We start from the raw sequence: 57,671 nt of genomic DNA on the forward strand, positions 1-57,671 counted from the left end.
CCCTGGCCCCATGGCCGCATCGTCGCATCGCCGCCTCGCCGCCTCGCCGCCTGGCCGCCTGGCCGCCTGGCCGCCTGGCCGCCTGGCCGCCTGGCCGCCTGCTGGACTACCCGCTCTGGTGCGCCTTCCCGCCTGCGCCCGCCCCACGGACCCGCCTGCGCCCCCACCCTCGGCTCCGCGTCGACAACGCAGGAACGCGACGTCGGGATCGAGCCCCATCGGACGCACCGCGACGGGATCTCCTGAGTTGTCGCCTCTCGGGCGTGCCCTCACCTGCGCCGCTCCGCTGCCCCCATGGGCGCCGCCGCGTCGGCAACTCAGGTGATCGACGCCGGAACCGGCCCGCACCGGGGGCAGCGCAACGAATCTCCTGAGTTGTCACCTCCAGGGCTCCGGATCGCCCCCCACTCGCGGGATTCGCCGCCTCGTTGCTCGCGCTTCCGCGCCGCTCGCCCTCGCCCGCCTCCCGCAAGCGGACAACTCAGGAAATCAATGCCGGTCGCCGCCCACACGGCGGGCAGCGCAACAGTCCTCCTGAATCCTCGGCTGCGCGGGGGCGGGCGGCGGCGGCGGACGGAGGACGGAGGACGGAGGACGGAGGACGGAGGACGGAGGACGGAGGATCTCGCGTGCACCACCAGGTGCGCGCGGACGCCGCGGCATCGCCCGCACGTCCACGTCCACGTCCACGTCCACGTCCACAACGCAGGAGAACCCACGAGCCCACGGGAACGCGGCGGAGCGCGCGACCGATCCTCCTGAGTTGTCGCGTCTCGCGCGCCGGCGGCCCCGGATCCGGATCGACCGCCCGCGGCCCGGACCGACAGTGGGACCGCGCCCGCTCACGTCGACAGCGCAGGAAGCGGCGCACGCCATGGCGACGCCCGGGAGGCCCGGCACCGGTCCTCCTGCATCGTCACCAGAGGAGGGGGACGCTGGCACCGTGCCCACGCTCGGCGGGCCCGACCGGCGTCCCACGCCGTCCTCGCTCGCGTCGACAACGCAGGAAGCTCCAAACGCCATGGCGACGGCCGGGAGGCGCGGGCACCGGTCCTCCTGAATTCTCGCCAGAGGAGGGCGACGGTGAGCGGGGCGGCGCCGCGCCGCGCCCGAGCCGCGCCGCGCCGCGCCCGAGCCACGCCGCGCCGCGCCCGACCTCCGCCGCGCGCGGGCGAGAGCTACGCCGCGACGTGCGCGTTCGCGCGCACCGACGGCAGCCGCCGCCGGTGCAGCACGAGCGACTTCACCTCACGGATCCTGCGGTCGACGCCCCACTTCGTCACGAGGGTGAGCGACTCGCGCACGATGTTCCCGCTCATCTTGGACACGCCGAACTCGCGCTCGGTGAACGTGATGGGCGTCTCGACGACGCGGAGCCCGGCTTCGAGCGCACGCCAGCACAGGTCGACCTGGAAGCAGTACCCGCGCGACGCGATCCCGGTCAGGTCGATGCGCCGGAGCGCGGGGGCGGTGAACACGCGGAACCCGCCGGTGGCGTCGTGCACCGCGATCCCGAGGGCGAGGCGGGAGTACAGGTTGCCACCGCGCGAGAGCAGCGACCGGTGCCAAGGCCAGTTCTCGACCTCGCCGCCGGGGACCCAGCGGGAGCCGAGCACGAGGTCGTTCGTCTCGGACAGCTCGAGCATGTGCGGCAGGTACTCGGGGTGGTGCGAGCCGTCGGCGTCCATCTCCACGAGCCGCTCGTACCCGCGCTCGAGCCCCCAGGCGAAGCCGGCGAGGTAGGCGCCGCCGAGACCGTTCTTCTCGGCCCGGTGCAGCACCCGCACTCGCGGGTCCGCAGCGGCGAGCTCGTCGGCGATGGCGCCGGTGCCGTCGGGCGAGTTGTCGTCCACGACGAGGACGTCGACACGGTCCGATGCCCGCAGCGTGCGCGCGACGATGGCCCGCACGTTGTCCTTCTCGTTGTACGTGGGGATGACGACGAGGGCGTCGTTCATGCGTGATGTCTCCTCGGTGGGCACGAACGGACGATACCGTTCACGCACCGCTCAGTCGTTCGCGAGGTCTGCGAACACGATCAGGTTGTCGACGTAGTGGCCGGTCGCGCGGTCGAACGCGCCGTCGCAGGTGATGAGCCGCAGCTCGGGCGTCGGGGTGGGGCCGTAGACGTCGTTCGTCGGGAACGCGGTCTTCGGCGCTCGTTCGGTGCCGGTGACCGTGAAGTGGATCGTGGTGCCGTCCGACATGCCGACCGCGATGTCGTCTCCGGGGGCGAGTTCGTCGAGCTTGAAGAACACGGCTGCGCTCGTGATCGAGTCGACGTGCCCCGCGATGACCGCCGGTCCGGTGTGCCCGGGGACGACGCCGTCACTGAACCACCCCGCGTCCATCCACTGGGTCGGCGGTTGCAGCGCGCCGGTGGCGTCCTTGTGCAGGTGCTCGAGCGATGCGTCGACACCGATGGACGGGACCTCGACCCGCGTCGGTGTCGCGTCTGCCGCGGTCGTGGGGGCGCGGTTCGCGGTCGGGTCCTGGAGGCCCGGGGCCGCGTTGGTCCCACCGCCGCCGGACGAGCGCGACGAGCCCCAGGACCCGGACGAGCCCGACGCCCCGGACGAGCCCGACGACCCAGCGGACCGCGGCGCACCGGAGGCACCCGCGCCATGCGCGCCCGCCGCAGCCGACGTACCGGTGGCGCTCGGAGCCTCCCGGCCGGCCGCCACCGCGGTGGCGACCCCGGCACTCCCACCGACCACCACGAGCGCGGCGGCGCCGGTCACCCACATCCAGCGGGGCAGGCGGATCACGACGCGCCGCCCGAGCTCGTCGCGCAGCCGCCGAGGACGTCGGAGGTGAGCATCGTCGCGCCGAGCGCGGCCCACGCGTCGCCGTAGTACGTGTGCGTCGTGGCCGCGGTGCGGTCGGCGCGGAGCAGGTCGCGCGACGCCGCGGTGGTCGACCCGGTGGCCTGCTCGCTGGCGGCGCGAGCCGCGTAGGCGAGCGCGCTCGTCGAGTCGGTGACCGCGGTGCCGCCGAGGTCGAGCTGCGCGGCGAGCTGGGTGTTCCGCTGGAGGGTCGGTGCGATCGAGCCGGCGAGCGCCCGGTCCGACGCGGTGCACGACTCGGCGTACCGGAGCGGCATGCGCATCGCGTCCCACCCGTAGACCACGGGGCCGCCGGTGCCGTTCGCGGACGGCATGGGGTCGACGGTGCCGTCCTGGTGGACCTGCGACCAGTCGCTCGGCAACGCCGCGTTCGCCAGGATCGTCCCGGTGACGGCGTGCGAGCCGCGTTCGAGCTGCTCCCATCGCGGGTCGCCGGTGGCCTTCGCGAGGACCGCGAACGCGACGGGTGATGCGTACGACGCGTCGTACGCATACGGCTGGCCTGTCGCGGCCCACGGGCCGGGCAGGAGGATCCGCCCGACGTCGGTCTGGGCGGTCTCACGATCGAGGATCGCCGACGCCATCTGCTTCCCGGCGGTCGTGTACGACGGCCGGTCGAACCGCTCGCCGGCGAGCACGAGGGCGCGTGCGGCGTCGAGGTCAGCGTCGCTCGCCGACTGCTCGTCCGCGGTCCCGCCCGCCGTCGTCCACCGCCAGGCGAGTAGGTGGTCGTCGCCCTGGAGGTGCTGCCTCGTCCACGACCAGATGCTGCGGAACCGCCGCTGGTCACCCGATGCGAGCGCGACGAGCATGCCGTACGCCTGCCCCTCGCTCACGGTGTCGCCGCCCTGGTCGGTCCGGACGACGCGGCCGCCCCGCACGTACCGGTCGAGGAAGTCCTCGCGGAGCGTCGCGGCCGATCGCCGCCCGCCCGGGGCCGAGCCGGACGTTGCGGTGGAGGCCGGTTGCGCCGCCCGCTCGGTGTCCGTCGATCGGCCCGGGGCCGTCGCGACGATCGCGATGCCGATGGTCAACGCGACCGCGACGACGGCCACGAGGGCCGAGGTCATCCACTGTCTCCTCGTCATGCGGTCAGTGGGCCAGCCCGTGGAGGAACCGGATCACCGCGTGTTCGAAGCGCGTGAACGGCCCCTCGGCGGCGGTGCCACCCCCACCGGTCTGGACCCCGCCGACCGGGGCCGAGGCCGTCGCGGCGCTGTCGACGACGGGCACCACCGTGAGCTTGCCGGCGCTGTTGTCGAGGACGAACAGCGTCGAGACGGTGCCGCTGCCGAGGTCGACCGAGGCCGTTCCCCGCTGGCCTCCGCCGGACACGTTCAGGGTCCACTTGCCGGCGTCGACGGTGGCGTACTGCGTCGCGGTGCCGAACCGGGCGTCCTGGGCGACCGTCGTGCCGGTGGAGGTCTTCACGTCGATCTCCTTGGCGTTCGTCGCGGCCTGCACGAGTCGGAGTCGCGCCTGGCCGTCCCCCGGCTTCGTGAGGTCGTCGGCGAACGCCGTGGTGCGCAGCCGCTTGTTCTTGCCGTAGGCGACGACGGTGGTCGGCGAGCCGGCCTTGACGGTGACGTCGGTGGAGATCACCGGCGTCGAGTCCGGCGAGTCCGCCGCCCGCATCGACAGCACGTACGTCCCGGCGGGGAGCTCCTTGTAGGGGCTCACCTGGCCGTACTCGACGTCGTCGAGCTCGAACACCTTGGCCCCGCCGGACAGGTTCGACAGCTGCACGTCGACCCCCTTCGTGTCGGGCGACAGGTGTCCGACGCGGAGCCAGCCGTCGGGCTGGGCGGCGGCGTTCGCGGGGGCGCCGACGCCGACGGTGGCGGCGACGACGACACCGGCGACGGCGCCGGCGATGGTGAGGCGCCGGGCGCGGAGCGTTCGGGTGGGCGTCGTGGTGGTTCGGGTGGACATGAGGGCTCCTCCTGCGGAATCGGGTCCGCGTCGGTTGTCGGCGTCGTGGTGGTGCGGGGGCCAGGGAAGCCCCCGCACCGTCACGGCGTCGAGGTGACGACCGTGGTCGCCGGGTCGATCGCCGAGAAGGTGATCGTCAGGGTGTCACCGGAACGCAGGACGCGCTTCGGTTGGAACGTGCCGGTCATGGCCTGCAGCGTCTTCTGCATGCGCACGGTGGCAGCGGTCGAGGTGCCGTGGACGACGAGTCGGCGGAAGGTCTGGCCGGTCTCGCCGGGGAGCGGCGTGAACGTGTCGAGGCGCACGGTCTGCGCGGCGAGCAGCTGACCGAGCACGAGGATCGCCCGTTGGTCGACCTGGCCCGCGCGCAGCTGACTCGCGGCCTCGTCGGTGGCGTGCAGGCCCGGGTTCCGCGCGAGCTGCGTGCCGAGCGTCTTCCGGACGTCCGCGGCACGGGTGATCTCCGTCCGTGCTGCAGTGTGGCCCTCGGAGTGGATGCGGCGCACGTCGACCTCTTGGTCGCCGGTGCCGAACGAGGCGACGATGCTCGAGTTCGCGATGGCGGCGTGGACGTCCTTCGAGCTCGTGCCGCCGGTGCGCATCGAGTCCGTCGTGACGACGTAGTCCGAGTCGCGCCACCCGTCTGGCGACTGCCGCTCGACCGCGCCGTCGGTGTCGAGCTTGTAGTACCAGATGACGTTGTCGCGGGCGAAGCCGTCGTGGACGAGGTCCACCCACATCGCGTCGTCGACGAGCAGCCGCGAGCTCTTCGGCACGTTGCCGCCGACCCAGTTCTCGGCCTGCTGCATCGGCTTGTCCAGGTCGGCGAGGAAGAACCCGCGGAGCTGCACGGTCCACAGCGGGACGGCCACCACGAGGGCGGCGGCGCACGCGACGAGCCAGGTGAGCCCGACCGCCCGACGAGCGCGGACCCGACGGCGTCCCAGACCCATGACGGCGATCACCGCACGCTCGGCGGTGTACGCCACGAGGACCGCACCGATCGGGATGAGCATGATGACGTACGGGACCGGCAGGTAGCCGTTCGGTCGGAACATCATCGCGAGCAGGAACACCAGGAGCGCGGCGATCGGCCGGACCCGGCGCAGGAACAGCCCGACGACCGCTGCGGCCGAGCCGAACACGATGAACACGGGGTCGAGGTCCCACCACTGGGACACCGCCTTCGACGCCAGGCTCGACGGGTCGAAGATCGATCCGCTCGCGTTCCTGGAGCCGAGCTGGTACGTGATGCCGTCGAGCAGGCTGACCTGACCGGAGCGCGGCAGGAGTTCGCCCTTGACCGCGGCGAGCATGATGTACCCGCCGCCGATGATGGCGAGCACGGCGCCGGCGACGCTCAGTGCGTACCGCCGTGTCGAGGGGTCGGCGCGGCGGATCGCGATCCAGGCGACGAACGGCAACGCGAGCAGGTAGGTCTCCTTGCTCAGCACCGCGACCCCGAGGCACGCGGCCGCCGCGGTGAAACCGGCGAGCTGCTGTCGTCGGCTCAGGGCGAACACGAACGCGGCGATGAGCCACGGCGTCGCGACGTTGTCGATGTACACCGTGCGGTGGTACTGCACGGCGAGCGGGGACAGCGCGAAGAGCAGCCCGGCGACGGTGGCGCCCGCCCGCGACAGCCCGAGCTTGCGTCCGAGGACGAACAGGAGCGCGGCGGACACCACGGCGAAGAACACCATGGCCTCGCGAGCGGCGTCGACCGCGTACGGGTAGCGCAGCCACGCTCCGGTCAGCTGCGTGTACCCGGCGATCTGGATCCAGCCGAGCGGCGGGTGGTCGTACCAGTACGTGTAGTGCGTCAGTTCGCCGAGGTGGCCGATGGCCCAGGCCTGCGCCGTGTAGGTGCCCTCGTCGTCGATGCGCTGCGGGGTCCCGGTCATGTTCCACGCCTGCACCACCGCGGTGATCGCCAGGAGCGGGGCGACCCAGACGAGACTCGCTCCGTGCCGGGCGACCCACGTCGCGATGAGCGACTGGTCACGGAGGGCACGACCGGTCCCGATGCTGCCGGCCGCCGGGGTGTGTGTCGCGCTCGCGGTCATCGGTCGCCTCCTCGGGTGGTGTCCGCGCCGGCCATCGCCAGGACGCCGTGCGAGCTGGTCGGTGCCGCCACGTCCTGGGTCACCGCGGATGCGAAGCCCTGGACGGCGGCGGGACGGTGCTGGTTCGTGTGCTCGGTCTTCTCCCAGGCGTTGAGACCCTGCAGGTGCCGGACGACCGCCCGGACGGCGGCGGCGGCGAGGAAGATCTGGTACGGCACGAGGCCGACGACGAGCTTGACGTAGTCGCGGATGCGGACCTTCTCCTGGTAGATGCGGCCGAACTCGTTGAGCCCGACCACCTCGACGGCCAGGAGCATCAGGGTGGGCGCGACGGGGATGAAGCTGATGAGCGCGATGACCGTCGGCACCTTGACGAACACGATCATGAGGACGCTCAGCGGGATGAGGAGCCCCGTCGCCGCCTGGATGAACGGCATGGTGAGCAGGTACCGGGCGAAGAACCGCTGCTTCGCGCTCGGGAGCTGCTTCCACTCCCCCTTGCCGAGCACCTGCAGGAACCCCTGGTTCCAGCGCGTGCGCTGCTTGAGGAGGGACGCGAAGGTCGGCGGGGTCTCCTCGCGGGTGACCGCCTCCGGGCTGTAGGCGACGACCACCTTGGCGCCGTCGGCGGAGAGCCGCACGCCGAGCTCGCAGTCCTCGGCGAGGCAGCCGGCGTCCCAGCCGTTCGACCAGTCGAGGCGTTCCTTCGTGACGAACACGGTGTTGCCGCCGAGGGGGATGAACTTCGACTCGGCGTGGAAGTGCAGGCGGGACCGGAACCAGAAGTAGTACTCGAGGACGTTCCGCAGGCTCCACCAGCTCGACCGGAAGTTCATGAGCTGCACGCCGCCCTGCACGACGTCGGCGCCGGTCTCCTGGAACCGGGAGTCGACGAGCGTGAGCAGGTGGGGGTACACCTCGTCCTCCGCGTCGAACACGCCCACGACGTCGCCGGTCGCGTACTGCAGGGCGAGGTTCATCGCCTTCGGCTTGTTCTTCGGGGCGGTGTCGTCGACCACGACCCGGATGAGGTCCGGGTGGCGTCGGGCGGCGGCCCGGACGACGGCGTCGGTCTCGGGGTCGTCCTCGCCGACGATCGCGATGATCTCGAAATCGGGGTGGTCCTGCCGGGCGAGCTGGTCGAGCGTCTCGCCCATGACGTCCTGTTCGTGCCGTCCGGGCACCAGGAGCGTGAACCGGTGGGCCGCGGGACGAGGGCTCTGGCTGAAGCTGGTCTGCCGCAGCGCCTCGCGCGACCGCCACGCGTGCAGCATCCACCAGAGGGTCGACAATGCCACCACGGTCAGGAGGATCGACACGGCGATGAGCGCCGAGTACCCGATCCACTCCCCCAGGCTCCACACCGCGTGGTGGGTGGACCCGGAACCGCCGGTCGGCACGGACGTGGTGCCGCGGTTCGGGGTGTCGGTCGCGGGCGCGTCGTGACTCGGCTTCAACAGCGGGCCCGCCGCCGTGATGCGCGAGATCGACGCGAGCGCCGCGACTGCTGTGTCATTCATCAACCGGTGCCTCCTTGATGCGGAAAACGACTGCCTTGTAGGCGACGAAGCGGAAGATCGTGCCGAGCACGAGGCCGACTCCGTTGCCGGCGACGTTGTCGGCGAGGGTCGAGGTGAAACCGAGCAGGTAGTGGGACACGAAGAGGCACCCGGTCGCGATGCCGAGCCCGATGAGGTTCGACAGGACGAACAGGGCACCTTCGCGAGCCGTCTCCCGACGGTTCGCGGTCCGCTGGGACCGGAACGTCAGAAACCGGTTGCCGAGCCACGCGACGAGGGTCGCGACGGCGACGGAGACGATCTTGGCGCCGACGGGCTTGTCGTCGAGCACCGTGGCGCGGAGCAGGTTGTAGACGCCCACGTCGACCACGAAGGACACGCCACCGACCGCTCCGAACGACGCGAGTTCCCGGACGGCCGCGGCCTTCGGGAGGCGCCGACGAACCGAGGGCAGGGGGCGCCGACGCACGGCCGGCGGGAGGCGCACCGCATGGGGACGGGACCGTGGGACGACGGGTACGCCTCCGGTCACCGCCTCCACGAGGACGTCCGCCGTCCCCTGAACGGGTCGCCCCTGGACGGGGGTGGTTGCTCGGGTCATGACACCCATTCGAGGGTGGTCCCCGCGACGGTTTGGGCCGGGTACAGACATGTGCAGGCCATTGCCAGGGCCGCGTCACCCGACGTTCACATCCCCGACACACGCCGGCAGGTCGGCCGGGAGGCCCGGGGCGCCCTCCCGAGCGCCGGATCGGTACCGTTCCGGTAGCGTCCGGAGCATGGAATTCCGATACCTCGGCAACAGCGGACTGAAGATCTCCGAGATCACCTACGGCAACTGGCTCACCCACGGGTCGCAGGTCGAGAACGACGTCGCGACGCAGTGTGTGCGCGCGGCCCTCGACGCCGGCATCACCACGTTCGACACGGCGGACACGTACGCGAACACAGCCGCCGAGACCGTCCTCGGCGAGGCGCTCAAGGGTGAGCGGCGACAGTCCCTCGAGATCTTCACGAAGGTGTACTGGCCGACCGGCCCGAAGGGGCACAACGACGTCGGCCTCTCGCGCAAGCACGTCCTCGAGTCGATCGACGGTTCGCTGCAGCGCCTCCAGACCGACTACGTCGACCTCTACCAGGCGCACCGTTACGACCACGAGACGCCCCTCGAGGAGACCATGCAGGCCTTCGCCGACGTGGTGCGGCAGGGCAAGGCGCTCTACATCGGTGTCTCCGAGTGGACCGCGGACCAGATCCGCGCCGGACACGAGCTCGCCCAGCAGCTCGGGTTCCAGCTCATCGCGAACCAGCCGCAGTACTCGATGCTCTGGCGCGTGATCGAGGGCGAGGTCATCCCGACCTCGAAGCAGCTCGGGCTGTCGCAGATCGTGTTCTCCCCGATCGCCCAGGGTGTGCTGACGGGCAAGTACAAGCCGGGTCAGCCGCTCCCCGAGGGCTCCCGCGCGACGGACGAGAAGGGCGGCGCGCAGATGATCTCGCGCTGGATGCGCGACGACGTGCTCGAGCGCGTCCAGGCCCTGCAGCCGATCGCGGACGACCTCGGCCTGTCGATGGCGCAGCTGTCGATCGCGTGGGTCCTGCAGAACGACAACGTCGCGTCGGCCATCATCGGGGCCTCCCGGCCGCAGCAGGTCGTCGACAACGTCGTCGCGGCGGGGGTGACCCTCGACGCCGAGGCGATGCAGCGCATCGACGACGCCATCGGCTCGATCGCGGAGCGCGACGCGTCGAAGTCGGTCTCCCCGACCTCCCGTCCGGCCTGATCCACGCGGTCGGGTCGCACGGCGACACGCCCGTCCCGACCATTTAGTAGTCGCTACAACCTTTTTCGGCGATCCCGGGTTAGACTGCCGACCGATGCGCTTGCATCGACCAGCGGTCACCGGGCCGCGACGAACGTCCCAGCACCACGAGGAGAACTCCATGGCCATTACCGCCGCCGCCATCCCCGGCTACATCGCCGGCACCTGGAAGCTCGACCCGACCCACTCCGAGGTCAGCTTCTCCGTCCGCCACCTCGCCATCAGCAAGGTCAAGGGCACGTTCCAGACCTTCGACGTGACCGCCGTCACCGCCGAGAACCCGCTCGAGTCGACCATCGAGGCGACCATCGACATCGCCAGCGTCAAGACCGGCCAGGAGGCCCGCGACCAGCACCTCGCGACGAGCGACTTCTTCGCCGCGGACGAGCACCCGCAGATGGTGTTCCGCTCGACGGGCATCCGGGAGCACGGCGACGACCTCCTCATCGACGGCGAGCTCACCCTCCGCGGCGTCACCAAGCCCGTCACGCTGAAGACCGAGCTCGGCGGCATCACCACCGACGGCTACGGCCAGACCAAGCTCGGCGCCGAGGCCACCACGAAGATCGACCGCACCGAGTTCGGCGTGAACTGGAACGCGGCGCTCGAGGCCGGCGGGTTCACCCTCGGCAACGACGTCACGATCACCCTCGACATCCAGCTCGTCCTCCAGGCGGCCTGAGTCACCTCCCTCGGGGCCGCAGGCCCACCGGGACACGGAGCCCCGACGCGTGCGCGCGCCGGGGCTCCGCCGCGTCCGGGTCCGGGTCCGGGTCCGAGTCCGTTCCGGGTCCGAGTCCGTTCCGGGTCCAGGTCCGGGTCCGTGCGGGACGGGAGACTTGCGGCGGCCCTGCTGCGTCCCTCCAAGCAGCGCACGCCTGGACCGTCGACGCAACGCGGGCGCCGCTCCCATCCCGCCGCGGATGCGGGCCCCGCTCCGCCGCCGACAACTCAGGACGGAAGGCAGGGGACGGAGCCGCCACGCCCCTCCCGGCCGAGAATTCCTGAGTCATCGACCGGACGGGGATCTGCTGGACACGCTCTCGCTGCACCGCTGCCCACCCGCGCGCGCACGCTGCACCTCCTCCGAACCGTCGGCGGCACTCCGCGGCCCTCCCCCACCGGCATGCGGGCAGCCTGGTGACAACGCAGGACAGGAGGTCCGCGGCAGCCCTGACCCGTCCCTCCCGACCGCGTGTTCCTGATCTGTCGACGCGACATGGACGGCGGCCCGCATCGCGCACGCGGGTGCGAGGCGCGCAGGAGCGCACCAGCGCGAGCGCGCGAGCGCGCGAGCGAGTGCACCAGCGCGAGCGCGCGAGCGAGTGCACCAGCGCGCCGGCTCGCCGGCGCCCACGGCGAACCACCGACGCCACCGCATCCGCGCACACGCACCGCATCCGCGCACACCCACCGCACCCCCGCCACCCACCGCACCCACTGCACGAGTAGCGTGGTGACGCCCGACCAGCAGGACGCGCCCGGGCCGAGACCGCGGGGAACACGCCGCCCGCCGGGCACGTTGCCCCGCAGGCACCGCATCCCGCACCAGGACCCGAGACAGGAGCCCGACCATGGCCTTCGACTGGATCACCCTGCAGGCGCTCGCGGCAGCCGAGTTCGGCCGTCGCCTCGAGCAGGTCACCGACTGGGACGCGCCGACGCCCGACACCGAGTGGTCGACGCGCGACCTCGTCACCCACGTCATCGACGAGCAGCGGTGGATCCCACACCTGCTCGCCGGCCACGACCACGAACAGGCCCACGACGAGCTCGAGCCGATCGGCGAGGACCTCGTCGCCGCGTGGACCCGGTTCTCCGCCGCCGCGACGGAGGCCTGGCGGAACGCGCCCGACGACACCCCCGTACACCTGGCGACGGACACGGTGCCCGCCGCGGAGTACCTCGCCGAGCAGACCTCCGACATCACGATCCACACGTGGGACCTCGCCCGCGCCACGCATTCGGACGAGCACCTGCCGCTCGAACTCGTCGAGGCCGTGTGGACCGTCTTCGAACCCCAGATCGACTCGCTCGCCGCGAGCGGTCTCTACGACGCACCAATCCAGGTCGACGACGACGCCCCGCTGCAGACGCGGCTGCTCGCCGTCACCGGCCGCGACGAGAGGATCACCGCATGAAGACCGTCCGACTGGGCAACTCGGGACTCGAGATCAGCGCCGTCGTGCTCGGCATGATGAGCTACGGGGACCCCGCCAGGGGTTCGCACGAGTGGAGCGTCGGCCTCGACGACGCCCGCCCGTTCATCCGCCGCGCGTACGAAGCGGGCATCACGACGTTCGACACCGCGAACGTGTACTCCCTCGGCTCGAGCGAGGAGATCACGGGCACCGTCCTCAAGGAGCTCGCTCCGCGCGAGGAGGTCGTGATCGCCACCAAGGTGTTCAACCGCATGCGCGAGGGCCGCAACGGCGCCGGCCTGAGCCGGGTGTCGATCATGCACGAGATCGACGCCTCGCTGCAGCGGCTCGGCACCGACTACGTCGACCTCTACCAGATCCACCGCTTCGACCCGAACACGCCGATCGAGGAGACGATGGAGGCCCTGCACGACGTCGTCAAGTCCGGCAAGGCACGGTACATCGGCGCCTCGAGCATGTGGGCGTGGCAGTTCGCCGAGATGCAGCACGTCGCCGAGCGGCACGGCTGGACGAAGTTCGTGTCGATGCAGGACCAGGTGAACCTGCTCGAGCGCGAGGAGGAGCGCGAGATGCTCCCCTTCTGCGAGGCCACCGGCGTCGGCGTGATCCCGTGGAGCCCCCTGGCCCGCGGCAAGGTCACCCGCCCCTGGGGTGAGGGCGGCACGAAGCGCGAGGGCACGGACGAGTTCGGCAAGACGCTCTACAAGCAGGGCGAGGAGTCGAACAAGGCGATCGTCGACGCGGTCGCCGCGATCGCGTCGGAGCGCGGGGTCACCATGGCACAGGTCGCGCTCGCCTGGGTGGCCGGCAAGTCCTCGATCACGGCCCCGATCATCGGTGCGACCAAGGAGCACCACATCGACGACGCCGTCGCGGGCGTGGAGCTCGAGCTCACCACCGACGAGATCGCTCGGCTCGAGGAGCCCTACACGCCCCGGTACCCCTCCGGGTTCTGAGCGTCCGTCGCGGTCGTGGGCCGCGCCTCCAGGCCGTCCGGTCGGGAGGCGCGGCCCGCGTCCGTCAGGCCGACGCGCGCCTCCAGGCCGTCCGGTCGGGAGGCGCGGCCCACGTCCGTCAGGCCGCCTGCTGTTCCGCGCGGAGCCGGTCGACGCGTGCCAGGGCGACCCGCTCGGTACCGCTCCGCCCACCGAGCACCCTGCCGATGCCGTCGAGCACGAGCCGCGTCGAGGCGATCGCCGGTGCGGGCAGCGGTCCGACGCCCGGCGCCCGGAGGCCGAGGAGCTTCCGGTGCCGCGGGTCGAGCGACGCCACCGCGCCGTCGAACAGCACGCGGTACCCGGGCCGGAGCATCCGGGACAGGGGCGGGTTCCGGATGAACGAGACGACCTCGTGCGTGCGGTCCGTGACGGCGAGGTCCCCGCGGTCGAGGTACCCGTCGAGCTGGGCGCGCAGTTCCTCGTCGGACTCCGGCGGCCCGTCCACGCGCATGAGTCGCCCTGCCGTCGCCCACTCGCGCACGTAGGCGTCGGCGCCGCCGGGGATGCGCTCGCCCCAGAGCTCGGCCGTCCGCAGGAACGAGTCCGCGAACGCCAGGTGCACCCAGCGGAGGAGGTCCGGGTCGTTCGCGCTGTAGGGACGGGTGACGCCGTGGGCGTCCGTGAACTCGCCTCGGACCCGCTCGTGCAGCCGGAGGACCCACTCGCTCGCGGCCGTCGCCGTCGCGGTGTCGCCGTGCGAGACGGTGTAGATCCAGCGGATGGTGCCCGCGAGCCGGCCGAAGGGGTCCTCGCGGTAGCGGGAGTGGTCGGCGACCCCGGCGAGCGCCCCCGGGTGCAGCGCCTGCACGAGGAGCGCCCGCACGCCCGCGACGATGGTGGACATGCCGCCGTGCACCGCCCACGTCGCGGAGTCGGGGCCGAAGAAGCCCTCGTCGGTGCCGTGCTCGAGATCGCCGATCCACTGGGGCCGCTCGGTGGCGCTGCCCGTGAACGTGGCGTTGAGGCGATCGCGCATCGCCGTGGCCAGGGAAACCATGCAGGGATCGTCCCTCGCACGCCGGGGAGTCGCCTGAGCGCGGGCATCGGGCCGCCTCTAGGGTGAACGGGTGAGCACCGACACGCCACGGCCTTGGCAGCGCAGCTACGCCCCTGGAGTCCCGTTCGACATCGACGAGCCCACCGGGTCGTTGCTCGACCTCGTCGAGGGCTCCGCGGCCCGCTACCCGCGCAACGTCGCCCTCGAGTTCTTCGGCGCGACGACGACGTACCGGGAACTGCAGGCGCAGATCGAGCGCGCGGCCCACGGACTGCAGCAGCTCGGGGTCGGAGCGGGCGACCGCGTCGCCATCGTCCTGCCGAACTGCCCGCAGCACGTCGTCGCGTTCTACGCGGTGCTCCGGCTCGGCGCGATCGTCGTGGAGCACAACCCGCTCTACACGCCGCGGGAACTCCGGCACCAGTTCGAGGACCACGGCGCCAAGGTGGCGATCGCGTGGGACAAGGCGGTGGCGACGCTCCAGGACTTCCCGATCGACCTGGCGCTCGACGCGATCGTCTCGGTCGACATGACGCGTGCGATGCCCCGGTCCACCCGGGCGGCGCTCGCGCTCCCCGTCGCGAAGGCGCGCGAGTCCCGTGCGAAGCTGACGACGAAGGTCCGCGGGACGACGCGCTGGGAGTCGCTCGTCGACGGCCGCCGGCTCTCCCGGAGGCACCCCCGCCCGGCGACCACCGACACGGCGCTCATCCAGTACACGTCCGGCACGATGGGGAACCCGAAGGGCGCGGTCCTGACGCACCGGAACCTCCTGGCGAACGCGGCGCAGGCGCGGGCGTGGATCCCCCAGATCAAGCCCGGTGACAGCGTCGTCTACGCGATCCTGCCGATGTTCCACGCCTACGGCCTGACGCTCTGCCTGACGTTCGCGATGAGCATGGCGTCGCGGCTCGTGCTGTTCCCCGCGTTCGATCCGCAGCTCGTGCTCGCCGCGATGAAGCGCCATCCGCCGACGTTCCTGCCCGCGGTACCGCCGATCTACGCCCGACTCGAGCACGCCGCTGGCAAGAAGGTCTCGCTGCGGGGCATCGAGATCGGCATCTCGGGTGCCATGCCGCTCTCGCAGGCCGTCATCGAGCCGTGGGAGGCCAAGACCGGCGGCGTCCTGGTCGAGGGCTACGGCCTGTCCGAGACGTCCCCCGTCATCATGGCGAACCCGGTCTCCGACGCTCGGCGTCTCGGCACGATCGGCCTCCCGTTCCCGTCGACCGACATCCGCGTCGGCGACCCGGACGACCCCTCGAAGGACGTCCCGGTCGGGCAGCCGGGCGAGCTGCTCGTCAAGGGTCCGCAGGTGTTCCAGGGCTACTGGGGGCGCGCAGACGCCACGGACGAGGCGTTCACGGCCGACGGCTGGTTCCGCACGGGTGACATCGTCTCGATCGACGAGGACGGCTTCGTGTCGATCGTCGACCGCCTCAAGGAACTCATCATCACGGGCGGCTTCAACGTCTCGCCGTCCGAGGTCGAGGACACGCTCATCCGCTCCCCCCTGGTCCGCGAGGTCGCCGTCGTCGGCATCACCACGGGCGGCAACGAGCAGGTCGTGGCGGCGGTCGTGCCCACCGACCCCGCCACGTTCTCGGCCGACGCGCTCCGTGAGTACGCCCGGGAGCACCTCGCCCCGTACAAGGTGCCGCGTCGCGTCGTGGTGGTCGAGGACCTGCCCCGCTCGATGATCGGCAAGGTGCTCCGGCGCAAGGTGCGGGACCGCATCACCGGCGCGGACGCGTAGCGGCGGCGTCGCGCGGCCCGGTGGCGCTGCCCGGCGGCGTCGCGCGGTCCATTGGCGCTGCCCGTGGTACGGCCGTCGCGCGCGGATTCCGGGAGCCAGCAGCTGCCAGGCAGACAATTCAGGAAAACGACGCCGGGAGGGACGCCACAGGCCCGCCACCCTACCTGTTCTCCTGAGTTGTCCGCCTCCGGCGACGAGACGTACCGCGCCCTGCGCGTCCACGACGTACCGGGCGCACGCCGCACCTCCCGACGGCTGGCGGACGACGAATCAGGAACGGGCGCCGGGAGGGACGCCACGGGCCCGCCACCCGACCCGCTTTCCTGAACCGACGTCCCCGCGCGGTAGCCGCTGCTGCCGCCGCCGGCGACAAGTCAGGAAGTGGGCATCGCGAGGGGCGCTGCGGAGCCACCAACGGGCTCGCATTCCTGATTTGGCCACACCATGGCGACGGACGCGCCGGGCCCGCCACGTCCCCACCTCCCGACTTGCGCCGACCTGCCCAGCCCGCGCCGCGCCGCGCCGCGGACGACGGATCAGGAACACGACACCGGGAGGGACGCCGCGGCACCGCCGGCCGCTCGCGTTCCTGAATCGGCCACCCATGACGACGGCCGCACCGCGCCCGCCTCACCCCCATCGACGACGCGCGCCGACCAGCCGACCCCGACCCGCGCCTCCCGGCTCCGGCACCAGCCCTGGCCGCGGCACCTCCCGGCTCTGGCCGCGGCACTGCCCGGCACCGGCACCAGCCCTGGCCGCGGCACAGCCCGGCCCTGGCCGCGGCACTGCCCGGCGCCGGCCGCGGCACAGCCCGGCACCAGCCCTGGCCGCGGCACTGCCCGGCGCCGGCCGCGGCGCACCCGCGGCCCGCCGCGGCCCGCCCCGGCCTGCCGCGGCCTCCGCCCCAACACAGCGCCGGCAGGTGACAGATCAGGAACACGGGCCCGGGAGGCACGCCACGAGCGCGCCACCGGGCCCGCTTTCCTGAATTGCGCACCGCGGGCGATGGTGAGCACCCGCGCTGCGCCTCAGGACACGTGGACGACGGGACGGCGGGCGACGTCCGGCTCGGCCTCGCGGAGCACCTCGCGCGTGACCGGTGCGACCTCGCCTGCGCCGGTGAACAGGAAGCGCACCATGTTGCGGATGGGGCTGCCCTCGGTCCACGCGAAGTAGATGCTCGGCACGACGCCGGTGAGGTCGCGGACGGCGAGGAGCGTCGACGCGATCGTGTTGGGAACGGTGCCCGAGCGCACACGGAGGATCCGGAAGCCGTGCTTGACGACGCCCTCGATCTTGAGGTCCTCCTCGAAGTCCGACGAGTCCGCCGGGTACACCTCGAGGAAGATCGTCGGGACGCGCGCGGGGATGCCGCTCGACCGACGCTCGATCTTGCCCTTGGTCCGGTACTCCTCGGCGCTCCCGTCGTCCGGCTCGTTCGCGATGATGCACACCTGCCCGAACTGGTCGGCATCGGCCACGACGAACTGCTGCGCGACGGCGTCGAGCTCGATCGACGATGCCCGGAGCTCGAACGACCGGCGCACCCGCGAGAGCAGCGACACGACGACGATCGCCAGGATGAACACCGCCGCGATCCGCACGCCGTCGGGGCGTTCGATGACGTTCGCCACGGTGGTGTAGCCGAACACGAGCGTGATGACGCCGAACGCGATGGTCCGGCCCCGCTGCCGCTTCCGCCGTGCCGACAGGGTCACGGCGACCGATGCGCTCGTGATGAGCACGAGCACCCCCGTGGCGTAGGCACCACCCTGGGCGTCGACGTCCGCCTTGAAGATCAGGGTGATGGCGAACGCGATGAGCGTGAAGATGAGCACGAGCGGCCGGACGGCTCGCGCCCATTGCGGCGCCATCCCGTAGCGCGGCAGGAACCGCGGAACGAGGTTGAGCAGGCCCGCCATCGCGCTCGCGCCCGCGAACCACAGGATCGCGATGGTGGAGGCGTCGTACACGCTCCCGAAGACGCTCCCCAGGTACTCGTGGGCCAGGAAGGCGAGCGCTCGGCCGTTGGCCTCACCACCCGGCTGGAACTCCTTCTGCGGGATGAGGAACGTGGTGACGACGCTCGACAGGATGAGGAACGAGCTCATGATGAGCGCGGCAGTGGTGAGGAGGCGCCGGGTCCCCCGGATCCGCCCCTCCGGACGCTTCCCCGGCACGTCACCGTTCCCGCCGTCGACCTGCGGCATGACCGACACCCCGGTCTCGAACCCGGACAGACCGAGCGCGAGCTTCGGGAACACGAGCAACGCGATCCCGATCATCGCGAGTGGATCGGCGTGCTGCGCGGTCAGTCCCGACCACCAGTCGGTCGCCAGGGAGGGACGGCTCACCACGTGCACGAGCGCCACGGCGACGACGACGAGGTTGAGGACGAGGTACACGGACACGAGCACCACGGCGATGCCGATGGCCTCGCGGAATCCGCGGAGGAACACGACGCCGAGCAGGGCGATGAGTGCGAGCGTCAGGGGCACGGGGATGTCGGTGAACCAGTGCGGCGTGTACGGGTTCTCGGCGAGGTGCGCCGTGGCGTCCGCCGCCGACAGCGTGATCGTGATCATGAAGTCCGTCACGGCGAACCCGAGCAGGACGAGGACGAGGAGCTTGCCCGCCCACCACGGCAGGAGCTTCTCGAGCATGGCGATCGACCCGGCGCCGCGGAAGCTGTCCTGCGCGACCCGTCGGTACACCGGGAGCGCGCCGAACAGCGTGACGAGCACGAGCACCACCGTCGCGATCGGCGACAGGAGGCCCGCGGCGAGCGCCGCGATGGCCGGCTGGTACCCCAGGGTGGAGAAGTAGTCGACGCCCGTGAGGCACATCACGCGCCACCACGAGTGGGTGCGCTCCACCTCGACCTGGTGCGGGCCCTCGTGGGCGCCCGAGCTCTCGGCGCCCTGCAACATCCAGCGCCGCAGGCGGGTGCTCCGGTCGAGCCGCGGCTCGGTGGCGTCGTGGTCCGCTGCTCCGGGACCCGGCAGGGAGGGGCGGGGGTCGGTCGTCGTCATGGCGCGAGCAGCCTATTCTGCGGGCGGTGTCTCCGCCTGGGGAAGCGCAGCGACCTACCGCTTGCTGATCGAGGCGTACTTCCGCACGCTCCAGGGGACGAACACGACGAGCAGCACCACGATACCGACGAGCACCGTGGCGACCGGGTGCTGCATGGTCCAGACGTCGGGGACGGGGCTGCTCCCCACGTTGCCGAACAGTTGCCGGACGGCCTGCACGAGCGACGACACCGGGTTCCACTCGGCGAACACCCGCAGCACCAGCGGCAGGGTGTCGCTCGGCACGAACGCGTTCGAGATGAACGTGATGGGGAACAGGATCATGAAGGAGGCGTTGTTGATCACCTCGGGCGACCGGACGCTCATGCCGAGCAGCGCCATCACCCAGCTGAAGGCGTAGCTGAACGCGAGGAGCAGGACGAGGCCGGCGACGAACTCCCCCGGCGACGAGTGCACCCGCCAGCCGACCGCCAGGCCCGTGAGCATCATGATCAGGACCGAGATCCCGTTGAGGACGAGGTCCCCGTTGGTCCGCCCGACGAGCACGGCGGACGGACTCATCGGCAGGGTCCGGAACCGGTCGATGATCCCCTCCTTCAGGTCCTGGGCCATGCTGTAGCCCGAGAACGTGGCGCCGAACACCACGGTCTGCGCGAAGATCCCGGCCATGAGGAACTGCGTGTAGTCGGTACCACGCACGGCGATCGCCCCGCCGTACACCTGGCTGAACAGCAACACGAACATGATCGGCTGCAGCACCGCGAACACGAGCATGTCCGGGGAGCGGCGGATCTTGAGGAGGTTGCGCCGGGTCACGGTCCAGCCGTCGTTGCACCATCCCGCGACGCGACCGTCGCGTACGACGGGGAGCTGCGCGGTCGCGGTCATCGCCGTGCCGTCCTCGACGAGGCCGGGATCTCCGGCGTCGACGCCGCACGGTCCTCCGGCCCGGGAGGCCCGGTCACCGTGGTCGCGTCCGTCGCGGTGGTCGGGTCCCCGGCGTCGGCATCGGGTTCCGTCGTCGCGGCGTGCCCGGTGAGGCGCAGGAACACGTCGTCGAGCGTGGGGCGTCGCATCCCGGCGTCGTGGAGGTCCACCCCCGCCTCGGCGAGCTCGGCCAGGGCCGCGCGGAGCGCCGACGGGCCCGACCGCACGGCGACCGAGAGGGTCCGACCGTCCCCACCGATCTCGACGGATCCGTCCCCGTGCCGCTCGAGCACTGTCGCCGCGGCCGCCCGGTCGTCCGCCGACACGAGCGTGACCACCACGCGGTGCCCGCCCACACGGCTCTTCAACTCGTCCGCCGTCCCCTGGGCGATCACCCGGCCGCCGTCGATCACGGCGATGTCGTCGGCGAGCCGGTCCGCTTCCTCCAAGTACTGCGTCGTCAGGAGCACCGTGGTGCCCTCGGCGACGAGGCCCTCGATGACGTCCCAGAGCCCGAGGCGGCTCCGCGGGTCGAGGCCGGTCGTCGGCTCGTCGAGGAACAGCACCGGGGGCTTCGCCACGAGCGCGCCGGCGAGGTCGATCCGCCGGCGCATCCCGCCCGAGAACCCCTTGACGGGCCGGTCGCCCGCCTCGGTCAACCCGAACGCCTCGATGAGCTCCCGCGCACGACGACGCGAAGCCGACCGCCCCAGGTGGTACAGCCGCCCGATCATGTCGAGGTTCTCGAACCCCGTCAGGTTCTCGTCCACGGCCGCGTACTGACCCGACACCCCGATGCGCCGTCGGATGCGCTGGGGCTCCGCGACGACATCGGTCCCCGAGATCGTCGCGCGTCCGGAGTCCGGGCGCGTGAGGGTCGTCAGGACCTTGACGGCGGTCGTCTTGCCCGCGCCGTTCGGACCGAGCAACGCGGTGACACTGCCCTCGGGGACGGCGAGGTCGAGCCCCGCCAGGGCATGGACCGGCCCGGTCTTCGCGCGGTAGGTCTTCGTCAGCCCGACGGCTTCGATGAACGGCACGGCGACTCCTTCGACGCGTGTTCCCGGTGTTCCTCGTGTGCGGCCGCGCGACCGGTGCGGCCGATGACCTCAGACGTCGAACCCGCCGAGGTCCTGGTCGAATCCTCCACCCCAGTCGGACCCTGCGTCGAGGCCCGATCCGGAGTCCCACCCCGCGGCCTCGTAGCCGCCGCCGTCCGCGCCGACGTCGGTGCCGTCCGCCCCGCTGCCATCATCCCCGCTGCCGTCGCCCCCGCCGCCGTCGCCCCCGCGGCCACCGTCGTCACCACTGCCGTCACCCCCGTCGTCCGCCCCACTCGCGTCGACCGGCTCACCGAACATGCCGGGCTCGGGCAGGAAGGCGCTCATGATCGTCGACCCGATGACGTAGCCCGCGACGGAGCCGAGGAGCGAGGCACCGAGCATGCTCCCGAAACCGGACCCGGACCTCCCGTACCCGCCGAACCCGCCGAATCCGCTCGCACCGCCGTACGCGCCGCGACCCCCGTACCCGCCGCCCCAACCGCCGAGCGACCGCTCGAGGGTCCCCGGTTGCCGGATCTCCGACCGCGTCGCGGCCTGCGCGAGTGAGCGGGAGTCGTCGGCGCGAGGAGCCTCACCGGCGGGCGCGGTGCGCGACAACTCATCGAACACCATGCGTCGCTGCTCGGGTGTCAACCGGGCGAAGGCCTCGGCGTGGACGTCCTCGATGCGCTCGGGCGGCGCCGTACGCAGGAGGTAGCGGTAGCGCTCCGCCGCGAGTTCGTCCTCGCTCGGGGGCGTCGACGATCCCGCGGAGGCGGTACGCGCAGCACCCGGCGGCACGTCGTACGACTGCTGACCGTAGCGGTAGCCCGCGGCGGACTGCTGCCCGTACGGGTCGGCGTTCGTCGGCCATGCCTGTCGGCCACCGCCCGGCTGCGATCGGTCCTCGCGCCCGAGCAGTCGATCGAGGAATCCCATGGTGTGCCTTCCGTTCGTGTGACGCCGAGCAGAGCCCGTCGGGGCGTCCGACACTACGGCGACGGCCGCCGTGTCCGCTGTACACGTGCTCAGAGTCGACCGGAGAGCGCTGGGAGCATGCTGGGAACCGGCGACGGCCTCGCGCCGCCGTGTAAAGAGCGTGTGACGAACCGGCCATCACGACCCCGGCCGGCCGCGGGCGCTCGTAGGCTTCCTCAGTGACCACCACTGCACCGTCCCCCGTGCACGCCCGCCCGAGCCGCGTCGAACCCGGCGGCATCGAGGCCATCCCCGCTTCCGCCCGTCACGGCTCCCCGTGGCAGCTCGCGGCCACCTGGACCGCGCCGAACCTCGAGTTCGCCACGATCTACGTCGGCGTCATCGCGGTGCTGTTCTTCGGGCTCGACTTCCGCTGGGCGATGATCGCCCTCATCCTCGGCAACGCACTCGGGTCGCTGACACAGGGCATCCTGTCGACGTGGGGGCCGCGTGAGGGTCTCGCACAGCTCGTGCTGAGCCGCACCGCGTTCGGGTTCCTCGGCAACATCCTGCCGGCGGGCATCAACACGATCATGGCCGGCCTGGGCTGGTTCGCCACGAACTCGGTCTCCGGCGCGCTGGCGCTGTCGACCCTCACCGGCATGAGCACGTGGCTCGCGCTGATCATCGTCGTGGTGCTCGAGGTCGCCGTGGCGTTCGTCGGCCACGACCTCGTGCAGGTGTTCGAGCGCTACGCGTCGTACATCCTCGGGATCATCTTCCTCATCGCGACGATCGTGATCTTCTCCCACGCCCACCTCGAGTACACCCCGAAGGGCGGGGGTTACTCCTTCGCCGGCTTCACCCTCACCGTGAGCGCGGCGTTCGGTTACGCCGCCGGCTGGAACCCCTACGCGTCCGACTACACCCGGTACCTGCCCGCCAGCGCGTCCCGCCGCACCGCCGGCTGGGCCGCGGGCATCGGCGACTTCGTGTCGTGCACCGTCCTCATGGCGGCGGGCGCGGCAGCCGTCACCATCGGTGGGTTCGACCCGGGCGACCCGACCGGGTCGTTCACGTCGAGCCTCCCGGTCGTGATCCGCGACCTGACGCTCATCGCGATCGCCGTCGGCGCCATCGCCGCCAACTCGCTCAACATCTACTCCGGCGCGATGTCGTTCCTCGCCGCGGGCGTTCGCATCCGGTTCGGACTGCGTCGGGCCATCGTCGCCGTCGGGTTCGGCATCATCGGGTTCTTCGTCGCGCTCTGGGCCCTGCCCGACGCCGGCGAGAAGTACGAGAACTTCCTCCTCGTCATCGCCTACTGGATCGCGCCGTGGCTCGGGGTCGTGTTCGCGGACCGGATCCTGCGTCGCGGCACGTCCATCGCGCAGTTCATCCCCGACCGCGTCCGGTACCGCAACTGGGCGGGCATCACCGCGTTCCTCATCGGCGGCGTGCTGTCCGTGTGGTTGTTCTCGAACCAGACGTTCTACGAAGGTCCCGTCGCCAAGGCGACCCCGGTCGGCGACCTCACCCCGCTCGTCGGGTTCGTCGTCGCGTTCGTGGCGTACTTCCTGCTGTTCCGCGTCGCGAAGCCGGCCGTCGGCGGTCCGCTCGCCGAGGCGCCCGACACCGTCATCGGCGTCGACGGCGCGGACGACGTCGCATGACCGACGTCGAGGAGCCGGCCGAGTCGCGGGAGCCGGCCGAGCCGCAGGAGCCGACCGTGCGGCATCCCGGTGGTGATCCCAGGGACCCGGTGACGGGCCTCCCGGCCGAGGGAGCGAGCGGCGACGCGGCCCCGTCGGCGGTCCCCGGTGGATCGGTGCAGGACGCGGCAGCGGCGTCCGGCCTCGGTGCCGTGGCGGATGACCCGGCCACCGCGGTGGGCCCGGAACCGGTCGGCGCCGGGCCGCGCTTCACGACCGCCGAGGAGCAGCTGGCCGTCGCCCGCGCCGAGGCGGAGCAGGGGCTCGTCGAGGGTGGGATCCCGATCGGTGCCGCGCTGTTCGCCGCCGACGGCACCCTGCTCGGCAGCGGCCACAACCGGCGCGTGCAGGACGACGACGCGTCGATGCACGCCGAGACGAACGCGTTCCGCAACGCCGGACGGCAGCCCGGCTACTCGGGCACGACGATGGTCACGACCCTGTCGCCCTGCTGGTACTGCTCGGGCCTCGTCAAGCAGTTCGGCATCTCCCGCGTCGTGATCGGTGAGGCGGAGACGTTCTCCGGCGGTCACGACTGGCTGCGGGAGCAGGGCGTCGAGGTCACGATCCTGGACGACCCGGACCTCGTCGCCATGATGCGCACGTTCATCGCCGAGGAGCCGACGCTCTGGAACGAGGACATCGGGGTCGAGTAGCGGCGGCCCGCGGACGCGGGCGTTGTCGCGCCCCGACGTGGGCGCGGCGGGCGAGCGCGTGGGCGGCGGGCGCGGGTACGCGCGGCGGCAGGCGCCAGGCGCGAGGCGGCAGGCGCGGGCGCGCGGCGGCAGGCGGGCGGCGGGCGCGGGCGCGGTCCCGAGAGGACGGCTTGCGTCCCCCCGTCCGTTCCAGGCCGCACCGGTGTCCCCCACCCTGCCCGTACCGGCGCGGTCGACAACGCAGGAACACCGAGCCGGGAGTCACGGCACACCCCCACCACGCACCAGGACTCCTGAATTGTCACCCCCGGCCCTGGAGGCCCCACCTCCGCCGCCACGGCCGCACAGCCGCGAGTCCCAGCTCCGGCCCAGAACCTCGCGGCCGAGGCCGCGCCTCGCGTGAAGGTCGCGCCTCGCGCACGGAGTCCACCTCGCTCCGCGTCAGACCCCACCGGTCGACAACGCAGGAACACCGAGCCGGGAGGCACGGCACACCCCCGCCGCGCACCAGGACTCCTGAATTGTCACCCCCGCCCTGGAGGCCCCACCTCCGCCGCCACGGCCGCACAGCCGCGAATCCCAGCCCCGGCCCAGAACCTCGCGGCGGAAACCGCGCCTCGCCTGCAACTCGCGCCTCGCGCACGGAGTCCACCTCGCTCCGCGTCAGACCCCACCGGTCGACAACGCAGGAACACCGAGCCGGGAGGCACGGCACACCCCCACCACGCACCAGGACTCCTGAATTGTCACCGCTGGTCACTCGTCACCGCGCTGGTTCTGGGGGCGCCGCTGGTGCGGGGGCGACGCCGCTGGTCAGCGGTCGCCGCTGGTGCGGGGCGCGGCGCCGCTGGTGCGGGGCGCGGCGCCGCTGGTGCGGGGCGCGGCGCCGCTGGTGCGGGGCGCGGCGCCGCTGGTGCGGGGCGCGGCGCCGCTGGTCATCGGGCGCCGGCAGGCGGACCGCCGCGCCGCGCCGCACCGCATCGCGGACAGCTCACGCTGCGAGCCGCCGCCGACGCGCCGTGAATCGCCGCTCAGGCGTGCGCGATGGCCACGCCACGGCGCTCGCCCCGCCGCACGATCGGCCCGAAGATCGCGCGCCAGCCGAGCAGGAACACCCCGAGGACCACACTGGCCACGATGAAGAACGACACGGGCAACGGATTTCCGTGCTCGACGCCCTGCCCCGCGGTGACCCGGATCGCCATGCCGACGAGCACGGTGAGGATCCAGGCCACGACACCGGTCGGCCACAGCGCCAGCGGCCGGGACCACGCCCCGCTCGTGACGTAGGCGATCGCCCAGCCCGCGAGGAACGGGTAGGCCGTGATCCACAGCGTCACGGGCGTGGCCCCCTCGCCGTGCGAGAGCCGTCCGATGAGCGCGAAGACGACGACGAGGACGACGTCGATCACGGCCGCGAGCCAGCCGAAGGTGCGTGTGGTCACGAAGCCATTGTCGCGCACCGACTCGTGCACCGACACCGAGCGGCGGTCGGCACCCCGATCCGTGCCGGCCCGATGACAGCCACGATCAGAACAGGCCGCCGCGCGGGGGCGTGCCCGGCACGTCGAGCCCGCGGAACATGTCGGACACCAGGGCCTCGATCTGCGGTTCCACCAGGCGCTCGATGGCCTCGGCGATGCGGTCGCGGTGTTCCACGAGCGCGAGGCACACCGCCGTCCCGGTGGCCCGAGCGCACTCGTCCGACAGCGCGATCTCGTGGTGCAGCGCGGCCTTGGCCTCGTCCGACAGCGGTTCCCGTGGCGACGTCGCCTGGGCCCCGGTGCCGGTGAGTTCGGCGAGCGTGAACAGGAACGGCGAGCCGGGCTCGGGTTCCGGGTCGACGTCGAGACCCTGGAACTCCGGCGACAGTCCGTCGGCCGGCTGGTACCCCGCGGACCCCTTCCGTGCGTCGGAGCGGTCGAGTTCACGCTTGAGCAGCGGCAGGTTCTTGGCCGTGTAGTCGTCCACGGCGTCGTCGATGATGGTCGAGACCCGACCGATCAGCGCGTGCTGGACCGGATGCGGCACGTCCGGACCGAACCCCGCCGCGGTCGCGATCGGGGACCCCACGCAGCGCCGGCAGATGCGCGTCCGTGGCCGGGCCGACCCGATCTGCCACCGCGGCAACCAGCGGAGCCAGACGTCGACCGCGGTCCGCACGCGCCCGTCGATCCCGTCCACCCCTCAAGGGTACGGTCGGGAGGCCCGGTGCGCCCCCGTCCCGCACCGAACGGTGCAGAACCCATCTCTGTGCAGGACCGCAGCGCGAGCCTGCGAGCCCGCAGGATCAAGCTGCTTCAGTGACGAAGTCGATCAACTCCTCGACCCGGCCGAGCAACGCCGGCTCCAGGTCGGCGTACGTCCGCACCTGCCCGAGGATCCGCTGCCACGCGTGCGCGATGTCCGCCTGGGACTCGTGGGGCCACCCGAGCGCGTCGCAGATGCCGTGCTTCCACTCGATCGACCGCGGGATCGTCGGCCACTCGCGCAGTCCGAGTCGCGCCGGCTTCACCGACTGCCACACGTCCACGTAGGGGTGCCCCACCACGAGGACGTGCCGACCCCACTTGCCCCGCATCACGGCGTCGGCGAACCGAGACTCCTTCGACCCGGGCACGAGGTGGTCGACGAGGACCCCGACGCGGCGTCCACGCTCGGGCCGGAACTCCTCGAGGACGTCGGCGAGGTTGTCCACCCCCGACAGGTACTCGACGACGACACCCTCGATCCGGAGGTCCGCCCCCCACACCTTCTCGACGAGTTCCGCGTCGTGGCGGCCCTCCACCATGATCCGGGAGGGCAGGGCGACCCGCGCCCGCTGTGGTCCCACCGCGAAGCTGCCGGAGGCGGTGCGCGCCCGACCGTCGGCGGTCCCGATGCCGGGCGCCGCGCCTCCCGGCCGGTTCGCGGCGCGCCCGCCGATCGGCGCGGCGGGACGCCCGAGCCGCACGAGCTCCCCCTCGAGCAGGAACTGCCCCGTCGCGGGGAACGAGCGCGTGCGCCCCTTCCAGTCCTCGAGCTCGACGAGACCGGCCTCGAGCCGGACGACCGCGCCGGCCCACCCCGACGCGGGGTCCTCGAGCACCATGTCCCGTTCGAGCGGGACCTCCCGCACCGTCTTCCGTCCCTGTGCTCGCCAGTCCCCGGCGAGCACGTCGGAGCCGTAGCGGTCGTCGCCGGATCCCGATTGCACCCGCCGAGGGTAACGTCGAGGCATCCCCTCCCCGGCCCGGCGGCGCGGTGCGTCGTGGTGCCGGGAGCATCCACCCCACCCCGAGAGGCCACCCCATGCGTGCCACCGTCATCCACGCCGCCCGCGACATCCGCGTCGAGGACCGCGACGACCCCACCATCATCGAGCCGGGCGACGTCGTCGTCCGGGTCGTCGCCGCCTGCGTCTGCGGTTCCGACCTCTGGCCGTACCGCGGCGTCCGCCCGGTCGAGCCGCACACGATCGGCCACGAGTTCGTGGGCACCGTCACCGAGGTCGGCGACGCGGTCACGACCATCGCCCCCGGCGACTTCGTCATCGCGCCGTTCACGACGAACGACGGGACCTGCCAGGCGTGCCGCCACGGCATCACGTCGAGCTGCGAACACGGTTCGGTGTTCGGCGGCAAGCAGGACCCCTACGGCCACCCGATGGGTGGCGCCCAGGCCGAGATCGTGCGGGTCCCCGACGCGGAGGCGACCCTCGTGGTCGTCCCCGGCCCCGTCGACGACGCACTCGTGCCCTCGCTCCTCACGCTCTCGGACGTCTTCTCGACCGGGCACCACGCCGCGGTCTCCGCTGGGGTCGGCCCCGGCAAGACGGTCGTGGTGGTCGGCGACGGCGCGGTCGGCCTGTGCGCCGTGCTCGCGGCTGCCCGGCTCGGCGCCGACCACATCATCGCGATGAGCCGCCACGAGGACCGCCAGCGGATCGCGCGCGAGTTCGGTGCGACGGACATCGTCGCCACCCGCGGTGACGAGGGCATCGACGAGGTCCGCGCCCTGCTCGGCGGCGAGCTCGCCGACTGCGCCCTGGAGGCCGTGGGCACCAAGGAGAGCATGGACCAGGCGCTGCGCGTGGTGCGGCCCGGCGGCGCCGTCGGGTACGTCGGCGTGCCGGCGGGTGGCCCGGAGCTCCCGATGTCGTTCCTGTTCGGCAAGAACATCACCGTCGCCGGTGGGGTCGCCCCGGTGCGCGCCTACCTGCCGGAGCTGCTGCCCGACGTGCTCTCACGCGCCGTCGACCCGGGGCGCGTGTTCGACCTGGAACTGCCCCTCGAGGAGGCCGCCGAGGCCTACGCGGCGATGGACGAGCGCCGCGCCGTCAAGGTGCTGCTCCGCCCGTAGCGGCGGTGCGTGGGCCGGGAGCGCGGGCGGTGGTCAGCCGCCCGGCCCACGCGACGCGGCGGTGACGCCGACGCCGCGCTCGTCGCGTTCCGCCGCTCGTCGCGCTCGTCGCTCGTCGCTCGTCGCGCTCGTCGCGCTCAGGCGTCGTGCACGGCGAGCAGGCGATGGGGTGCCGCTTCGACCACGTGCCACGGCGTCCCCTCGGGCAGGACGCCGCGCAACTCGCCCGCGGTGTAGCTCCGACGGATCGAGCGCAGCCCGTCGACGCGGACGAAGGTCCCGGCGGCCACCGGTACGACCCCGAGCGCGTACGCGCGGTAGGCCGCCGCCGAGCGTCGGATGTCGCTGTGCACGACCCGGCGCGTCGCGAGCGTCACCGAGTCCGCGAGGAACGCCGCCCGTGCCGCATCGTCGAGGTGGTGCAGGACGTGGTTCGACACCACCACGTCGAACCGCTCCCCCGCCGCGACGAGGTCCTCGCTCGACGCCCGCCGGAAGACCACGCCGTCGGTGGTCGTCCGCTCCGCCGCCCGGATCGCCCGGGGGTCGGGGTCGATGCCGACGACCTCGACGCGATGTCCGGAGGCGTGCGCCCACCTCGCGATCGAGCGCGCCACGTCGCCGCCGCCGCATCCGAGGTCGAGCACGCGCGCGGGCCGCTCGACCGGGAGGACCGGCCGCACGAACCGCCGCCAGACCCCGCGCCAGCCGCCGACGAGCGGATTGACGATCGCGAAGCGCCGGAAGGTCCGGTCGAGGGCACGAGGGTCGCATGCGGGGTCGTCCATGACCTCGGCGAGGTCCGTCGCTCGGACGCTGAGGTCCGGACGCAGGGGCTCGCCGAAGACGCGCGCGCCCCGCCGGTGCTGCAGATCCGGGCCTGTCCCGACCGCCGCGTTCACGCTCGCACGACCTCGAGCGCTGCCGTCTCCACCGTCAGTCCCGGGCCGAACGCGAGGGCGACGACGCGGCTGCCGGGCTCCGCCCCGTCCTGCAGGATGCGGTCGAGCACGAACAAGACGGTGCCGCTCGACATGTTCCCGTGCTCGGCCAGCACGCGACGGGAGGCGTCGATCGCCATCGCGGGCAGCTGCAGTTCGTCCTCGACCCGGTCGAGGATGGCCCGGCCGCCCGGATGCACCGCCCAGAGCGGTACCGACGTCGCGTCGTCACACTCGATCGCCGCGAGGACCGGCGCCACGGCTTCTGCCACGTGCTGCTCGATGAGGTGGGGCACGGCCGAGGACAACACCATCTCGAAGCCCTCGTCGCCGATGTTCCACGCCATGTCGCCGGCTCCCTCCGGGATCACCGACGACGCGAACGCGTCGAGCCGCAGGGCCAGGGGCGCGTCGGGGTCCGGCTCCGCGGTGAACCGCGCGTCCGGGAGGTCCGGTGTCACGACCGCCGCGGCCGCTCCGTCACCGAACACGCTGTTGGCGACGATCTGGTCCGGGTCGTCGGAGGCCCGGATGTGCAGGGTGCACAGCTCCGCGCACACGACGAGCACGACGGCGTCGGGGTCCTCGGCGCAGAACGCCGCCGCGGTCCGGAGTGCCGGGAACGCGGCGTAGCAGCCCATGAACCCGATGTGGTGGCGGAACACCCCCGGTCGCATGCCGAGTTCCGTCGCCACGGCGAGGTCCGGGCCCGGCTGCGTGAACCCGGTGCAGGACACCGTGACGACGTGGGTGACCTGGTCGGCCGCGATGTCCGCCTTCGAGAGCGCGTCGGCGGCAGCGGCGACGAACAACGGGAGCGCGGTCTCGCGGTAGCGGTCGTTGCGGAACCGGGTCGACGGTGAGCGGATGACGCCGTGCTCATCGACGAAGTCGCTCGCGCCCTCGTGGAGGAGTTCGGAGAGCACGGTGTGCCGCTGGTCGACCGCCGAGGCACCGAACGCAGCCCCGACGATGCGCTGTCCGAGCCGACTCAACGCCGGCTGCGCCGCGAACAGCCCCTGCACCGCCCGCTGGTCGAGGGTGGTGGGCGGGACGGCCGTACCGACGGCGCGGATGATTGCGGGCACGATTCATCCTGCCACCGGCCCCCGCGCACCGCCCAGGCACGATGCACCCCGTGGTCGCCATGCGATCCGGGAACGTCGGATCGGGACTGACCACGGGGTCACGCCTCGTGGCGGCGGGACGACGATCTCGGCCGTACCGCCGGGCAGCGCGAGGTCAGGCCTGCGCGCGCTCCAACACCAGCTCACGGACACGGGCGGCGTCCGCCTGGCCCTTCATCGCCTTCATGACGGCGCCGATGATCGCACCGGCGGCCTGCACCTTGCCGTCGCGGATCTTGCCCAGGACGTCCGGCTGGGCACCGAGCGCCTGGTCGATCGCGGCGATGAGCGCGGTGTCGTCCGACACGACCTTCAGGCCGCGGGACTCGACGACCTCGGCCGGCGACCCCTCGCCGGCGATGACGCCCTCGAGCACCTGACGGGCGAGCCGGTCCGTGAGGTCCCCGGTGTCGACGAGCGCGATGAGTTCGGCCACCTGTGTGGGCGACACGAGATCGGCCGGAGCGGCGTCCTGGGCGTTGGCGATGCGGCTGATCTCGCCCGTCCACCACTTCCGGGCGGACTGCGGTTGCGCGCCGGCGGCGACGGTCTCCTCCACCTCGACGAGCAGACCGCCGTTCACGACGTCCTGGAACTCCAGGTCCGCGAACCCCCATTCGGCCTTGAGACGCCGACGGCGCGCCGCCGGGGCTTCCGGAAGGGCCGCGCGGAGTTCCTCGATGAGCTCGGGCGCGGGCACCACGGGCAGCAGATCGGGCTCGGGGAAGTAGCGGTAGTCGTCGGCGTCGGACTTCGGACGCCCCGCCGAGGTACGGCCGGTGTCCTCGTGCCAGTGACGGGTCTCTTGCGTGATCGTCCCGCCGTTGGCGAGGATCGCGGCCTGCCGCTGGATCTCGTAGCGCACCGCACGCTCGACCGCGCGGAACGAGTTGACGTTCTTCGTCTCGGTGCGCGTCCCCAGGCGCTCCTGCCCGCGGGGGCGCAGCGACACGTTCGCGTCGCACCGCAGGTTCCCGCGCTCCATCCGCGCCTCGGACACCCCGAGCGCCCGGACGACGTCGCGGATGGTCTGCACGTAGGCGGCACCGAGCTCGGGCGCGCGGTGCTCCGCCCCGAAGATGGGACGCGTGACGATCTCGACGAGCGGCACGCCCGCTCGGTTGTAGTCGACCAGGGAGTACTCGGCGCCCTGGATGCGGCCCGTGGCCCCACCGACGTGCGTCAGCTTGCCGGCGTCCTCTTCCATGTGGGCACGCTCGATCGGCACCGTGAACATGGTGCCGTCGGCGAGCTCGACCTCGACCGACCCGTCGAACGCGATGGGCTCGTCGTACTGGGAGATCTGGTAGTTCTTCGCCAGGTCCGGGTAGAAGTAGTTCTTCCGGGCGAAGCGCGAGGACTCGGCGATCGAGCAGCCGAGCGCCAGACCGAGGCTGATCGAGTAGCGGATGGCCTGCTCGTTCACGACCGGGAGCGACCCGGGCAGCCCGAGGTCGACCGGCGTGATGTTGGTGTTCGGCTCGCCGCCGAAGAAGTTCGGCGCGTCGGAGAACATCTTGGTCTTCGTCGCGAGCTCGACGTGGACCTCGAACCCGAGCACGGGCTCGAAGCGCTCGATCGCCTCGTCGAAGTCCATGAGTGCGTCCTTGGCCATCAGATCACGCCTTCTTCCGCTGCCGACTGCTGAGTCTCGTCGAGGTCGGGGACCTGCGAGATGAGGGTGCGCCCCCACGAGTCCTCGAGCAGACGCTCGAGCGCCGCGCCGTACCGGTAGAGGCGGGCGTCCTGACGCGCGGGTGCCATGAGCTGCACGCCCGTGGGCAGGCCGTCCTCGGGTGCCAACCCCATGGGGATGCTCATGCCCGGGATCCCGGCGAGGTTCGCGGGGATCGTCGTGAGGTCGTTGAGGTACATCGCGAGCGGGTCGTCGATCTTCTCGCCGAGGGGGAACGCCGTGGTGGGCGCACTGGGGCTGACGAGCAGGTCGACCTGTTCGAAGGCGCGGTCGAAGTCACGCTGCACGAGCGTGCGGACCTTCTGCGCGCTGCCGTAGTACGCGTCGTAGTAGCCGGCGCTCAGGGCGTACGTGCCGAGGATGATGCGGCGCTTGACCTCCGGACCGAAGCCGGCCTCGCGCGTTGCCGCCATGACGTCCTCGACCGTGCCACCGGCCGCGGGCGTGACGCGCATGCCGAACCGGACCGAGTCGAACTTGGCGAGGTTCGACGAGGCCTCGGCCGGGAGGATCAGGTAGTACGCGCTGATCGCGTACGCGAAGCTCGGCGCGTCGATCTCGACCACCGTGGCCCCGGCCGACTCGAGCAGGGCGACGGTCTCGGTGAAGCGCTGCGTGACGCCGGCCTGGAAGCCGTCGCCACCGAGCTCCTTCACGACGCCGATCCGGACCCCGGCCAGGGTGCCGTCCTGGAGACCGGAGCGAGCGGCGTCCGCGAAGGACGGCCAGGCGTCGGTGAGGGACGTCGAGTCGCGCGGGTCGTGTCCGCCGATGACGTCGTGCACGAGCGCGGCGTCGAGCACCGTCCGTGACACGGGCCCCACCTGGTCCAGTGAGGACGCGAGCGCGATCGCACCGTAGCGGCTCACGCCGCCGTACGTCGGCTTGACACCGACCGTTCCGGTCACCGCACCCGGCTGGCGGATCGATCCACCCGTGTCGCTGCCGAGCGCGACCGGCGCCTCGTACGCGGCGACGGCCGCTGCGGAGCCGCCCCCCGAGCCTCCCGGGATGCGGTCGAGGTCCCACGGGTTGCGCGTGGGACCGTACGCCGAGAACTCGGTCGACGATCCCATGGCGAACTCGTCCATGTTGGTCTTGCCGAGCGGGACCATGCCCGCCTGGCGGAGCCGGGCGACGACCGTGGCGTCGTACGGCGGCACCCAACCTTCGAGGATCCGCGAGCCGGAGGTCGTGGGCATGTCCTGCGTGCAGAGGACGTCCTTGATGGCGACGGGCACCCCGGCGAGCGGGCCGAGGGCGTCACCCGCGGCGCGTCGAGCGTCCACGGCCTGGGCCACGGCGAGCGCGGACTCGTTGACGTGGAGGAACGCGTGCACGTCGGTGTCGACGGCGGCGATGCGGTCCAGGTGGGCCTGGGTGACCTCGACGCTCGACAGGTCACGGGCGACGAGCGCGTCGGCGAGCGCCGCCGCGGTCATCCCGGTGATCTCGGCGCTCACTGTTCCTCTCCCAGGATCGCGGTGACCCGGAACCGGGAGCCGTCGGAGTCGGGCGCACCGGCGAGGGCCTGCTCCTGCGTCAGCGTCTGGCCGACCTCGTCCGGTCGGAACACGTTCTGCAGCGGGATCGGGTGACTGGTCGAGGGCACGTCGGGCGTCGCGACCTCGCTCACCTTGGCGACGCTCTCGACGATCTGCGAGAGCTCCCCGGTCAGGCGGCTGATCTCGTCCGGCGTGAGTGCGATGCGTGCGAGGTGCGCCAGATGCGCGACCTGCTCGCTCGTGATGTCAGGCATGGTGCTCCGTCGATCGGTTCGTGGGATGCCGACCAGTCTAGAGCGGCGTCCGCCGACCGGGCCGCCGGGTCACTTGCCGGTGGACGGGGCCGGGATCGTCGCCGTGGTGGAGGACGAGCCGGACCGGGCGGTCGACTTCGCGGAGGTCGACCCGACCATCGTGGGGTCGGGCGTCGGCAGGGCATCGCCGCCGTACTTCTGGTCGAGCGTCGTCATCATGGTCCGACCGACGCCGAACTTGGCGCTGTAGCCGGTGGTCCCGGCGAGCATCGGGACGTTCGCGAGCCCGACCGCCCCCTTCACGTTGCCGATCCAGGTCGCGTTCGTGTACTTCGTCGTCGAGGTGACGAGCCAGTTCTGCACGTCGGCGTCGGTCGTGCCGGTCTTGGCGAACTTCGGGGTGCTGTCGCCGGGGTTCGCCGAGGCCGCGGTGCCGCTGCCCTGCAGGACGCCCTGCAACGCGTAGTCGACCGTGGCGGCGACCTGCGCGGAGACACCGCGGGTGCACGTCGTCGGGGTCGGCGCGATCGACTTGCCGTTCGCCTGCGTCACCTTGTCGATCGCGACCGGCGTGCAGAACACCCCGCCGTTCGCGAACCCGGCGTAGGCGCTCGCCAGGGTGAGCGGCGAGAGCTCGTTGACGCCGAGGATCATCGACGGCCCCTCGAACAGTCCGCTCGCACCGTTCGCCTTGTGGATGCCCATCGCCTCGGCGAGCTTCGCGATCTGGCACAGGTCGAGCTGCTTGCCCATCGCGGCGAACGCGGTGTTGATCGACTCCGCCGTCGCGAGCATGACGCTCATCGACGCTGGGACCGCCTCGGCGTTCGCGACGGACCAGGGGGCACCCGCGATGTTCTCGCACGTGTTCGTGAACTCCGCGGTCGGGTAGGTGTGCTCCGTCGTGTTCACGTACTGGTTCAGGGTGTGCCCGGACGCGAGCCACTCGGCGAGCGTGAACACCTTGAACGTGGAGCCCGTCTGGAACCCGGTGGAACCGCCGTACGCCTGGTCGGTGCTGTAGTTCACCGAGGTCGAGCCCGGAGGCGCCGCATCCGACTGGTTGAAGCTCGTGTTCTGCACCATCGACAGCACGCGACCCGTGCCGGGCTGGATGGTGACGTTCGAACCACCGATGTGGACGTAGGTCATCGTCGACGGCACGTAGGTCGAGAGCGCGGACTGCGCCGTCGCCTGCAGATCCAGGTCGAGCGAGGTGTAGATCTTCAGGCCCTTGGTGTCGAGGGTGGTGATCCGGTCGGCCTCGGTGGTGCCGAAGGCGCTGTCGTGGAGCACGACGTTCCGCACGTAGTCGCAGAAGTACCCGGCGTCGTACTGGACCGCCGCGGCGCACCCGTTCGTCGTCGCGGTGATCTTCGGCGTGATCGGGGCCGCGATCGCCGCGTCGCGCTGCTGCTTCGTGATGTCGTGGTGCACGTACATGCGCTTGAGCACGTAGTCGCGGCGCGCCTTGGTGAGCGCGTACCCGTTCGCCGAGCCGTTGTCCGTGTCGGCCGGCTCGTCGATCCGGAGGTTCGCCGGGTTGTTGAGGATCGCGACGAGCGTCGCCGACTGCTCCAGGTTCAACTGCGCGGCCGTGACCCCGAAGTAGTACTCGGCACCGGCCTCGACGCCGTACACACGACCGCCGAGCCCGACGATGTTGAGGTACCCCGTGAGGATCTGTGACTTCGAGTACTTCTTGTTCACGGCGATCGCGTACCGCATCTCCTGCAGCTTCCGCTGCGGGGACACCTCGGTGACGTGCTGGTAGCAGGAGTCGATCTTCGACTGCGTCCCGAGCTGCTCGCACTGCTGGACGAGGACGTTCTTGACGTACTGCTGGGTGATCGACGACCCGCCCTGGACGTCCTTGCCGAGGGCGGTCGACGCCGCACCACGGAGCGTGCCGACGACGTCGATCCCGCCCTCGGTGGCGAACCGCGGGTCCTCGGTGTCGATCGCGGCCTGCTTCACCGTGGTGGCGATCGCCGAGTCCTTGACGATCACGCGGTTCTCCGCGAAGAACGACGCGATCGCGACGTCCTGGCCGCCCTTCTTGGCGTAGATCGTCGAGACCTGCTGCGGCGTCGAGATGTCGAGGTAGCTCGGCAGGTCCTCGAAGAACTCGGCCGCCGACGACACCCCCTGCCCGGCGAGCGCGACGCCCGGCGTGACCGCGACGGCGACGAGGACGCCTGCCACGACCGCCATGACGACGAAGAGGAGGAACGCTCCAGGCCACCGCACGACACGCATGTGATGACGGTACGGACTACCGCTGTACCCGGGCCGCTGCGACTCGCCCCGAATCTGCGTGGATGCTCAGGCCCAGCGGGTCAATCGCGCAGCTGGACGTCCTGCGGACGCACGAGCAGCAGGTCGGGGGACTCCGGCCCACCACCACCACCACCACCGCTCCCGCTGCCGTCCGCAGCGGTGCCAGCGACCGCACCTTCCGCGGTCAGGACGGTCCGCCCCGACGGGTCCGCGCCCGTGACGAGGTCGGAGCGGCCGACGGCGATGAGCGCGACGTCGTGGATGGATGCCGTCCCCGGCACGAGGTACTCGTTGTGGCCGTACGGGCGCCGGAACACCTCCTCGTCCTCACGGTGATCGACCCCGCCGCGCAGGTCGAGCACGGTCGACCCGAACCCGGGGGCCGCCGGATCGGTGCCGAAGTACCCGGTTCCCGCCACCGGATCCCAGTGTGCGGCGCCGACGAACACCTGCCCCGCAGGCACGGCCAGCTCGGACGCGCGGGTGACCGCGCTGCCCGGCGACCCGAGCACGGTCAGGCTGTCGACGTGGATGCGCCCCGACGACAAGGCCAGCAGGGCGGTCGTCGACCCGTACGAGTGCGCGACGACGGACACCCGCACCGGATCCGCCGTCCTGGTCGCGTCGATGCCCTCCACCACCCGCTCCAGACGCACCGCCCCCGCCCGGGCCAGTCCCACCGACAACACGTTCGTCAGGTCCGGCGTGCGGTAGCCGAGCCACGCGACGACCGCCACACCGCCCCGGCCACCACGAGCGAGGGGTGTCAGGGTCGCCTGCTCGCGGTACAGGTCCGCGCCCGTCGCGGTCCAGTCGGCGAACTGCCCGGAGACGGTGAAGAACATCCCGGGCACCATCACCGTCACGTCCGAAGCGGTCGTGAGGTCGCCCATCGCGATCGCCGCCCGCCCGGACCCCCGAGGATCGAGGGTCAGGAGCTGCTTCGGCGGGTCCTCCGGCCCCCGTACGAGCGCGGTCCGCACCTGCTCGAGCATCCGGAGGCGGGACGTCGACCCGGAGTCCGGGGCACGCGCGGTCCGGAGGTCCTCCCCCAGCACCCGCCGGTTCGCCCGGTCACGCACCGGGTACGGGACGCCCTCGAGGTTCCCCACCGCCTGCGGGGCGGACGTGACCAACCGGTGTCGGGCCTCCCGGCCGAGTCCGGACCACCACCGCGCGACGTCACCGGCGTCCGGCGGGGCGTCGAGCAGCGTTCGCATGACCGGCCCCGCCAGGCGCGCGGCGTGGCGCAGCGTCGCGTCCGACGCCGACGACAGTCCCGTCAGCAGCGCACGGCCGTGCAGGTCGTCGAGCCGCTCCGCCCGGGAGGCCCGGTGCACGCCCGTCGCGTCCGGCGCCGCCGCCTCCCGCGGGGCCGTCGCGACGACCACCTCCGCAGCTGGGCTCGACGCGGCCGCGGGCAGCGGCGTGGCCTCGATCACTCCGAGTGAGTGCACCGAGGCGGTGAGCAGTGCTGCGACGAGGAACAGCAGAGCGGTCTCCCCTGGGAAGGCCTGCCCGTCGCCGCCCTGTCGACGACGGGTGATGCACGCACCATCCTACGGACGTCCTCGTCATCCGGTCCGGGCGACGTGTGTCGCTCTCGCTCCGGACGATCACGCGTCCGGATGATCAGGCGTCGCCGAACCGGTTTCGCCGATGCTGCGTCACTCGCTCGGGGTCGCCTCCGTCGCCGGAGCGCTCTCCTCCGTCGCCGGAGCGCTCTCCTCCGTCGCCGGAGCGCTCTCCTCCGTCGTCGGTGCGACGTCGGCCGCCGCGATGTCCTCCGGGTCGCCTGCCGTGGCGTCGTCTTGGTCGCCGTCCACCCCATCGGTCGGCTCGAGTGCGGCAGGACCTTCACGCACGAGCACCGCGAACTGGGCCGCGTCGATGATCCGCAGTCCGAGCTGTTCCGCCTTCGTCAGCTTCGAGCCGGCGCCGGGCCCAGCGGCCACGAAGTCGGTCTTCTTGCTCACGCTCGACGCCGCCTTGCCGCCCGCGGCGATGATCGCCTCTTGGGCGCCCTCGCGCGTGAACCCCTCGAGCGAGCCCGTCGCGACCACCGTGATGCCGGACAGCACGCCGCCCTCCACCGCCGCGCCGCCGGGGCCCGGGTGGTCGGGCGTCGTGAACTGCACGCCGGCCGCCGTCCAGCGCTCGATGATCTCGCGGTGCCAGTCGACCTCGAACCACTCGAGGAGCGCGTCCGCGATGATCCCGCCGACGCCGTCCACGGCCGCGAGCTCGTCGCGCGACGCCGACCGGATGGCGTCGAGGGACCCGAAGTGTGACGCGAGCGCTCGGGCCGCGACCGGACCCACGTGGCGGATGCTCAGCCCCACGAGGATGCGCCAGAGCGGCTTCGTCTTCGCCGCGTCGATGTTCCGCAGCATCTCGAACGCGTTCTTCGACGGGTACCGCCCCGGCTCTCCCCGGTAGTCCGCTCCGCGAGCCTCCGGGTCGAACGGCGGATCGGTCTTCTTGCGCGCGCGACTGAAGGGCGTCACTCGCTTCGGCACGGCCTGGCCGGTGGCATCGGTGTCGTCCTCGAGTCGCACCATGCCCGTCTCGGCGTCGCGCACGATGACCTCGATCGGGACGATGTCCTCCATCGTCAGGTCGAACAGCCCCGCTTCGGTCACCAACGGCGGTGTCTCGGGGAACAGGGGCTGCGTCAGCGCCGCCGCCGCGACTTCGCCGAGCCCCTCGATGTCGAGCGAACCCCGCGATGCGATGTGCTCCACACGACCGCGGACCTGCGCCGGGCAGCTCCGCGCGTTCGGGCAACGGAGGTCGATGTCGCCCTCCTTCGCCGGCCGGAGCTCCGTGCCGCACTCCGGGCACCGCGTCGGCATGACGAACTCGCGTTCGGAGCCGTCGCGGAGCTCGACGACGGGCCCGAGGACCTCGGGGATGACGTCGCCGGCCTTCCGCAGCACGACGGTGTCCCCGATGAGGACGCCCTTCGCCTTGACCACCTGCTGGTTGTGCAGCGTCGCCTGCCGGACCACCGACCCGGCGACCTCGGCCGGCGCCATCGCGGCGAACGGCGTGGCACGGCCGGTGCGTCCGACACTCACGACGATGTCGAGCAGCTTCGTGTGAACCTCTTCCGGCGGGTACTTGTAGGCGGTCGCCCACCGGGGCGCGCGCGAGGTCGCCCCGAGCTCCTCGTGCAGCGCGAGGTCGTCGACCTTGACGACGATGCCGTCGATCTGGTGCTCGACGCTCGCGCGGCGCTCCCCGTAGTCCCGCACGAACCCGATGACCTCGTCGATCGTGTCGAACACGCGGTAGTGGCTGCTCGTCGGCAGACCCCAGCCGCGGAGCAGGTCGTAGACCTCGGACTGCGCCCGCACGTCGGTGTCGCGCTCGAGCTCCCGGACCGGCCAGGCGCCGATCCCGTGCACGAGCATCCGCAGCCGCCGGAGGCGGTCGACCATGAGCGCCCGCTTCGCCGGGGACTTGCCCTCTTCCTTCTGACGGAGCGAACCGGCCGCTGCGTTCCGCGGGTTGGCGAACACGCGCTCGCCGGCCTCGCGCTGCCGCGCGTTGAGCTCGTCGAACTCGGCGACGGGGAAGAAGATCTCGCCTCGGACCTCCACGATCGGTGGATGTCCGGACCCCGCGAGGCGCTCGGGGATGGTGCCCATCGTCAGGACGTTGCCGGTGACGTCCTCGCCCACCACGCCGTCGCCCCGGGTCGCCGCCGTGACGAGTCGGCCGTGTTCGTACCGGAGGTTGATCGCGAGCCCGTCGATCTTCAGCTCGGTGAGGAACCGGACCCGCTCGGCACCGGCGTCACGCTCCACCTTGACGGCCCACTCGGTCAGTTCCTCCGGGCTGAAGACGTTGTCGAGGCTCAGCATGCGCTCGGCGTGCTCGACGGGCGCGAACTGCGTCGTCTCGGCCCGCCCGCCGACCGTCTGGGTGGGGCTGTCCGCCGTCAGGAGTTCGGGGAACCGCTGTTCGATCGCGTCGAGACGCCGGACCATCGCGTCGTACTCGGCGTCCGTGACGGTCGAGGCGTTCTGCTCGTAGTACGCGTCCCGGAGCTCCCCGATCCGGGTCCGGAGGCGGTCGGTCTCCTCACGCGCCTGGTGGCCGTCGAGGTCCCCGACGTCGATGGTCTCGAACGTCTCCTCGACGGCGGGTGCGGCGTCCGCGGGCTCGGTGCTCATGGTCCAGTTCTACCGGTCGCCACCGACGCGGGGACGCCCGGCGGGGCCTCCCTCCGGGCGGCGTCGAGTCCCCGGGCTGCGACGCCTGCCGCGCTCGTCACCCCTCCATCCGTCGGCCCCTCCACGCCGCCGGCCCCGTCGACAACTCAGGACGATCCAGCCGAGAGGCCCCACTCGACCACGCCACACAGCTGACATTCCTGAGTTGCAAACGGGACGGGGCCGACGGTCCACCCGACCTCGACCGCGACCGCGCCTGGCCTGGCCGCCCCGCCGCCCGCCCGGCGGCACCGGCCCGCCGGTGCCGCGCCGGGCCTCCCGGCCGCGGCGGCTGCCCCGCTCGTCAGCCCCGTCGACAACTCAGGACAAGCCGGCCAGGAGGGCTCACGCGGCCCCGCCACACAACCTCGTTCCTGAATTGCCAATAGGGCGGAACAAGCCGGGCCGCGCCGGCCCGCCGGTGCCGCACCGGGCCTCCCGGCCGCAGCGGCTGCCCCGCTCGTCAGCCCCGTCGACAACGCAGGACGATCCCGCCGGGAGGCCCCACCCGACGCCGCCCCACGACCAACGGTCCTGAGTTCCCAACGCAGCGGGCCGCGACGGCGGGAGACGGCCGGACGGCCCGCGCCGACGCGCTGGCCGGGTACGGCCGCGCGCTCCGCGCGCTGACGGCCCCGCGGCCAGCGCCGGACCACGCCCCCGTCACGCCCAGACACGCCGCCTCAGCGGACCGCAGGCACCGCCGAGACCGTGCGGTCGATCGTGCACTGCCCGAGGACGCGCGTGCCGACGTACACGACGGCGGTCTGTCCGGGGGCGACGCCGACGATCGGCTCCGCCGGCGTGACGACGAGTTCCGTCCCACCGGTCGGCGTGGCGGCGACCCGAGCCACCGCCGGCACGGGGTCGGCGTGGGCGCGGATCTGGACCTCGCAGTCGAACGGGAGGGTCGGGTCGGCCGGGGCCGCACCGGCCCACGTGAAGCGCGCACCCGCGAGCTCCGCGATCGCCAGGGCCTCCTTCGGCCCGACCACGACGGTGTTGTCCTTCGGCCGCACCTCGAGCACGAACCGCGGCCGCCCGTCCGGTGCGGGGTGACCGATGGCGAGCCCCCGCCGCTGCCCGACGGTGTACGCGTGGGCGCCCTCGTGCGAGCCGACCACGGTGCCGTCGCGCTCGACGATGTCGCCGGTCGCCGTGCCGACGCGGTCCGCGAGCCACCCACGGGTGTCCCCGTCCGGGATGAAGCAGATGTCGTGGCTGTCGGGCTTCTGGGCGACGGTCAGGCCACGTGCTGCGGCCTCGGCCCGGACCTCGGCCTTCGACGGCGTCGCGCCGAGCGGGAACATCGCGTGCGCGAGCTGCTCCGCCGTCAGGACCCCGAGCACGTAGGACTGGTCCTTCGCCCAGGCCGCGGCACGGTGGAGTTCGCGGGAACCGTCCGCACCCGTGGCGATCGAGGCGTAGTGCCCGGTGGCGACGGCGTCGAACCCGAGCGCCAGGGCCTTCTCGAGCAGCGCCGCGAACTTGATCCGCTCGTTGCACCGCATGCACGGGTTCGGGGTGCGGCCGGCGGAGTACTCGGCGACGAAGTCGTCGACGACGTCCTCGGCGAACCGCTCGGAGAAGTCCCACACGTAGTACGGGATCCCGATCGCGGCTGCCGCGCGCTGGGCGTCCATCGAGTCCTCGATCGTGCAGCAGCCACGGCTGCCCGTCCGGAGCGTCCCCGGCATGCGACTCAGCGCGAGGTGGACCCCGACGACGTCGTGTCCGGCGTCGACGGCCCGGGCCGCGGCCACGGCCGAGTCGACGCCACCACTCATCGCTGCCAGCACCCTCATCCCTCAAGCGTACGTCGTCGGGCGTACCGTGGAGGGGCCATGAGCTCGCGCGACGCCACCTTCGACCTCCGCGCGGTCGCGTTGTCCGCGTTCCTGCCCGCGACGCTCTTCGCCATCGGCGAGGGCGCGATCATCCCGATCATCCCGATCGCGGCGCACTCGCTCGGGGCGACGCTCGCGTTCGCGGGGTTCGTCGCGTCGCTCATCCTGGTGGGCGAGCTCATCGGCGACGTGCCGAGCGGCTGGGTCGTGGCGGCGATCGGCGAGCGCACCGCCATGATCGGCGCGGCGCTCGTGAGCATCGTCGGCCTCCTCGTCGCGGTGTGGTCCCCGAACGCGGTCGTGCTCGCGGTCGGGGTGTTCCTGGTCGGGGTCTCCACGGCGGTGTTCGCCCTCGCGCGGCACGCGTACATGACGACCTCGGTGCCGATCGCGATCCGGGCCCGGGCGCTCTCGACCCTCGGCGGCGTGTTCCGCTTCGGGTACTTCGTCGGTCCGTTCCTGTCCGCGGGCCTGACGCACGTGACCGGCTCGACGCAGAGCGCGTTCTGGATCCACGTCGTCTGCTGTCTGGCGGCCGCCGGCGTCCTCCTCGTCGTACGCGACCCCGTCGACGGCGCACGCGGCCTCCGGATCCGGCCCCGGGCCTCCCGGCCGTCGCCCGCACGTCCCGCTGCCGCGTCCGCGGACCCGGGCGGTGAGGCCGCCCGAGAGGGCGCCGAGGGCCTGTTCGGCACGATCCGCCGACACCGCGCGGTGCTCCTGCGGTTGGGCAGCGGCGCGGGCCTCATCGGCGCGATGCGGGCGGGGCGTCAGGTGATCCTGCCGCTGTGGGCGGTGAGCGTCGGCATGGACGACTCGACCGCCGCACTCGTGATCGGGATCGCCGGCGCGATCGACTTCGCGCTGTTCTACACGAGTGGTCAGATCATGGACCGGTTCGGCCGGCTCGCGAGCGCGCTGCCGTGCCTCGGAGGCCTGAGCCTGTGCTACTTCCTCCTGGCGTGGAGCGACCACCTCGACACCCGGGTGGTCTGGTTCGTCGGGGTCGCGATGCTGATGTCGCTCGCGAACGGCGTCGGATCGGGCATCCTCATGACCCTCGGCGCCGACCTCGCGCCGCGCACGGCGCCCGCGCCGTTCCTCGGCGCGTGGCGGTTCACGGGCGACTTCGGGAGCGCGGCAGCACCCCTCGTCATCTCGGGCGTCACGGCGGTCGCGTCCATCGCCGTCGCGAGCGGCGTGATGGGGGTGCTCGGGATCGTCGGCGTCGGCGTGCTGCTCCGGTACGTGCCGCGGTACCTCCCGCGCCCGCTGCGCTGACCGGCACCGCGGGTCCTGTCCGCACCCGCTGGCTACACTGACCGTGCCGGCGGGAGTGGTGAAACTGGCAGACACGCAGGATTTAGGTTCCTGTGCCCTAGGCGTGAGGGTTCGAGTCCCTTCTCCCGCACGCAGCTGGCCACGGAGCCGGCACTGATCGAACGTGCAGGCCGCACACGACGGTCCCACGGGTCGAGGTCCGCGGAACCGCTACCCTCGTGGTGCGGGCGCCCGCCCCGCGAGCCGCCGTGCCGCCGCTGGCTGCGCAGCCAGCCGAGCGCCCGACGACCGGAAGAGAGTCATGACGACCGTCGCACTTGCCCTGATCCCGTGGCTGGATCCGACCTACATCCTCCACCACTTCGGATCCATCGCGGTCCTCGTGCTGTGCGCGATCATCTTCGCCGAGACCGGCCTGCTCATCGGGTTCATCTTCCCCGGTGACACCCTGCTCGTGATCGCCGGACTCACGGCGTTCGACCAGCACGGGCACCTCGGCGGCCTGCCGATCTGGCTCATCGCCCTCTGCGTCGGCGCTGCCGCGTTCCTCGGTGGCGAGGTCGGGTACTTCATCGGTCGCAAGGTCGGTCCCCCGATCTTCGAGCGACGCGAGAGCGGTCTGTTCTCGAAGTCGAACGTCGACCGGACCTACGCGTTCTTCGACCGGTTCGGTGCACTCGCGGTCATCGTGGCCCGCTTCGTGCCGGTCGTCCGGACGTTCGCACCGATCGCCGCGGGCGTCGGGCGCATGTCGTACCGCCGGTACTCGCTGTACAACGCGATCGGCGCGCTCCTCTGGGGCACCGGCGTGACGTTCCTCGGGTACGTCCTCGGCTACATCCCGCCGGTCGCGCACTTCGTGCGCAACTACATCGACGTCATCCTGCTCGCAGCGGTCGTCGTCACGGTGGTCCCGGCCGCGCTGACCTACGTGCGGAACGCGCGCAAGGCGAAGCGCGAGTCGGACGAGCACGGGGCCGCGGGCGAGTCGACCGCCCGCTGACCCGGCCGGGAGGCCCTGACCCGGCCGGGAGGCCCGCCGGCGGCCCGCCAGGTCGGGCCGACCCCGCGCGCCCCTCCTCGCTCCGCCGTCCGGGAGGCCCGTCAGCAGCCCGACGAACCGGGGCCGATCCATCCGGCGCCGGTGTCAGACGCCGAAGTACTCGCGGACGATCGGCGCGATCGTACGGAACGCCTTCGACCGGTGGCTGAGGGCGTCCTTCTCCGCCGCGGACAGCCCGGCGGCCGAGACCCCGGCGTCGTCCGGGCGGAACACCGGGTCGTACCCGAAGCCGCCGGACCCCGCGGGTGCCTCGAGGACCTCGCCGTTCCACACGGCCTCCTCGACGTGCTCCCACTCCGCCGACGTCGCGGGGTCGGACGACGGCACGACGAACGCGGCGGCGCAGACGAACGCCGCGGTGCGCTGCACGACGCCCGCCATGTTCGCGAGCAGCAGCCGGAGGTTGTCCCCGTCGTCGCGGGTCCCCGCGTAGCGCGCCGAGTGGATGCCGGGCGCCCCGCCGAGGGCGTCGACGGCGATGCCCGAGTCGTCGGCCAGGGCCGGCAGTCCGGTGTGCGCCGCGCACGCCCGCGCCTTGATCAGCGCGTTCGCGCCGAAGGTGTCGCCGTCCTCGACCGGCTCGGGACCGTCGTAGGCGACGAGGCGGATGCCCGCGAGTGCGTCGCCGAGGATCCGCTGCAGCTCCTGGACCTTGTGCGCGTTGTGCGTCGCGAGGACGACGACGCGGTCGCGCGCCGCCCCGGCGTCGGCGTGGACCCCGGCGGCGTCGACGTCGGCGTCGGCGTGGACCCCGGCGGCGGCGTCGGCCCCCGCCCCGGCCCCGGCCCCGGCCCCGGTCATGCCGTCGCCGTCTCGGCGAGGACCGCACGCTGGATCGCCGCGAGCGAGGCCGTTCCGGCGAGCCCGAGGTCGAGCAGCGTGTCGAGCTCGGCCCGGTCGAACGGAGCGTGCTCGGCGGTGCCCTGCACCTCGACGAAGGTCCCGGCACCCGTCGTGACGATGTTCATGTCGGTGTCCGCGCGCGAGTCCTCCTCGTACGCCAGGTCGAGCATCGGCACGCCGCCGACGATCCCGACGGAGATCGCGGCGACGCTGTCCGTGAGCGGCGTCGCCTTCTTGCCGACGAACCCGCGCTCGCGGCCCCAGGCGATCGCGTCGGCGAGGGCGACGTACGCGCCCGTGATGGACGCGGTCCTGGTCCCGCCGTCGGCCTGCAGGACGTCGCAGTCGAGCACGATGGTGTTCTCGCCGAGTCCCTTCATGTCGACGACGGCACGGAGCGACCGGCCGATCAGCCGCGAGATCTCGTGCGTCCGCCCGCCGACCTTGCCCTTGATCGACTCGCGCTGCATGCGCTCGTTCGTGGAGCGCGGGAGCATCGAGTACTCGGCGGTCACCCACCCGGTGCCCTTGCCCGCCATCCAGCGCGGGACACCGTTCGTGAAGGACGCCGTGCAGAGCACCTTGGTGCCGCCGAAGGCGATGAGCGCGCTGCCCTCCGCCTGGGCGCTCCAGCCGCGCTCGATGGTCACGGGACGGTGGTCGGTGGCGGTGCGTCCGTCGATGCGGGTGCCGTCGTCGGTCATGGTGTCCTTCCGGTGGTGGCTGGGATGCGTGGCAGGTCGATCGCGCCGGTCTCGAGATGACCGACGCGGGAGACCTCCGGTCCGAGGAACCGGCGGGCGAGCCGGATGAAGCCGGCGCGGTCGGTCCCGGTGGTGTCGAACGCGTACGTCGGCGGCGTCGTCGCCGTCCGCTCGATGCCGTGCTCGACGAGCCGACGGTAGACGTCGTTCGCGGTCTCCTCGGCGCTCGAGACGAGGGTGACGTCCGGACCCATGACGTACTGGATCGCGGCGGACATGAGCGGGTAGTGGGTGCAGCCGAGCACGAGCGTGTCGACGTCGGCGGCGCGGATCGGCGCGAGGTACTGCTCGGCCACGGCACGGAGCGCGGGCGAGGCGGTGTCCCCGGCCTCCACGAACTCGACGAACCGGGGACAGGCGGCGAGGGTCAGCGTGACGTCCGAGGCCGCCGCGAAGGCGTCCTCGTAGGATCGCGAACCGATGGTGCCGATCGTGCCGATGACGCCGATCCGGCGCGTCCTGCTCTGCTTGACCGCGGCGCGCACGGCGGGCTGGATCACCTCGACGACCGGGATCCCGTAGGCCTGCTCGTAGCGCTCCCGGGCGTCCCGGAGCACGGCGGAGCTCGCCGTGTTGCACGCGATGACGAGCGCCTTGACCCCTTGGTCCACCAGGTCGTCCATGACCTCGAGCGCGTACCGGCGGACGTCGGCGATCCGCTTCGGGCCGTACGGCGAGTGCGCGGTGTCCCCGACGTAGCGCATCGACTCGCGCGGCAGCTGGTCGATGATCGCGCGGGCGACGGTGAGGCCGCCGACACCGCTGTCGAAGACTCCGATGGGCGCGTCCGTCACGGCCCCCAGCGTACCCGCGCGGCTCGGCCGGGAGGCCCGACACCCGTCCGGCGGTCACGCCCGCCCATCCCGCGGCCGCTCCGCCGCGCGGCCGCTCCGACGGCCCGCCGGTCCGGCGCGCGGCAGGTCGGCAGCACGACGGCAGCACGACGGCCCGGACTACGCTCGGGCGGGTGACCACGGCCCTCCTCACCGACCAGTACGAGCTCACGATGGTGGACGCCGCCCTCAAGGACGGCACCGCGGACCGCCGCTGCGTGTTCGAGGTGTTCGCACGGCGCCTGCCCGACGGCCGCCGGTACGGGGTGTCCGCGGGACTGGGACGGTTCCTCGCCCTGCTCGACGAGTTCCGCTTCGACGACGACGACATCGCGTTCCTCCGCGACCGACGCATCGTCGCCCCCGGCACAGCGGACTGGCTCGCGGGCTACCGGTTCCGTGGCGACGTCCGGGCGTACCGGGAAGGCGAGGTGTACTTCCCGAACTCGCCGATCCTCCAGATCGAGGGCACGTTCGCCGAGGCGGTCGTGCTCGAGACACTCGCGCTCAGCGTGCTCAACGCCGACTCGGCGGTCGCGTCCGCCGCGGCGCGCATGGTGTCGGCGGCCGACCGCCGCCCCCTCGCCGAGATGGGGTCGCGCCGGACCGGGGAACGCAGCGCGGTCGCCGCCGCCCGGGCGGCCTACGTGGCGGGGTTCGGGGCGACGAGCAACCTCGAGGCCGGCCGCGTCTTCGGCATCCCGACGATGGGCACGGCCGCACACGCCTTCACGCTCCTCCACGACTCCGAAGAAGCCGCGTTCCGCTCACAGCTCGCGGCACTCGGTGACGGCACGACCCTGCTCGTGGACACCTTCGACATCGAGCGCGCGGTCGAGACGGCGGTCCGACTGACCGACGGACACCTCGGTGCGGTCCGCATCGACAGCGGCGACCTGCCGAGCGTCGTCGCGACCGTGCGCGCGCAGCTCGACCGTCTGGGAGCGACGTCGACGAAGATCACGGTGACGAACGACCTCGACGAGTACACGATCGCCGCGCTCCGGGCAGCCCCCGTGGACTCGTACGGCGTCGGCACGAGCGTCGTGTCCGGCAGCGGTCACCCGGCGGCGGGCATGGTGTTCAAGCTCGTTGCACACGAGGACGCCTCGGGAGCGTGGGTGCCGGTCGCCAAGAAGTCCGCCGACAAGGCGACGGTCGGTGGTGCGAAGACCGCGGGGCGCCGGCTGCAGGACGGTGTCGCGGTCGCCGAGGTCCTGCGCGTGGGCGGTGCTCCCGCGGACGACGAACGGCCCCTGCTCGTGCCGGTCGTGACGCGCGGCGAGGTCGACGACGCGTTCCTCGGCGTGCACGGGGTCGATGCTGCGCGCCGGCATCACCGCCGGGCGAAGGCCGAGCTCCCGGCGGACGCCGAACGGATCGGTCGCGGCGAACCGGCCGTCCCCACGCTGTACGCGTGAGGACGGGACGGGCTACTCGTCGCGCATGCGCTCGTAGATCTCCTTGCAGGTGGGGCAGACCGGGAACTTCTCCGGGTCACGTCCTGGCGTCCACTTCTTGCCGCACAGCGCCTTGACGGGCTTGCCCGTCATCGCGGACTCGAGGATCTTCTCCTTCTTCACGTAGTGCGAGAAGCGCTCGTGGTCCCCGGGCTCGACGCCCTCGTCCTCGAGGAGCTGCTCGAGCTCGCGGTCCATCACGTCGAGGCCGCCACCACCCGGTTCCATCGTGCTCATGGACCCAGGGTACGTCGCCGTCCGGTGGACCGGATGTGCGCTCCGCCCGATCAGTTCCGCTGCGCCGCAGCGAGGATGTCCGGCCCGGAGCGCTCGAAGAGCCGGCCGCCGACGAACACGCCGATCACGAGCACCACGACCCCGATGGCGATGCCCGAGCCGAGCGTGGCGAGCCCCCAGGGGTGCAGACCCTCACGGAACGCGCGCACGGCGAACCACCCGGCGGGCAGGGTCAGCAGCACGGTCACGACGATCGTCGCGGACTGCGCGGTGACGGCGAGCGCGCCCGTGGCCTGCGGCTGCCGGAACGGGTGGTCGCCCGGTCGGACCGCCGGGTACGGCAGGAGCGCGGACGCGATGCTCGACAGCCCGAGGCCCGTGAGCAGTGCGCACCCGGCCACGCCGAGCACCACCGGCAGCAGCGACGGGTCGCCGTAGAGCCAGACGGACACCACCGCGCCGATCACCAGGGCGGGTACGCCGACGACGAGCACGGGCACGAGCCGACCGAGCCGGTCGCTCCACCCCGGTGCCCCCGACGCGACGTGGAGCCACACCGCGGTGTTGTCGTACGAGGCGTCGTTGTGGGGCAGGAACCCGGCGATGAGCGCCATGATCGGCAGCGGCACGAGCGCGGTCCAGTGCCACGGCATGCCCGCGACGCCGAGCGGCAGCACCACGATGGGCACGAACAGGAGCACGAGGTACGACGACCGGTAGCGCGGGTCGCGGCTCCAGTAGGTCAAGCTCCGCGCGGCCACGGCGCCGACCGGGTGCGCCGGGAGCTGGTCGAACCAGCCGAGCGTCCGGTACCGCCGGGTGCGACGACCCGCGTCGACGTGTTCCAGCAGCGTGCCGACGAGTGCCCACCACGCCCACCCGAGCACGCCGACGACGGCGAGGGCGACGACGAGCTGCCCCACGGCGGCCCCCACGTGCCCGGCCGCGGCGGACGCGGGGAACGACCACGCCGCACCCCACGGGGTCCAACCGGCGGCCCCTGCCGCGTGTCGGACGCCCGCCGACACGGGGTCGTGTCGGGCCGCCATGACCACGAGCGAGAGCGCCGGCAGGCCGAGGACCACCACCACGAGTGCGACGAGCCAGCCGGCGTCGCGGGTGCGGTGCGCGGCGAACAGCCAGGCGCCGAGCGTCGCCGTCACCCGTGCGAGGAGCGCGCAGGTGAGCACGACGAGGACCGCGGACAGCAGCGCGAGCAGTGTCGTGCCGACGCCCCGGCTCCAGGCGACCACCTGCGCCACGGCGACGACGGCCACGGCCACGGTCGGCACCCCGACGAGTCCGGCGACGCCGAGCCCGAGGGTGAGGTCGCGACGGCCGATGCCGAACGTGGCGAAGCGCCGTGGGTCGAGCTGGTCCCCCTCGCCGAGCGCGAACGGGACGAGCGTGAAGCCGAGCGCCACGAGTGCGCCGACCGGCACGACGAGGGCCGCAGCCGTGGACGCGGTGTCATCGCGGAGCCCGGCCACGGCGGCGGCGGCGCATGCGGCTGCGACGAACGCGGCCAGCGCGGCGACCACCACGAGGACGGAGCGGGACGCGGACCGGCGGAGCGCGCCGCCCAGCGAGTCGAGTCTCAGTCGGAGGAGTTGTGCAACCATTCCATGCTCTCTCCGACGACCCGGCCACCGGCGAGTTCGACGAACTTGTCCTCGAGGCTCTTGCGCCCGCGGACCTGGGCCATCGTGCCCGACGCGAGCACCTGCCCACCGACGATGATCGCGACCGAGTCGCACGTGCGCTGCACCAGTTCCATGGAGTGGCTCGACAGCACCACGGTGCCACCGCCCGCGGCGTACCGGCGCAGGATGTCGGTGATCGTGACGGCACTGACCGGGTCGACCGACTCGAACGGCTCGTCGAGCACGAGGAGCCGCGGCGAGTGGATCAGTGTCGCGGCGAGGGCGATCTTCTTCGCCATGCCGACGGAGTAGTCCGCGACCTGCCGACCGAGGGCCTCGCCGAGGTCGAACGCCTGCGCGAGGTCCGCGCTCCTCGAGCGTGCCGTGGCCCGGTCGAGGCCGTGCAGCGTCGCCGAGTAGAAGAGCAGCTGTGCGCCCGTCAGGCGGTCGAACAGGCGGAGTCGGTCCGGGAGCACCCCCATCGCACGCTTCGCCGCGGTCGGGTCGGACCAGACGTCGTGGTCGAGGACGGTCACGCTGCCCGCGTCGGGGCGGAGGAGCCCGGTCAGCATCGAGAGCGTGGTCGTCTTGCCGGCACCGTTCGGACCGACGACGCCGAACACCGAGCCCTTGCGGATCTCCAGGTCGATGTGGTCGGCGGCGACCGTCTGGCCGTACCGCTTGACGAGTCCGGAGGCCGCCAGGACGACCGGTTGCTGCGGCCGGGGCGAGGTGCGCTTCGTCACGGGTCGGGCGGCCCGCTTCTTGCCGGTCCGGGCGGTGCCGGGCGCGGCGGCCGTGGTGCGTTGTCCCCGGGCGTCCCGGGTGGCGTCGTCCTGCTCGGCCGGGACCGCGGGCGCCGTGGCCCCGACGGGCGGAGCGTCCGTGGACGTCACGACCGCATCGTCGTCACCGACAGCGGGAGGCAGGTCACCGACGTCCTCGAGCGGGAACTCCGACAGGTCCGCCGTCGCGTCCATGGTCGCGTAGGGCGAGGACTCGTCCGCAGCGGGGCCGGCGGCCGCGGTCGCCTCCTCGGCGCCACGCGCACCGCGGGCAGCGCCGGCGCGACCGCGCGGTGCACCCGGACGTGCAGCGCCGGAACGACCGGCACCCGTCCGCGGTGCCGCCGGTCGCTTGACCCGGGGCTTCGGCGTCGTGCTCTTCGGGACGGCGGCGGGCAGCGCGCCGCCCTCGCCGTCGGTCCGCTCGCCGTCGGTCACGTCGTCCCCCGTACCGCGCCGTTCGTCGACGCCATCCATGTTCCGGGTGGCAGCACCGACGGCGTCGTCCGCATCGTCGGTCACAGCTCCCACCGCCCCACCGTACCAACGCCAGGGATGACGCGAGCCCGGCTCCGCACGATCACGAATCGGACACGAAATGCGCGGTGCCCGGCCGCTCCGCGCACGAGGGCGCCTAGGATTCACCGAGACACAACGGTGTGTTCACGAATCAGCAACCTGCCGCGCTCGTCCGTCCCCGGGGTACCGATGTTCTCGGGCATCTCAGAGACGTCTCGGGCAGGATCGATCAGCCCGACCGCGCAACGGCGCCCGGGCGGACCCCGAGGAGACCAGCATGACCACGCAGATCGTGATCCTCGCCGCGGGCATGGGCAGCCGGCTCGGTCGCTCGCTCCCGAAGCCCCTCACCGAGCTGGCGGACGGCCGGACCATCATGCAGCAGCAGTTCGACAACATCCGCGCCGCGTTCGGGTCCTCCGCACGCGTCACGATCGTCGTCGGCTACAAGTCGGAGTACATCGTCGAGGCCTTCCCCGAGGCCTCCTTCGTCTACAACGAGTCCTACGACTCCACGAACACCTCGAAGAGCCTCCTCCGTGCGCTCGGCGCGTCCGGCAAGGGCGGAGTCCTCTGGATGAACGGCGACGTCGTGTTCGACCCGCGTGCGCTCGTGCGCGCTGCGGACATGATGGACCAGGACCGCTCGTTCGTCAGCGTCAACACCGAGAAGGTCTCGGACGAAGAGGTCAAGTACACCGTCGACGCCGAGGGCTTCATCGACAAGCTCTCGAAGCGGGTCGTCGGTGGGCTCGGTGAGGCCGTCGGCATCAACTACGTCTCCTCGTCCGACAAGCAGGCGCTCATCCGTCAGCTCGGTCGCGTCGACGACCAGGAGTACTTCGAGGGCGGCATCGAGGCGGCCATCGCCGAGGACGGGCTACGCTGGTCGCCCGTAGACATCTCCGACCTCTACGCGGTCGAGATCGACTTCGCCGAGGACCTCGAGCGCGCGAACGACCTGTTCGTCTGATCCGTTCCGTCCGGGTCGCCTCGGCTCGATGCCGAGGGAACGCATGACCACGACGAGTGCGCCGGTGACCACACCGACCGCCCCGGCGGCCTCACGGACCGCGAGCACCCGGTACCGTCACGCACTCTGGCTCCTGACGATGCGGGACCTCCGGGTCCGGTACTCGACCTCCGCGCTCGGGTACCTGTGGTCGATCCTCGATCCGCTCGTCATGTCGGGCATCTACTGGTTCGTCTTCACCCAGGTGTTCCACCGCGACGTCGGCGAGGAACCGTACATCGTGTTCCTGCTCACGGCCCTGCTGCCGTGGATGTGGTTCACCGGCGCCGTCTCCGACTCGACGCGGGCGTTCATCAAGGAGACCAAGCTCATCCGCTCGACGACGATCCCGCGGAGCATCTGGGTGGCGCGGGTCGATCTGTCGAAGGGCATCGAGTTCCTCTTCAGCATCCCGGTCCTCGCGCTGTTCGCCGTGGTCTCCGGAGCGCCCGTGCACTGGCAGATCGTCTGGTTCCCCGTCGCGATCGTCGAGCAGCTCGTGCTCGTCTACGGCATCGGCATGATCGTCGCCCCCCTCGTCGTGTTCTTCCGCGACCTCGAGCGCGCGACGAAGCTCGTCCTCCGCTTCGCCTTCTACGCGTCGCCGATCATCTACTCGCCCCTCAACCTGCCGAAGGCCCTGCACGGCTGGTCGTCGTTCAACCCGCTGACGGGCATCTTCAGCATGTACCGGTCGGGGTTCTTCCCCAACCAGTTCAACGAGCGGGCGATCGTGGTCGGCGCGGTCGTCACCCTCGTCGTGCTCGGCGTCGGCCTGCTCGTGTTCCGCGCGAGTGAGCGCCGCGTCCTGAAGGAGCTCTGATGACCGCACCCGTCGCCACCGTCGACGTCCGCACGACCCCGGTGATCGCGGTCGAGGACGCGGGCATCCGGTTCCGTCGCAACCGCCGCTCGCACCGGAGCTTCAAGGACCTCTTCGCGGGGCGGAGCCGACGACGACGCCCCGACGAGTTCTGGGCCCTCCGACACGTCTCGTTCACGGTGCAGCCGGGCGAGTCGATCGGCGTGGTCGGGCGCAACGGCCAGGGCAAGTCGACGCTGCTCAAGCTCGTGGCGCAGGTGATGCTGCCCGACGAGGGCCGGGTCCACGTCGGCGCCGGGGTCGCGCCGCTCATCGAGATCACCGGTGGCTTCGTCGGCGACCTGACCGTGCGCGACAACGTCTTCCTCACCGCCGGCCTCCACGGCATGTCGAAGGCCGAGATCCAGGCGGCCTTCGACGACATCATCGCCTTCGCCGAGATCGGTGACTTCGTCGACACCCCCTACAAGCACCTGTCGAGCGGCATGAAGGTCCGGATCGCGTTCGCGGTGATCGCACGCCTCGAGGAGCCGATCATCCTGGTCGACGAGGTCCTCGCCGTGGGCGACAGGGCGTTCCGCGAGAAGTGCTACCGCCGCATCGACGAGATGCTCGCCGGTGGTCGCACGCTGTTCTTCGTGTCCCACAACGACAAGGACCTGCGCCGCTTCTGCACGCGCGGCCTCTACCTGGACAAGGGAGCACTCGTGCTCGACGGCACGATCGACGAGGCGCTCGACCGCTACGCGGCGGACAGCGCCGGCGCCTGACCCGCGCTCGCTCCCGCTCCACAACCGGAGCCGCACCGCCCCGCTCCACAGCCCCCGTCGGCCCATGGGTCCGCCCGGCCCCCACCGTCGGCCGCTCCCCCTAGCGTCGGCCCCATGCTCCACACCGAGACCGCGTACCCCGTCCCCTTCCAGCTCGAACGATCCGACAGCCCGCACCGCTACGACCTCCGGAACCGGAGCGACGAACCACTCGACGGCCTCACCCTCACGCATCTCGGCACCGGGTACGCTCCCCCGCTCCGCATCCGCCGGCTCGATCCCGGTCAGGCACTCGGCATCGCCGTGTTCGGTGGGGCGCCGGACGACGCCGGCGTGGTCGTCGTCCGGTGGCGCCGGCCCGACCGGCAGGAGTACCTCTGGCGGGTCGCCCTGTGAGGGCGCCCGGGCCAGAGCGCAGGTCAGACGGTCGGCGCAGGCGCGGCGGGCGTGTCACCGCGCGCGTCATCGGCACCGCGTTCGCGCGCGACCTCGTGCCAGCGGGCGAGCAACCGCTCGACCGCGGCGTGGAACCGCGCCGTCGCCGCTCCGGGCGTCGTGTCCCCGAAGTACCGGCCAACCCAGTACCGGAGCCGCTCGGTCTGCGAGGCGTCGTGCAGCGCCGCGTCGACCCGGTCGAGCACGGCGGGGGCATCCTCGGCGTGGAGCCAGTCCGCAGCCGTCAGGTAGCCGCCCTCGTCGACCTCGGCGTCCGGATGGACGGGCCGCGTCACGATCAGCGGGCGACCGACGGCGAGCCGGTCGTAGATCATCGCGCTGATGTCCGTGATCGCGACGTCGGCGTCGGCGAGCTGCCACCCGAGCACCGGACCGTCGTCGTACACGTGGTGAGCGGCCGGATCAGCGGCGTTCGCGGCGGTGATGGCGGCGACGATGCGCTGGTGGGCCTCCCGGTAGTCGGCGTCGCGGACGCCGCTGCGGGGGTGTGGCCGGTAGACCAGCCGGTGCTGGGGCGACGCGAGCACGCGCTCGGTGAGCGCGACGCCGTGCGTGGCGATGGAGCCGTACGCGGCTGCTGGCCGGTCGCCCTCCCAGGTCGGCGCGTAGAGCACCACGGTGCGACCGTCGGACGGGTACGGCACCGCGCCGGCGAAGTGATCGGCCTGCGGACGTCCGATGGCGATCGTCCGGCGATCGAGGTCGTAGTCCCACAGCGCCTTCGACAGCCGGTCGCGCGCGGCGTCCCCGGCGATCAGGGCGTAGTCGTACGCCTTGAACTGGTTCGTCGTCATGTACATCTTGTCGCTCTCGCCGTGGTTGACGAAGACGTGCCACATGCGCCCGTACCGCATCATCTGGAAGTTCCGGGCGTTCTGGTTGACGTACAGGACGATGCGCGGGCGCTGTTCGTCCACGAACCGCTCGAGGTCGACCACTTGCCGCGCGTACACGACCGGCACGGGCGCCTCCTCGAGCAGACTCAGCATGGTGCCGGGCGACCGCGCGATGATCGCCACCGGGTGCTCCTTGGCGAGCTTGGCCAGCGGCGCGTACCACTGCCGGATCTGGTACATGTTCACGGGTCCGTCGGCGAAGTACACGGCGACCTCGATCGAGCGGGGATCCGGGACGTCGACGGACGGGAGCCGTCGGTCGAGTTCGCGGCGGTTGCGGCGCGAGCGCACGAGGCGGGTGACCAGCCGGTGCGCGGTGCGGACGTCACGGAGGATCGGCAACGGTCCCTCCTTCCGGCCGTCCTGGGACGACCACTTCGATCTGGGCTAGACGACGGGCGGCCGACCGGCGGCGGTCATGCGCGCGATGGTGATGAGGCCGAGCGGTCGGCGGGGGCCGCAGTCGGTGGACCAGCCCTCGCGGAGACCGGCGAACCACACGAGCAGTCGTCGCGGGTGTCGACGCCACCGGATCAGCTGGACGAGGGCCCAGCTCGCCACGTACACCGGCTGCAGCACCGCCGGCAGGTTCCGGCGGGCGAGCCACACCCGGTTCCGGGCGTTGAGCCGGTAGTACTCGCGGTGCCGAGCCGGGTCGATCGCGGGGTGGTGCGCGACGAGGTCCCCCGCGTACCAGGCACGCCGACCGACGCCCCAGACGCGCCAGGCGAGCTCGATGCCCTCGTGCGCGTAGAAGTACACGTCCCCCCAGCCGCCCGTGGCGCGGAACACCTCGAACGGCAACATCGTCGCGCCCTCCCACACGCTGAACACCGGACCGGACCGCCGCGGGTCGCCCTTGCGGATCCGGGGCACCCAGCGGCGGGGGTTGGACGCCCCGCTCGGGTCGACGACCCGCGGCTGGATGAGTCCGAGCGTCGGATCTCCCTCGAAGGCACGCACGGCGTCCGCGAGGAACGACGGGGACGGGATCGCGGCGTCGTCGTCGAGGAAGAACACGTAGTCGCCCTCCACGACGGCTGCTCCGGCGTTCCGGCCCGCGGGGATCCCGACGTTCTCGGCGAGCGCGAGCGGTCGGACGCCCTCGGGCAGGCCGGTGGGGGTCCAGCCGTTGCCGACACACACGACGTCGAGCTCGACGCGCTCCTGTGCGAGCACGGACTCGAGCCCGCGCCGGAGGTCGTCCGGACGCGTGCCCTGTGTGAGGCTCACCACCGCGACCCGCGGACGGTCACGATGCGGCACCGCTCGGCGGCGCAGGGTCCCGGGCCCGGTCACGCCCGCACCCGCTTCGAGGCGATGATCGCGAGGAAGTGCCCGGCGAGCGCCAGGACCGACAGCGGCAGGAGCGCCCCGACGAGGATCCGGTCCGCCAGCGGGTGCCCCATGACGAGCCCGAGGAGCGCGAACACGAACGCGAGGATGGTGAGCTCGACGGAGTGGTACAGCCGGTGGAACGGCAGGAACCGCGCGACCTGGCGGAGGGACGCGAGGCGACGGCCGCTCGGCACCGTCGTGTGGTCGCGGCGGTCGACCAGTCGATCCAGCCCCGCGTTCGCCCGCGCCACGTGCACCATGTCGTTGAGCGCCTTGTTGAGCACGATCACGAGCGCCAGTGCGAACCCGATCGTCGTCCACGCGTAGTCGCCGCCGTGCACGGGCC

General features: G+C 72.2%; 48 protein-coding genes and 1 tRNA gene (1 of these 49 running past the window's edge). 16 read left to right on the plus strand and 33 right to left on the minus strand.

Annotated features, from left to right (window positions below):
• Positions 1 to 1,178 precede the first annotated feature (1,178 nt).
• The 7 genes from DEI92_RS11560 to DEI92_RS11590 form a co-directional block, all read right to left on the minus strand.
• Complete coding sequence (locus tag DEI92_RS11560; protein WP_111011588.1) at positions 1,179 to 1,958, minus strand: polyprenol monophosphomannose synthase; 780 nt, start codon at positions 1,956 to 1,958, stop codon at positions 1,179 to 1,181.
• A 51-nt stretch (positions 1,959 to 2,009) separates the two neighbouring features.
• On the minus strand, positions 2,010 to 2,768 hold the full coding sequence (locus DEI92_RS11565; RefSeq protein WP_146244977.1) for a class F sortase: 759 nt from the start codon (positions 2,766 to 2,768) through the stop codon (positions 2,010 to 2,012).
• On the minus strand, positions 2,765 to 3,916 hold the full coding sequence (locus tag DEI92_RS11570) for a glycosyl hydrolase family 8 (protein WP_181434869.1): 1,152 nt from the start codon (positions 3,914 to 3,916) through the stop codon (positions 2,765 to 2,767). The genes DEI92_RS11565 and DEI92_RS11570 overlap by 4 nt, the downstream gene beginning before the upstream one ends.
• Before the next feature lie 22 nt (positions 3,917 to 3,938).
• Positions 3,939 to 4,778 carry a DUF4397 domain-containing protein gene (locus DEI92_RS11575; protein ID WP_111011591.1) on the minus strand — a complete coding sequence of 280 codons (840 nt, stop codon included), beginning with the start codon at positions 4,776 to 4,778 and terminating at the stop codon, positions 3,939 to 3,941.
• A gap of 80 nt (positions 4,779 to 4,858) precedes the next feature.
• Positions 4,859 to 6,844 carry a glycosyltransferase family 39 protein gene (locus DEI92_RS11580; RefSeq protein ID WP_111011592.1) on the minus strand — a complete coding sequence of 662 codons (1,986 nt, stop codon included), beginning with the start codon at positions 6,842 to 6,844 and terminating at the stop codon, positions 4,859 to 4,861.
• Entirely contained in the window at positions 6,841 to 8,364 is a 1,524-nt protein-coding gene (locus tag DEI92_RS11585) for a glycosyltransferase (protein WP_181434871.1), read from the minus strand. Before DEI92_RS11585 ends, DEI92_RS11580 begins: the two co-directional genes overlap by 4 nt.
• Positions 8,357 to 8,965, minus strand: a complete 609-nt coding sequence (locus DEI92_RS11590; RefSeq protein WP_111013604.1) for a GtrA family protein — start codon at positions 8,963 to 8,965, stop codon at positions 8,357 to 8,359. The genes DEI92_RS11585 and DEI92_RS11590 overlap by 8 nt, the downstream gene beginning before the upstream one ends.
• A gap of 178 nt (positions 8,966 to 9,143) precedes the next feature.
• On the opposite strand from DEI92_RS11590, the gene DEI92_RS11595 reads away from it, so the two are divergent.
• From DEI92_RS11595 to DEI92_RS11610, 4 genes are all read left to right on the plus strand, one after another.
• Positions 9,144 to 10,148, plus strand: a complete 1,005-nt coding sequence (locus tag DEI92_RS11595) for an aldo/keto reductase family protein (protein ID WP_111013605.1) — start codon at positions 9,144 to 9,146, stop codon at positions 10,146 to 10,148.
• A 160-nt stretch (positions 10,149 to 10,308) separates the two neighbouring features.
• Positions 10,309 to 10,869 carry a YceI family protein gene (locus DEI92_RS11600; protein ID WP_111011595.1) on the plus strand — a complete coding sequence of 187 codons (561 nt, stop codon included), beginning with the start codon at positions 10,309 to 10,311 and terminating at the stop codon, positions 10,867 to 10,869.
• 892 nt (positions 10,870 to 11,761) lie between these two features.
• Positions 11,762 to 12,328 (plus strand): TIGR03086 family metal-binding protein, encoded by a 567-nt coding sequence (locus DEI92_RS11605; protein ID WP_111013606.1) that lies wholly within the window; start codon positions 11,762 to 11,764, stop codon positions 12,326 to 12,328.
• The gene (locus DEI92_RS11610) at positions 12,325 to 13,305 is read left to right on the plus strand and encodes an aldo/keto reductase (RefSeq protein ID WP_111011597.1); all 981 of its coding nucleotides are present in this window, start codon (positions 12,325 to 12,327) and stop codon (positions 13,303 to 13,305) included. Before DEI92_RS11605 ends, DEI92_RS11610 begins: the two co-directional genes overlap by 4 nt.
• Positions 13,306 to 13,423: 118 nt before the next feature.
• Here DEI92_RS11610 and DEI92_RS11615 read toward each other — a convergent pair whose 3' ends face one another.
• Complete coding sequence (locus DEI92_RS11615) at positions 13,424 to 14,344, minus strand: oxygenase MpaB family protein (protein WP_111013607.1); 921 nt, start codon at positions 14,342 to 14,344, stop codon at positions 13,424 to 13,426.
• 70 nt (positions 14,345 to 14,414) lie between these two features.
• On the opposite strand from DEI92_RS11615, the gene DEI92_RS11620 reads away from it, so the two are divergent.
• Positions 14,415 to 16,100 (plus strand): long-chain-fatty-acid--CoA ligase, encoded by a 1,686-nt coding sequence (locus DEI92_RS11620; RefSeq protein WP_111013608.1) that lies wholly within the window; start codon positions 14,415 to 14,417, stop codon positions 16,098 to 16,100.
• 1,031 nt (positions 16,101 to 17,131) lie between these two features.
• On the opposite strand, the gene DEI92_RS11625 is transcribed toward DEI92_RS11620, so the two are convergent.
• The 4 genes from DEI92_RS11625 to DEI92_RS11640 all read right to left on the minus strand — a co-directional run bounded on the left by DEI92_RS11625 (position 17,132) and on the right by DEI92_RS11640 (position 22,044).
• The gene (locus tag DEI92_RS11625; RefSeq protein ID WP_258370180.1) at positions 17,132 to 19,135 is read right to left on the minus strand and encodes an amino acid transporter; all 2,004 of its coding nucleotides are present in this window, start codon (positions 19,133 to 19,135) and stop codon (positions 17,132 to 17,134) included.
• Between the two features lie 54 nt (positions 19,136 to 19,189).
• Positions 19,190 to 20,023 carry an ABC transporter permease gene (locus DEI92_RS11630; protein WP_111013609.1) on the minus strand — a complete coding sequence of 278 codons (834 nt, stop codon included), beginning with the start codon at positions 20,021 to 20,023 and terminating at the stop codon, positions 19,190 to 19,192.
• Positions 20,020 to 21,102: an ATP-binding cassette domain-containing protein gene (locus DEI92_RS11635; RefSeq protein ID WP_111013610.1), complete on the minus strand. Its 1,083-nt coding sequence runs from the start codon at positions 21,100 to 21,102 to the stop codon at positions 20,020 to 20,022. The genes DEI92_RS11630 and DEI92_RS11635 overlap by 4 nt, the downstream gene beginning before the upstream one ends.
• Before the next feature lie 69 nt (positions 21,103 to 21,171).
• Positions 21,172 to 22,044 (minus strand): hypothetical protein, encoded by an 873-nt coding sequence (locus DEI92_RS11640; protein ID WP_111013611.1) that lies wholly within the window; start codon positions 22,042 to 22,044, stop codon positions 21,172 to 21,174.
• A 218-nt stretch (positions 22,045 to 22,262) separates the two neighbouring features.
• On the opposite strand from DEI92_RS11640, the gene DEI92_RS11645 reads away from it, so the two are divergent.
• The gene (locus DEI92_RS11645; RefSeq protein WP_111013612.1) at positions 22,263 to 23,696 is read left to right on the plus strand and encodes a cytosine permease; all 1,434 of its coding nucleotides are present in this window, start codon (positions 22,263 to 22,265) and stop codon (positions 23,694 to 23,696) included.
• Positions 23,693 to 24,391, plus strand: coding sequence for a nucleoside deaminase (locus tag DEI92_RS11650; RefSeq protein ID WP_111013613.1), 699 nt, complete (start codon positions 23,693 to 23,695; stop codon positions 24,389 to 24,391). Before DEI92_RS11645 ends, DEI92_RS11650 begins: the two co-directional genes overlap by 4 nt.
• Before the next feature lie 1,031 nt (positions 24,392 to 25,422).
• Here DEI92_RS11650 and DEI92_RS11655 read toward each other — a convergent pair.
• From DEI92_RS11655 to DEI92_RS11665, 3 genes are all read right to left on the minus strand, one after another.
• Positions 25,423 to 25,836 carry a DUF3054 domain-containing protein gene (locus DEI92_RS11655; protein WP_111013683.1) on the minus strand — a complete coding sequence of 138 codons (414 nt, stop codon included), beginning with the start codon at positions 25,834 to 25,836 and terminating at the stop codon, positions 25,423 to 25,425.
• 85 nt (positions 25,837 to 25,921) lie between these two features.
• On the minus strand, positions 25,922 to 26,575 hold the full coding sequence (locus tag DEI92_RS11660; RefSeq protein ID WP_181434873.1) for a spermidine/putrescine ABC transporter substrate-binding protein: 654 nt from the start codon (positions 26,573 to 26,575) through the stop codon (positions 25,922 to 25,924).
• A 106-nt stretch (positions 26,576 to 26,681) separates the two neighbouring features.
• Positions 26,682 to 27,587, minus strand: coding sequence for a DUF3097 domain-containing protein (locus DEI92_RS11665; protein ID WP_258370181.1), 906 nt, complete (start codon positions 27,585 to 27,587; stop codon positions 26,682 to 26,684).
• Between the two features lie 95 nt (positions 27,588 to 27,682).
• Between DEI92_RS11665 and DEI92_RS11670 the strand changes: the two genes are divergently transcribed.
• On the plus strand, positions 27,683 to 28,732 hold the full coding sequence (locus DEI92_RS11670) for a zinc-binding dehydrogenase (RefSeq protein WP_111013615.1): 1,050 nt from the start codon (positions 27,683 to 27,685) through the stop codon (positions 28,730 to 28,732).
• 137 nt (positions 28,733 to 28,869) lie between these two features.
• On the opposite strand, the gene DEI92_RS11675 is transcribed toward DEI92_RS11670, so the two are convergent.
• From DEI92_RS11675 to mnmA, 9 genes are all read right to left on the minus strand, one after another.
• Positions 28,870 to 29,634: a methyltransferase domain-containing protein gene (locus DEI92_RS11675; RefSeq protein WP_258370182.1), complete on the minus strand. Its 765-nt coding sequence runs from the start codon at positions 29,632 to 29,634 to the stop codon at positions 28,870 to 28,872.
• Complete coding sequence (locus DEI92_RS11680) at positions 29,631 to 30,761, minus strand: type III polyketide synthase (protein WP_111011574.1); 1,131 nt, start codon at positions 30,759 to 30,761, stop codon at positions 29,631 to 29,633. The genes DEI92_RS11675 and DEI92_RS11680 overlap by 4 nt, the downstream gene beginning before the upstream one ends.
• Before the next feature lie 154 nt (positions 30,762 to 30,915).
• Positions 30,916 to 32,415 carry an Asp-tRNA(Asn)/Glu-tRNA(Gln) amidotransferase subunit GatB gene (gene gatB / locus DEI92_RS11685; protein WP_111013616.1) on the minus strand — a complete coding sequence of 500 codons (1,500 nt, stop codon included), beginning with the start codon at positions 32,413 to 32,415 and terminating at the stop codon, positions 30,916 to 30,918.
• A complete protein-coding gene (gatA, locus tag DEI92_RS11690; RefSeq protein ID WP_111013685.1) occupies positions 32,415 to 33,938 on the minus strand; it encodes an Asp-tRNA(Asn)/Glu-tRNA(Gln) amidotransferase subunit GatA in 1,524 nt (507 codons plus the stop codon). The genes gatB and gatA overlap by 1 nt, the downstream gene beginning before the upstream one ends.
• A 17-nt stretch (positions 33,939 to 33,955) precedes the next feature.
• Complete coding sequence (gatC, locus tag DEI92_RS11695) at positions 33,956 to 34,255, minus strand: Asp-tRNA(Asn)/Glu-tRNA(Gln) amidotransferase subunit GatC (protein ID WP_111011576.1); 300 nt, start codon at positions 34,253 to 34,255, stop codon at positions 33,956 to 33,958.
• Positions 34,256 to 34,324: 69 nt separating this feature from the next.
• A complete protein-coding gene (locus DEI92_RS11700; RefSeq protein WP_111013617.1) occupies positions 34,325 to 36,514 on the minus strand; it encodes a transglycosylase domain-containing protein in 2,190 nt (729 codons plus the stop codon).
• 80 nt (positions 36,515 to 36,594) lie between these two features.
• Positions 36,595 to 37,992 carry an alpha/beta hydrolase gene (locus DEI92_RS11705; RefSeq protein WP_146249148.1) on the minus strand — a complete coding sequence of 466 codons (1,398 nt, stop codon included), beginning with the start codon at positions 37,990 to 37,992 and terminating at the stop codon, positions 36,595 to 36,597.
• A gap of 210 nt (positions 37,993 to 38,202) precedes the next feature.
• The gene (ligA, locus tag DEI92_RS11710) at positions 38,203 to 40,716 is read right to left on the minus strand and encodes an NAD-dependent DNA ligase LigA (RefSeq protein ID WP_111013619.1); all 2,514 of its coding nucleotides are present in this window, start codon (positions 40,714 to 40,716) and stop codon (positions 38,203 to 38,205) included.
• 722 nt (positions 40,717 to 41,438) lie between these two features.
• Positions 41,439 to 42,560 (minus strand): tRNA 2-thiouridine(34) synthase MnmA, encoded by a 1,122-nt coding sequence (gene mnmA / locus DEI92_RS11715; protein WP_111013620.1) that lies wholly within the window; start codon positions 42,558 to 42,560, stop codon positions 41,439 to 41,441.
• A 39-nt stretch (positions 42,561 to 42,599) separates the two neighbouring features.
• Between mnmA and DEI92_RS11720 the strand changes: the two genes are divergently transcribed.
• From DEI92_RS11720 to DEI92_RS11730, 3 genes are all read left to right on the plus strand, one after another.
• Entirely contained in the window at positions 42,600 to 43,883 is a 1,284-nt protein-coding gene (locus DEI92_RS11720; RefSeq protein ID WP_111011581.1) for an MFS transporter, read from the plus strand.
• Between the two features lie 49 nt (positions 43,884 to 43,932).
• Positions 43,933 to 44,013 (plus strand) — tRNA-Leu (locus DEI92_RS11725).
• A 171-nt stretch (positions 44,014 to 44,184) separates the two neighbouring features.
• Positions 44,185 to 44,886: a DedA family protein gene (locus DEI92_RS11730; protein WP_111013621.1), complete on the plus strand. Its 702-nt coding sequence runs from the start codon at positions 44,185 to 44,187 to the stop codon at positions 44,884 to 44,886.
• A 144-nt stretch (positions 44,887 to 45,030) separates the two neighbouring features.
• Here the strand turns inward: DEI92_RS11730 and rdgB are convergent, their stop codons facing one another.
• Genes rdgB through murI form a run of 3 tightly spaced genes read right to left on the minus strand, consistent with a single transcriptional unit; the run spans position 45,031 to position 47,347 of the window.
• Positions 45,031 to 45,747: an RdgB/HAM1 family non-canonical purine NTP pyrophosphatase gene (gene rdgB, locus DEI92_RS11735; protein WP_111013622.1), complete on the minus strand. Its 717-nt coding sequence runs from the start codon at positions 45,745 to 45,747 to the stop codon at positions 45,031 to 45,033.
• A complete protein-coding gene (gene rph / locus DEI92_RS11740; protein WP_111010820.1) occupies positions 45,744 to 46,493 on the minus strand; it encodes a ribonuclease PH in 750 nt (249 codons plus the stop codon). Before rph ends, rdgB begins: the two co-directional genes overlap by 4 nt.
• Positions 46,490 to 47,347, minus strand: coding sequence for a glutamate racemase (gene murI / locus DEI92_RS11745; RefSeq protein ID WP_111010821.1), 858 nt, complete (start codon positions 47,345 to 47,347; stop codon positions 46,490 to 46,492). The genes rph and murI overlap by 4 nt, the downstream gene beginning before the upstream one ends.
• Positions 47,348 to 47,559: 212 nt before the next feature.
• On the opposite strand from murI, the gene DEI92_RS11750 reads away from it, so the two are divergent.
• Positions 47,560 to 48,807, plus strand: coding sequence for a nicotinate phosphoribosyltransferase (locus DEI92_RS11750; RefSeq protein ID WP_375342544.1), 1,248 nt, complete (start codon positions 47,560 to 47,562; stop codon positions 48,805 to 48,807).
• 12 nt (positions 48,808 to 48,819) lie between these two features.
• On the opposite strand, the gene DEI92_RS11755 is transcribed toward DEI92_RS11750, so the two are convergent.
• From DEI92_RS11755 to DEI92_RS11765, 3 genes are read right to left on the minus strand one after another with little or no spacing between them, the layout of a single operon-like run.
• The gene (locus DEI92_RS11755) at positions 48,820 to 49,083 is read right to left on the minus strand and encodes a DUF3039 domain-containing protein (RefSeq protein ID WP_111010823.1); all 264 of its coding nucleotides are present in this window, start codon (positions 49,081 to 49,083) and stop codon (positions 48,820 to 48,822) included.
• A 50-nt stretch (positions 49,084 to 49,133) separates the two neighbouring features.
• Positions 49,134 to 50,705: an ABC transporter permease gene (locus DEI92_RS11760; RefSeq protein WP_111013624.1), complete on the minus strand. Its 1,572-nt coding sequence runs from the start codon at positions 50,703 to 50,705 to the stop codon at positions 49,134 to 49,136.
• Positions 50,681 to 52,042: an ABC transporter ATP-binding protein gene (locus DEI92_RS11765; protein ID WP_258370183.1), complete on the minus strand. Its 1,362-nt coding sequence runs from the start codon at positions 52,040 to 52,042 to the stop codon at positions 50,681 to 50,683. The genes DEI92_RS11760 and DEI92_RS11765 overlap by 25 nt, the downstream gene beginning before the upstream one ends.
• A gap of 265 nt (positions 52,043 to 52,307) precedes the next feature.
• On the opposite strand from DEI92_RS11765, the gene DEI92_RS11770 reads away from it, so the two are divergent.
• From DEI92_RS11770 to DEI92_RS16555, 4 genes are all read left to right on the plus strand, one after another.
• The gene (locus DEI92_RS11770; protein ID WP_111010825.1) at positions 52,308 to 53,003 is read left to right on the plus strand and encodes an NTP transferase domain-containing protein; all 696 of its coding nucleotides are present in this window, start codon (positions 52,308 to 52,310) and stop codon (positions 53,001 to 53,003) included.
• Between the two features lie 43 nt (positions 53,004 to 53,046).
• Positions 53,047 to 53,865, plus strand: a complete 819-nt coding sequence (locus DEI92_RS11775; RefSeq protein WP_111010826.1) for an ABC transporter permease — start codon at positions 53,047 to 53,049, stop codon at positions 53,863 to 53,865.
• Positions 53,865 to 54,635 (plus strand): ABC transporter ATP-binding protein, encoded by a 771-nt coding sequence (locus DEI92_RS11780; protein WP_111010827.1) that lies wholly within the window; start codon positions 53,865 to 53,867, stop codon positions 54,633 to 54,635. Before DEI92_RS11775 ends, DEI92_RS11780 begins: the two co-directional genes overlap by 1 nt.
• A 114-nt stretch (positions 54,636 to 54,749) precedes the next feature.
• A complete protein-coding gene (locus DEI92_RS16555) occupies positions 54,750 to 55,031 on the plus strand; it encodes a hypothetical protein (RefSeq protein WP_111013625.1) in 282 nt (93 codons plus the stop codon).
• Positions 55,032 to 55,054: 23 nt separating this feature from the next.
• Here DEI92_RS16555 and DEI92_RS11790 read toward each other — a convergent pair whose 3' ends face one another.
• The 3 genes from DEI92_RS11790 to DEI92_RS11800 all read right to left on the minus strand — a co-directional run.
• Positions 55,055 to 56,329 (minus strand): CDP-glycerol glycerophosphotransferase family protein, encoded by a 1,275-nt coding sequence (locus tag DEI92_RS11790; protein WP_111013626.1) that lies wholly within the window; start codon positions 56,327 to 56,329, stop codon positions 55,055 to 55,057.
• 45 nt (positions 56,330 to 56,374) lie between these two features.
• A complete protein-coding gene (locus DEI92_RS11795) occupies positions 56,375 to 57,220 on the minus strand; it encodes a glycosyltransferase family 2 protein (RefSeq protein ID WP_258370184.1) in 846 nt (281 codons plus the stop codon).
• A 62-nt stretch (positions 57,221 to 57,282) separates the two neighbouring features.
• Positions 57,283 to 57,671, minus strand: partial view of a CDP-alcohol phosphatidyltransferase family protein gene (locus DEI92_RS11800; RefSeq protein WP_111013627.1) — the final stretch only. 505 nt of this gene lie beyond the right edge of the window; the window shows 389 of its 894 coding nt (coding positions 506-894); the start codon falls outside the window, past its right edge — the gene reads right to left on this strand; it ends in the stop codon at positions 57,283 to 57,285.

Source organism: Curtobacterium sp. MCBD17_034, from assembly GCF_003234515.1.
Taxonomy (GTDB): domain Bacteria; phylum Actinomycetota; class Actinomycetes; order Actinomycetales; family Microbacteriaceae; genus Curtobacterium.

Bases quoted from the DNA above. Each gene is read 5' to 3' on its own strand.
- DEI92_RS11560 (WP_111011588.1), bottom strand. From the start codon at position 1,958: ATGAACGACGCCCTCGTCGTCATCCCCACGTACAACGAGAAGGACAAC.
- DEI92_RS11570 (WP_181434869.1), bottom strand. From the start codon at position 3,916: ATGACCTCGGCCCTCGTGGCCGTCGTCGCGGTCGCGTTGACCATCGGC.
- DEI92_RS11575 (WP_111011591.1), bottom strand. From the start codon at position 4,778: ATGTCCACCCGAACCACCACGACGCCCACCCGAACGCTCCGCGCCCGG.
- DEI92_RS11580 (WP_111011592.1), bottom strand. From the start codon at position 6,844: ATGACCGCGAGCGCGACACACACCCCGGCGGCCGGCAGCATCGGGACC.
- DEI92_RS11585 (WP_181434871.1), bottom strand. From the start codon at position 8,364: ATGAATGACACAGCAGTCGCGGCGCTCGCGTCGATCTCGCGCATCACG.
- DEI92_RS11590 (WP_111013604.1), bottom strand. From the start codon at position 8,965: ATGACCCGAGCAACCACCCCCGTCCAGGGGCGACCCGTTCAGGGGACG.
- DEI92_RS11595 (WP_111013605.1), top strand. From the start codon at position 9,144: ATGGAATTCCGATACCTCGGCAACAGCGGACTGAAGATCTCCGAGATC.
- DEI92_RS11600 (WP_111011595.1), top strand. From the start codon at position 10,309: ATGGCCATTACCGCCGCCGCCATCCCCGGCTACATCGCCGGCACCTGG.
- DEI92_RS11605 (WP_111013606.1), top strand. From the start codon at position 11,762: ATGGCCTTCGACTGGATCACCCTGCAGGCGCTCGCGGCAGCCGAGTTC.
- DEI92_RS11610 (WP_111011597.1), top strand. From the start codon at position 12,325: ATGAAGACCGTCCGACTGGGCAACTCGGGACTCGAGATCAGCGCCGTC.
- DEI92_RS11615 (WP_111013607.1), bottom strand. From the start codon at position 14,344: ATGGTTTCCCTGGCCACGGCGATGCGCGATCGCCTCAACGCCACGTTC.
- DEI92_RS11625 (WP_258370180.1), bottom strand. From the start codon at position 19,135: ATGACGACGACCGACCCCCGCCCCTCCCTGCCGGGTCCCGGAGCAGCG.
- DEI92_RS11630 (WP_111013609.1), bottom strand. From the start codon at position 20,023: ATGACCGCGACCGCGCAGCTCCCCGTCGTACGCGACGGTCGCGTCGCG.
- DEI92_RS11640 (WP_111013611.1), bottom strand. From the start codon at position 22,044: ATGGGATTCCTCGATCGACTGCTCGGGCGCGAGGACCGATCGCAGCCG.
- DEI92_RS11650 (WP_111013613.1), top strand. From the start codon at position 23,693: ATGACCGACGTCGAGGAGCCGGCCGAGTCGCGGGAGCCGGCCGAGCCG.
- DEI92_RS11670 (WP_111013615.1), top strand. From the start codon at position 27,683: ATGCGTGCCACCGTCATCCACGCCGCCCGCGACATCCGCGTCGAGGAC.
- gatB (WP_111013616.1), bottom strand. From the start codon at position 32,415: ATGGCCAAGGACGCACTCATGGACTTCGACGAGGCGATCGAGCGCTTC.
- gatA (WP_111013685.1), bottom strand. From the start codon at position 33,938: ATGACCGCGGCGGCGCTCGCCGACGCGCTCGTCGCCCGTGACCTGTCG.
- gatC (WP_111011576.1), bottom strand. From the start codon at position 34,255: ATGCCTGACATCACGAGCGAGCAGGTCGCGCATCTGGCGCACCTCGCA.
- DEI92_RS11700 (WP_111013617.1), bottom strand. From the start codon at position 36,514: ATGCGTGTCGTGCGGTGGCCTGGAGCGTTCCTCCTCTTCGTCGTCATG.
- ligA (WP_111013619.1), bottom strand. From the start codon at position 40,716: ATGAGCACCGAGCCCGCGGACGCCGCACCCGCCGTCGAGGAGACGTTC.
- mnmA (WP_111013620.1), bottom strand. From the start codon at position 42,560: ATGAGGGTGCTGGCAGCGATGAGTGGTGGCGTCGACTCGGCCGTGGCC.
- DEI92_RS11720 (WP_111011581.1), top strand. From the start codon at position 42,600: ATGAGCTCGCGCGACGCCACCTTCGACCTCCGCGCGGTCGCGTTGTCC.
- DEI92_RS11730 (WP_111013621.1), top strand. From the start codon at position 44,185: ATGACGACCGTCGCACTTGCCCTGATCCCGTGGCTGGATCCGACCTAC.
- rdgB (WP_111013622.1), bottom strand. From the start codon at position 45,747: ATGACCGGGGCCGGGGCCGGGGCCGGGGCGGGGGCCGACGCCGCCGCC.
- rph (WP_111010820.1), bottom strand. From the start codon at position 46,493: ATGACCGACGACGGCACCCGCATCGACGGACGCACCGCCACCGACCAC.
- DEI92_RS11750 (WP_375342544.1), top strand. From the start codon at position 47,560: ATGGTGGACGCCGCCCTCAAGGACGGCACCGCGGACCGCCGCTGCGTG.
- DEI92_RS11755 (WP_111010823.1), bottom strand. From the start codon at position 49,083: ATGAGCACGATGGAACCGGGTGGTGGCGGCCTCGACGTGATGGACCGC.
- DEI92_RS11760 (WP_111013624.1), bottom strand. From the start codon at position 50,705: ATGGTTGCACAACTCCTCCGACTGAGACTCGACTCGCTGGGCGGCGCG.
- DEI92_RS11770 (WP_111010825.1), top strand. From the start codon at position 52,308: ATGACCACGCAGATCGTGATCCTCGCCGCGGGCATGGGCAGCCGGCTC.
- DEI92_RS11775 (WP_111010826.1), top strand. From the start codon at position 53,047: ATGACCACGACGAGTGCGCCGGTGACCACACCGACCGCCCCGGCGGCC.
- DEI92_RS11780 (WP_111010827.1), top strand. From the start codon at position 53,865: ATGACCGCACCCGTCGCCACCGTCGACGTCCGCACGACCCCGGTGATC.
- DEI92_RS16555 (WP_111013625.1), top strand. From the start codon at position 54,750: ATGCTCCACACCGAGACCGCGTACCCCGTCCCCTTCCAGCTCGAACGA.